The organism is Verrucomicrobiia bacterium, from assembly GCA_036268055.1.
In the GTDB taxonomy this organism is placed as follows: Bacteria; Verrucomicrobiota; Verrucomicrobiia; order Limisphaerales; family Pedosphaeraceae; genus DATAUW01.
Genome location: DATAUW010000013.1, coordinates 286,673 through 344,343, shown reverse-complemented (window position 1 = coordinate 344,343; position 57,671 = coordinate 286,673). Strand labels below are relative to the sequence as shown.

Sequence of the window (57,671 nt, the reverse complement as noted above, 5' to 3'; positions counted from 1 at the left end):
TTTCAATCGGGCAGCTTCAAAAACACAAGCTGCTTTCTACGATTCAAAGATAACATCACTTCTCCTACAACATCCTTTTTTTCGCGTTTCCATCCACGCGACTACCGTATCGGCTGTTCCCGCCGCCGCCGTCGCTAAAACATTATGATCCGCCAAAAATGTTTTTCCGCAACGGTACCCCGGACAGTTTAGACGCAGCCATCTGCGAACCAAAAACCACGGCACCAAAGGATCTACCAATCCAGCCAGATAATAGACAGGAAGCTTCGTTTGGCAGGCTATCGGACGAGGATCATAATCATCCAGTGAGGCCAATCGCCTCTCCATTGCCTGCAAATCCAAATCTGTCCGGCGATCACGAAACTCGTCAATCAGTTTCAATGCGTCAGGCGAATGGCGATGCCGAAAACGGGAATACGCTTCATAGATTTTCCATAACCATCTTCCGATAATTTTTGGAGTATGGCGGACGAGCCAGCGAACTAGTGGAGGTCCCCACTTCCAGGGATGTTTTACAAACCCTCCGGCTAAAACCAATCCCTCAACCAAAAAAAATTTATTACTCTTTGACAGTATCGCCCACGCGACTTGTGATCCGAAAGATTCCGCCAGAAGCCATCCGGTTTTGATTCCGCTTCTTTGCAACATCAGATCAACCGCATCCGCATAATCGTTCGGTGACCACGTAAGTGAACGCGGATACGTTACGACAACAAACCGGACTCTGCCTTTTAACGCCACTTGAAATGCTCCAATCAAAGTCCAGTCTCCGTGCAAGCCGGGCAAATAAACCAACGTCGGAAGAGAGCTATCACCGCAAATCCTTATCTGAAGCTCTTCGGTCACAGCTTTTTCTCTTCACCAAGTTTATCCAACTCCCGATAATCAATCTTCCCCGTTCCCAGCTTCGGAATTTCTTTCACCACTTTTATTTCTCGCGGCACGCTCAAGTTGCTCAGCCCTTTGCTTTTGATCGCATTGCGAATTTCATCCATCTGCAACTTGGGTTCATTCGTTACCGCAATCAACATTTCGCCCTTGCCTTCATCCGGACGCGTGATCACCGCGACCTGGCAGCGAAGTCCGTATTGTGGAAACGCTCCCGCCAGCGCGTCTTCGACCGCCGTCAAACTCACCATCTCGCCGCTGACCTTCGCAAACCGTTTCATGCGTCCGCGAATGAAAAAATATCCTTCCGGGTCCACACTCACGACATCGCCCGTATCATACCATCCATCCAGGCCCTTGGACTTCGCGTTGGCATCGGCGTTGAGATAACCCTGCATCACGTTCGGCCCGCGCACGAACAACCTTCCGCCCTCGGTCACGCCTTCGGTCGGCTCCAGCTTATATTGCATGCCCGGAAGCAATTTCCCCACCGAACCGTAACGCGGTCCCAACGGTGTATTCACCGTGATGCACGGTGCGCATTCCGTCGCGCCATAACCTTCCAGAATGCGCACGCCGAATTTCTGCGACCATGTTGTTGCGGTCGTCTCTTGGAGTTTCTCAGCGGCCGCAAATAAATATCGCATCGTCCGAAAATCATACGGATGCGCCTTGCGCGCGTAACCGTTGAGAAACGTATTCGTGCTCAAAAAAATCGTGCTGTCCGTGTCATAGAACGCGGCGGGAATCACGCGGTAATGCAACGGCGTCGGATAAATGAACGTATAAATTCCGCGCACCAACGGCAGCAACGTGCCGACTGTCAACCCAAAGCTATGAAATAACGGCAAACAATTAAACATGCGGTCATCGTCCTTGATGTCCGTCACCGCGAGCATTTGCCGCATATTTGAAAGTAAATTTGTATGGGTCAGCGCCACGCCTTTCGGCACGCCTTCCGAGCCGCTCGTGAAAAGCACCACGGCCGGCTGCGGATAGTCACTTGGCGGCGCGTGCGCGATTGTGCTCAACGAGTGCGGGTTGAAAGTCATCCGCAACAACGAGAAAAATTTTTGCGCTCCACCAATTCGTTCCCGCACGTCTTCGAGAAAAATAAATTTGATTCCCGCATCCGTCATCGCGTCCAGCTTCAATCGCGCGCGCTCCAGAAACGCCCGCGATGTGATAATTTGCTTGAGCCCCGCCAACTGGGAACAGGCAAGCATCGTCGCCGTGCCCGTTGAAAAATTTAAGATCGCCGGGACTTTTCCGAGATGCCACAGACTCAAAAGCAGGACGGGCAGAGCATTCACGTTCGGCATCAGGACACCGATATTTTTCTCGTCGTCCGTCAAAATATTCTTTAACGGTTGCGCCAGGGCATCCGCACCCACCAGCATCCGCCGATAAGTCAGCGGTTGCCGCGAAACATCTTCAAGAACACGCTGATGCGGACGCTGCGTCGCCATCTCCACCAATGCCGAGAGCACATCTTTGGGGCCGAATTCCATCTCCACCTTGAACTGCTGGCCCACCATCTGATCGCGCAGCCAGGTCGTTAATCGGACTCGCGCTTGTGCCACGCTGCTCACTTCCATTTTAGGCGGTGTCAGGACTTCGCCGTAATGCGCCGTGATTTTTGGAAACCATTTCTTGGGCGCGGGATTTGGTGAATACGGCAGCCGCGAAGCGCCACGCAACTGGCAGGTGATGACTTTCGCATGGGTTTTGAGCAACAAAAAGCCCGTGCCTTCAAAAAGTTTCATCAGCGTGCCGGTGCGCGACAGCCGGCCTTCCGCAAACAACACAAGCCGTCCATTGTTTTGCAGATGTTCGGCCATGCGTTTCACCGCGAAGGGAGAATTCGTATCAATCGGAAACGTGCGTTTGTTCAGCATGATTTTCCGATGCACCCAGCTCGTCTGCGCCGCCGTGCTAGACACGACAAATTTCCAATCCGAATCCACGCACACACTGATGAACAGCCAATCCAGCCATGACGTGTGATTCGGCACGAGCAGCACCGGGCCCGGTGTCTTCAACACTTCCTCGTTGTACGCGCGAAAGCGAAAAAAGAGGCGCAACAGCAATCGAATGAATGCGGTCATAGTGGGTTGGGATTTTCTAATGAAATTTTCCGCTTGCGAACGCAACTGAAAATAAACCACACACTCGCCGCTGCCGTCACGCCCACGCAAATGCGAGCCATAACCCGGTCAGGTGGAATCGTTCCGCTCCCCGGAAGCCGAAGCGTCGTGGAAAGCATCGCTCCCTCACCCGGTGTCGGCGCGGTTGTCAAAACTCGGCCATCCAGATTGACGGCTTGTGAAATTCCCGAACTCGCCAGCCGGAAAATGGGCAAGCCGTATTCCGCCGCGCGCGTCGGAGCGATTCGCGCGTGTAACTCATGCTGATGCCGTCCCCAATCCACGACATCCATCGTCGGCACGATGATGGCCTGCGCGCCCAGTCGCACCAATTCATCCGTGACGCGCGAATAACTCAAATCGTAGCAGATGCAAATTCCCAGTTTGCCCCACGGCGAATTCCACAGCTTTTGGCCGGTGGCGGGCAATCCGTCTTTGAAGAATTGAACCGGAATGCACTTTGCCTGCTTGAAAATAATCGTTCCGTCAGGCCCGATGACAAACGCGGTGTTATAGTAATTGGTTTTGTCTATCGCATCTTTTCCGCCAACGATCAAATAACGCTGATTTTTTCTACACCAGTTTTTGACGATCTCCGGCACGGGTCCGTCGAAAGTACATTCACTCAATACCAGCAATCGAACCTGGGGAAACGCCTGCACAAGTTTGTTCAGGCCATCCAGCGCTTCAAGTTCCGAAGGAAATTCCATTTGCACGCCCGCGACGCGCAAGTCTGAAGGCAGCGACGACGCATTGAGAATTCGCGGAGGAGTGAGATTGGTCAAGATGCCAAGATAAAGGAGCAGGCCGAGTGAGGTGTAAATCTGCGGCTTGCGCGAGAGCAGTGAGCACATCGAAATGCCAGTCATGATCACGAAGGCAATTCCATAGACGCCCACATATCTCATCGGCAACCAGGATAAAGTTTTTGCAAATGCCAGCCCGGGGCTAAGCCACGAAAATCTTAGGAAGTAAAGTTCACTGCGAAAATATTCGAGCCCAGTCCAAAGAAATGGCAACAATACAACTCCAACCAATGGCCCAAACTCCCGGCGGCTCAGCCGTCCGAGTGATACGAAGAGCGCAATCCAAAATGCCAGCACGCACCAAAGTCCAATTGCCGCCGGACCAAAGATTTCCCAGAAAAACATTGCCTGCGGCGCACAGGTGGCAAAGCCAACGCCCAAACCGAAATAGAATGCGTGGCGAGAGGTTGCGAGACGAGTCAGTTGAAATAGACTCCAGAGATAGACCGCGATTAAAAAACTGCACGATGCATACGTGTAAGCCAGTTGAAAAGCGACCATGCCCGCCAGCGCTATCCAAAGCGCCTCGCGCCACGACAAATCGCGTTGTATGGGATTTGATGCCTCCACAATTATTTTAATTTCGCCGCCGATTCTCCAATCAATCGCAGGGTCGCTATTAGTTCCTTGTTAAGCGCGGCGGGAATCTCACTCCAAAGCGCCTCTGCCGCGCGAAAATAACGCGGCTTGATTTCCCGGATAAGTTTTTTTCCTGCGGGCGTAAGCAACAGATTAAACGCGCGGCGATCCTGCGCGCTGTCCTGTCGCTGGACCAACCCACGCGATTCAAGCCGGTCAATGAGTCCGGTAACATTGGAGCGATGCATGATGAGCTGGCGGCTGAGTTCGATCTGGCTGAGCCCGCGCGGCTGGCTGTCGAGGAGATTGAGAACATTGAATTGGCTCGGGCTCAGGTCCCAGCGCGCGAAAAAAATGCGGCTGGCATTCCAGAGGGCTTCTGAAGCGCGCAATAATTCGATTAAAGCCTGATACCGGGGACTGGAGGCGCCGCCTGCTTTCATGCGGACAGGTTAGGCGTAGATTGTTGATATGTCAACAATATTGAGGCGAGGTATTACCGCTCAAAAAAAGTAATGAATTTAGAAATCAAATTGATCAATGTTGTCTTTGTTAAAGATGAAGGGTTTGCCGAGGAGAATATTGTCGCCTTTGATTTCCATGTCACCAAGGCGTCCGGCCTTGAAGGAAGTTGCGCCGGGTTTTAATTTTCCTTTTGCCAGAGCCGTCACAGCCTCCACGGTGAGGTAACCAAGGTCCACGGTTTTCCACAGGATGACGCTTTGCGTGACGCCGTCTTTAACGTAACGGCGATTTTCGCTCGGCAATCCCAGCCCAATCACTTTGACCTGGCCGGCCTTGCCCGCTTGCTTGACAGCTTCGGCCGCGCCCGGAACCGCTGGGGAACAAATCGCCATGACCAATTTCAAATTTGGATACGTGCTCAGCAAGGCGGTGGTTTCGCTTTGCGCTTTGTCCTTGAGGTCGTCGCAAGGACGCACGGTCACGAGTTTCATTTTTGGAAATTTTTCGGCCAGGCGCGCCTCGATGTATTTGCGCCACTCGTTCATGTTTGCCGCCGTCAACGAAGCTGTGATGATGGCGAATTCGCCTTCGCCGCCCGTCAGCCTTCCGGCTTCGTCCATGAGGGTGTAACCGATACCTTCGGGAGTCGCCTGGTTGACAAAAAACGAGCGCGCGTCCGGCTCGGCGTCGGAATCGTACGTCAACACCTTGATTCCTTTTTTCTGCGCCTTGCGCAACGCCGTCGAGATGCCTTCCTTGTTTTCGCACGCGACCGCGATGCCATCCACGCCAAGGGTGATCCAGTTGTCCACGATCTCATTTTGTTTCGCCGGATCGGGGTCGGTCGGACCGTCGAACAGCAACTCGATTCCAAGTTCCTTCGCCGCCTCGTCCGCGCCTTGCTTGCAGGAAATGAAATACGCGTTGCCTTTGCTTTTGGGCATCAGGGCGATCGTCAATTTTTTCCCCGCGTTCGCATTGGGGGTATTGCTGGTGGGCGCATTGTCCGGGGACTTGCTGCAACCGGCTACGAGAACAATCCCGAGGGCGGTGATCAATGAGATGAATTTTCGCATAATATAAATAAGTTTCGTTTGGATTCGGTTGTCAAAATGGTTTCGTCAAAACGATCATGGCGACTCGCGCAAAGGCTGAGTTTCTTTGCGTCGCGCCCGCAGGAAGGCGACCAGTTGGGGCAACGCCGAACTGGATAGCGCGACAATCAGTAGCGCGCCCGTGAGCATTCCGGCCACTTCACGCGGTTGCCGCGCATGCACGAGGCCGTTATCCAATATCGCGATGGCCGCCACGCCGAGCAGGGTTCCATGCACCGAACCGACGCCTCCAAAAATATTTGTTCCGCCCAGGACAACGGCGGTGATGGCGAATAGTTCATAGCCGGACCCGGCGTCAGCCTTCGCTTGCCCGAGGCGCGCGGTGTAAATGATCGCGGACAGTGCGGAAATCACGCCCGCCAGCACATATAAAAAACCGATGCGCCGATTCACGGGTATGGCGGCGTAACGCGCGCCTTCGGGCGCAAATCCGATCGCGCGAAATGACCGCCCCAAAACGGTTCGATGCACCATCAACCAGATTGCGATTGCGATCACCAAAAATATTGGCAACTGCGCAGGCACGCCCAGCCAGCGTTCCTGTCCGAAAAATAAAAATGAATCGGGAAAATTGGTGAAGGTATCCACTCCATGAGTGATGGCTTCAGCCAGCCCACGAAATAGCGAATAGGTTCCCAAAGTCACAATTAATGGCGGCAGTTTCAATCGCGTTATCAAGCCCGCGTTCAGGCCGCCGGCGCAACCACCGATGACCAGTGTGCAAAAGCCTGCGTTCAACGGAGAGAGGCCGCCGTCCCGCCAGAGTTTTCCAAACAAGATGGCGCAAAGCCCCAGCAGCGAGCCCACTGATAAATCAATGCCGCCCGTTAAAATGATCGGCGTCATGACCAACGCCAGCAATCCGATCTCCACCGAATGCCGCACAATCTCGAAGGTGTTGTCCACGGTGCCGAATCGTTGCCCAACCACATCGAAATAAATCCATTCGAGCGCCACCACGAGCAGTAAAATCGTTTCATGCCGCAGCAATAAAATTTGCCAGCGGCTGGCTCGTTGGGATTTTGCGTTCATCAACTTGCCTCCTTTCGGTTGCGCCAGCCATCAGCAACAATCGCGAGCAGAATGATCGCACCTTGAATCGCTTTTTCCCAATACGCTTCGATGTGCAGATGGGTGAGGGCGGGGTTGATGCACGCAAGCAGGAGCAGGCCCGTGAAGACGCCCCACAAATTGCCGCGCCCGCCGGAAATGGCGACGCCTCCGACGACGGCGGCGGCAATCGTTTTTAGTTCCAGGCCGGTACCTGAATTGGGATCCACCTGCGGAGATTGCACGATATTCATCATCGCGGCGAGTCCGGTGAGCGCGCCCATTAGCACAAACGTGCCAAATGTAATCAAGCGCGGACGGATGCCTGCGAGCCGCGCCGCTTCGGCATCCGATCCGACCGCATAAATAAATCGGCCAATCGCCAGATGACGCATTCCGGTGGCTGCCAGTATTAATAGCAAAAGTGCTGCACCGATTAGCGTCCATTGTCCCGTTTGCTGGCTTAGACCGAACCATTGGACGTTGTCCGGCAGATTGACGAATTGGCCTTGGCGCAGCCAGCGCAAGCCTTCGCGCCACGTGACCATTGTCGCCAGCGTGACGACGATGGATGGCAATTTCATTCCGGCGACCAATGCGCCGTTGATCGCGCCGAGCAACGCGCCCAGTGCGACACTCACCGGCAACACCAACGCCAGTGGCCATCGCGTCGCGAGCAATCCGGCACAAACGGAACACACGGCGAATTGTGATCCCACTGAAATATCAATTTGCCGCGTCATGATAACTAGCGCCATGCCGCACGCGACGACCAGGGTGGGGGACTCGCGCGCCGACAGCGAAAGCAGGGGTTGTCCCTGATAAAATGCCGGCGCAAAAATCGCGAGCACCAGCAGCAAAACTGTGAGCGCGGCGGCAACGGAAATTTCCCGAAAGTAGCGTTTCATCCGGCTTGCCCCAGTGCGGTGGTCATGACGTTGTGTGCTTCCGTTTTGCCGGGCAACATGGCCACGATGGTTCCACCGCGCATCACGCCGATGCGGTCGCTCATCCCAAGTATTTCCGGCAGGTCGCTGGAAATCATCAGCACCGCTAGGCCATCGCGCGCCAGCTGGCGGATGAGTTTGTGGATTTCACTTTTTGCGCCCACGTCCACGCCTTGCGTCGGCTCATCGAGAATGAGCAGTTTGGGTTTCGTCGCCAGCCAGCGCGCGAGCGCAACTTTTTGCTGGTTGCCACCGCTGAGTGAACCGCCCGGCGCTTCTGGTCCCCACGCTTTGATGCCCAGATCGCGCATATAATTTCCGGCCAATTCGCGCTCGGCTTTTGGCCGCAACCAGCCGCCAGGAAAAATCCGCCGGTGAATTGCCAGGGTCATGTTTGCGGCAATGGGCATTTCGAGAATCACTCCGTGGCGGCGGCGATCTTCGGGGACATAAGCAATCCCGTGGGCAACCGCTTCCGGCGGTGAAGAAATGCTGACGCGTTCGCCGTGCAGAAAAATTTCGCCTGCATCAGCCGGCGTGAGGCCGAAGAGAATTCGCGCAAGTTCCGTCCGGCCCGCGCCGACAAGTCCCGCGAGTCCAACAATTTCTCCCGCTCGAACTTCCAGTGTGACATTTTTAATGCCAGTCAATGTGCAACCGACATTCTTCAACGATAGCAAAACGCCGCCGGGCGTGCCTTCTGCCGGTGGATATAAATGCGAAACTTCGCGGCCGACCATCAATTTGATCAGCGCAGCTTCATTGATTTCAGTAATCGGCCGTGTGCCGACACTCTCGCCGTCGCGCAATACCGTGACGCGGTCGGCGAGTGAAAAAATTTCTTCGAGGCGATGCGTTATATAAATAACACCCACGCCGCTGGCTCGCAGTTTGCGCACGACGCCGTATAAAAGTTGTTGCTCCTTTTGCGTGAGCGATGCGGTAGGCTCATCCATGACGACGATGCGCGCACCCGCGCCAAGTGCGCACGCAATCTCGACCAACTGCTGTTCAGGCATGGACAGCGTGCGCACCTCAGAATCGGGATCAATCTCAGCGCCGATCTGCTGCAATAAATTGCGGGTATTCGTTTCGCGGGCGTTCCAATCAATGCGCCGCAAACTTCGGCTGCCTTCGAGCCGCAACGCGATATTTTCCGCAACGGTCAAATCGGGAAAAAGCGCGGGTTGCTGGTAGATACAGGCGATTCCGAGCGCGTGCGCACGGGCGGGTGTCAAATGGCCAACTGATTCGCCATTGATCTCGATGCTTCCCGAATCGCGGTTATGCGCGCCGGTGATAATTTTTATCAGCGTGGATTTGCCCGCGCCATTTTCGCCGAGCAACGCATGGACTTCGCCAGCGTGCAAATTGAACGAGACACCTTTCAACGCGCGCACCGCGCCGAACGATTTGGCCACCGCCGTTAATTGAAGGAGAGATTTCAATTTGCGAAACGCTTCGTCATCGTTTTAGCAGAACCTGGCGTTCATGGCGCTTGATTTCGGTGAGCCAGTTTTCACCCACTGGCACTCCGGCTTTGGCACAATAGAAATCCCACACGGCGCCAAATGGCAAGGTTTTCAATTCCTCGATCAACGCAAGACGGCTGGTGTAATCGCCCGCGGTTTCCAGTGCGCGCAGTTCTCCCGTGGGTTCGAGCAGTGCGATCAGAAGCGCCTTTAAAACCGAGCGCGCGCCAATCACCCAGGCGGCCACGCGATTGATGCTCGCGTCGAAATAATCCATGCCGATATGGACGCGTTTCAGGTAATCACCGCGCACGAGTTCTTGCGCGATGGCGAGAAGTTCGTCGGTCAGGATAACAACATGATCGCTGTCCCAACGCACTCCCCGGCTAACGTGCAATAAAATCTGATCGAGCGAACTCAGTACCGCGGAAATTTTGTCGGCGACGGTTTCAGTAGGATGAAAGTGCCCGGTGTCGAGACAAAGTAATTTGCGGTTCCGAATCGCGTAACCAAGATAAAATTCATGCGAGCCCGCGACATAACTTTCCGAGCCGATGCCGAACAATTTTGATTCGACCGCGTCGAGATTATATTTTGAGTTTATGGACGTGGCGAAAATTGCGTCGAGCGATTCCGTCAGGCGTTCACGGGGCGCGCGACGGTCCACCGGAGTGTCCTTGTAGCCATCAGGTATCCAGAGATTCGTCACGCAAGTATTTTTGAGGGCTTTGCCAATCGCGACGCCGATTTTTCGGCAGGCGATTCCATGCGCGATCCAGAATTTTCTGATCGCGGGATCGCGATGGGTCAGGGTGAAACCATCTGCGGCTTTTGGGTGGGCGAAAAAAGTGGGATTAAAATCCAGGCCCAATCCATTTTCGCGCGCCCAGTCAATCCAGTTACGGAAATGCGCGGGTTCCAGTTCGTCGCGGCCAACCGATTTGCCATTCGTCTCCGCATAACAAGCATGAATGTTCACGCGATGCTTTCCGGGAATCAGAGATAAAGCCTTGTCGAGGTCGGCACGTAATTGTTCGGGGGTGGTTGCCTTGCCGGGAAAATTTCCCGTCACGGCGAGGCCGCCGCCCAGTTCGCTGCCGGAATGTTCGAAGCCCTGGACATCGTCGCCCTGCCAGCATTGCAGGGAGATGGGAATTTCGGCGAGCCGTTCGAGGGCGCGGCGAACATTGACGCCAAATTCTTCATAGCGTTCCTCGGCCAATGCGTAGGCACATTCAATATGTTTTTGATTCATAAATCAGCTTCCCCGCTTAAATGGATCCGGGCTGTGGAATGAGGATGCCAGATAGCGCAAAAAATGCCTTCACTAAATCGCCATCGGCTAGCATTATATTGCCAGTCACAAAACCGCCAAATTCAAGATGCTACGCACACTTAAAACGGAAGACTGGTTTAATAAGGACGGCTTTCCGATTGCCGTTGAGCGACGGCATCCACAAAAGCCATTTGGCCGCCACAAACACGATTTCACCGAGATTGTCATCATCACGGGCGGGCGCGGATTGCATGTGGCGGGCAAGGAATCATGGCCGCTGGTGGCGGGCGATGTCTTTGTCATTGGCGGACCGCTTTCGCACGATTATCAAAACCTGGAAAATCTCTGCCTCGTCAATGTGCTCTTTCGTCCGGACAAATTAAAGCTGAAGCTGCTCGACCTGGCCACCTTGCCGGGTTACCACGCACTCTTTAATCTCGAACCGATGTGGCGGCGGCGCCATCAATTCACAAGCCGGTTGCGGATTTCGCCCGGTGAATTGGCGGTAGCGATGGGGTTTGTCGAACAGCTTGACGAAGAACTGAAACGCCGTTCGGCTGGGTTTGGATTTATGGCGATGGCGCTGTTCATGCAGTTGGTGGCGTATCTTTCGCGGTGTTACGGACGTTCCAAAAATGCGAATTCGCGCGCCTTGTTAAAAATTGCCGAGGCCATTGCGCATATTGAATTGCACTCGGACCGTGATGTGCATCTCGACGAACTTGCGCAGATGGCTCGCATGTCTAAAAGGAGTTTCATCCGCGCGTTTCAAGCAGCGACGGGCAGTTCGCCAATTTCTCATTTGATCGAGCAGCGCATCCGCCGGGCCGCGGAACTTTTGCGCAAGGACGGGCAGAACATCACCGAGATCGCGTTTCAAGTTGGCTTTGGGGACAGCAATTATTTCAGCCGGCAATTTCGGAAAACCTTTGGCGAATCGCCGAGTGAATACCGGAAGCGTCAGAGTCTGCCGAACTGACACTTGACGGTTAAAGATTTTACCGAGTGAACTAGAATTTGTTCCGCCGATATGCGCCCATTTCCGGCGCCTCGGGATTTACTCCGGGGCCGAAGTAGCGTAATACCACCAAGGGTTCGACATTTGAGGCGTTTTCAAACATCACACCATTTTGCGCGGCGACTTCGGTGCAGAAAACTTCATCCTCGGTCAATTCGTGGAAGCGAATGAGCTTGGGACAATCCAGTCGCAACGAATTCATGCGGCCATTGCCCTGGACGGTAATAAGTCCATAAGCGCCGTTGTCTTTGATCGTGCACTTCACACCGGGATCAATGGTCAATTCCTTGGCGCTGAAATATTGCTGGCCGTGGACTTTGCCATAGACGATCCAGCGGTCAACAAAACCTTCGCTACGCGTATCCGCCACGGGCACCGGCTCCAGGTAATGGTTGTCCTTGAAATTCGGGTCCACATTCGCTTCCCAATCGAGTTGCTCGACGATGAAGTCCAGGTCGCGATGCTTGTTCTTCGGCATGTCTTTCACAAGCAACGCCCACGGCACTTCGCGTCCTTCCACGAGCGATTGATACATGCCGAAAACATCCGAACCCCATTGCGGTTCATACGTGCAAAGCGAACCGGGCGCGTGAAGAATAGACGGACCGATCAACCAGCCGCTGCCGGGTTTCAAGCGATAGGCGTGTGAAAGATCGAGGATGCCGTTGTCGCCCTTGTTCCAATTTTCCAGGCATTTGCGGACTTGCGCCTTGGTCGTGCCGGGCTCAAGTCCCATGAAGGTGTAGGGAAAATTATTTCCGACGTTGTTATGTTGCGGAGGAAAATAATAGGATTCCGGTTTGCCTTCCTGGCCGACGAGGCGCGCCTGTTTCGCCGATTGGTGCATGTGATGGGGAATCGGCCCCATGTTGTCAAAGAACTTGGAATAGACCGGCCAACGCTGATACTTCGCCCAGATTTTTTTTCCGACCAGCGTTTCGCCGCGTTCAGCCACGGCAGCTTGGAGGGTAAAACGATTTTTTCCGGCGACAACATAACTCAGACCTTCATCCGGCGTGCGATTGTCATTGGCGGCGGGCGTAGTCGAAGCAAACCAGCGTTCGTCAATGCCGCCGCGGTTCAAACCAAAAGCATACAAGTCGTCGGGATGCAACTTCAGGCGCTTGCCGGGCTGGAGAAAGGAGCGCGGAACCCAGCAGGGCGCGAGCCGCAAGAGGCCGCCATTTTCCGCAAGGGCGTCGTCAACGAGCGCGCCGATTTTTTTGGTGATGGTTTTAAGCTGAAGAACCGATTTCATGTTCGTGAATTACTATTTCTTTTCAAAGGCCGCCGCAGTCTCCTTGCCGCCGGATTCCAGATAGGCAATCAAATCGAGGATTTCGTCCTGAGTAAAATTGTTCATCAAGCCTTCGGGCATGGGCGAGACTTTGGATATTTGCCGCGATTGCACGTCGCTCTTTAGCACCGTGACTTTTGTTTGTTTCAACGGGTCGGTCAGCAAGACCAGATGCTGATCGTTTTCCTCGAGCAGGCGGCCGGTGACATCGTCGCCATCTTTTTTGAAGACGGTGGTATTGACGTATTGTTCGGAAATAACCTTCGACGGTTCGAGAATGGATTCGAGAATGTCGTGATGATTGAAGCGGCTGGCGATAGCCGTCAATTCTGGTCCGACCGCACCGCCCTGATTGTCGAACCGATGGCACTGAAAACATTGCGCGGCGGTGAACACTTCCTTGCCGCGCGCGAACGAGCGTCCATGCGTCACTTGATCAAGTTGCGGTTGCAGATCGGCCATGACCCATTGGCGGACAAATTTTCGGACAGCGACGGTCGGCTTTGGTTCCTCCGGTTTTTTCTCCGCGATGACGGAAGCCAGGCTGGTGCGCTCATCGGGCGTGAGAGAATCAATGGCGTCTTTGCGCATGTTCGCAATATATTTCGGGAAGCTTGAACCATCGGCGTAATCGCGGTCGGCATCGGCGAACCACTTGAGCATTGCGGCAGGATGATTCGTGCGCCCGTCGCGGTGGTCGAACCAGTTAAAATAATGTTCGTGCTGATCGAGCGTCCAATCGTTCGTCAGTTTGCGCAGGTGCAGGATATAATGGATTTGTTCCTCCTGAGTAGGAGCTTTGTCCAGCAAGGCGAGCGTTTTTTCGACGGCATCCGGCGCGTGCAGATAAATTAGCAACTCGCTCAACTCGCGATTGAGCCATTCATCATCAGCGGGATAATGCCGGTCAAGTTTGTCCATGACGAACTTCGTCATATCGGCGTCGGGATGGCCCTGGCGGATGAAACTAAGTTCGATGACGCGAAGCTTGGCGAGTTTTTGCGATTCGTCGAGGCCGTCGAGAGGGAATTTGGCGAGCGCCTGGAGAAGGGGAGTTTGTGTTTCTTTGCCACCACAACGCGCCAGCGCGAGGAGCGCGGTGAGTCCGGCGTTGGTGCGCGTCTCCGAAAGCGCGCGGTCCTGCCATTGCATGACCGGCTGGCTTTCGATGGCGATGCGCGCGGCATAACGGATGAAGCGATCGTCGCTATTCAAATAGGGCCAGGCGAATTTGATGGTCTTGGGATTTTGCTTTCCTTGAAAAGCTTCGAGCTTGTGGCGCAGTTCGCGCGCATGTTCGGCGGCTTTCAATTCGCGATGGCTTGGGACATTTTCCTCCGGCAACTTCGGACCGTCATACGTCACGCGATAGAGACCCGACTGCGTGCCGCGTCCGCCGGTGATGAAATACATCGCACCATCGTGGCCGAACTCGATGTCCGTCAAATTAAGCGGCTTGCCTTTTAAAAATGTGTCAAACGTCGCGTCGTAGGTGGCGCCTTTTGGCGTGAAATGGACTGCGAAGATTCTGCCGTAAGCCCAGTCGAGTCCGTAGAGGGCGGTTTTATATTTCTCGGGGAAGTTACTGTCCGTGCCGAATTTCAAGCCGGTCGGCGAACCGATTCCCACGTCCACCGCGCTTGGCAAACTGTCAGGATAATATTTTGGCCATTTGCCCGAGCCTTCGCGAAAACCATAATCGCCGCCGGAGACCAAATGGCAAAAACGAATCGGGCGATACCACGGCAAACCCCAGTCCCATTCCATGTCGCTGTCAAAACCAAACATTTCGCCATCGGGATTGAAAGCGAAGTCGTACGTATTGCGCATGCCGGCGCAGTAAAGTTCCCACTGTTTGCCATCTTTGTCCGTGCGCAGGATAAATCCGCCGGGAGGCTTGATGCCCACGCCGAAACCATTGCCGTCTTCCGCGCGTGGGAGAAGCTGATCTTCAGCAAAATTTTTATGCGGCGAAGTTGGCAGTATGTCGGTTGGCACCTTTGTGAAATTTCCGCTGACAATATATAGATGCTTGTCGGGGCCAAGCACGACGGCGTGGCTGCCGTGTTCGCCGCTGGCGTCCTTGATATTTTTCAGCAAAGTCACTTCATCGAATTTATCCAGATGATGATTATAATGCAGACGATACAAACCGAGCCCACTTGGTCCCTGGCCGTTCACGTAGAGGCTGTCAAAAGCGTAAAGCAATCCCATCGCGGAGCCGACCGGCAGATCAATGTTCTCAATCTTTTCGACCCGGCCTTGTTTTGAAAGAGTGACGCGCAGCAAATTTTTAACGCCTTGTTGTGGCGAGATGATCAATCGGCCTTTGGGATCAATCGTCATGCAAACCCACGAACCTTCCCAGGGCTGCGCGGAGTGGATCAGTTCCGCCTTGAAGCCGGGCAACAAAGTGAGTTGATCAGCGGGCGTCGCTTGCGGCGCGGCAAAGACATCGCCCCAAGGCTTGGTGCCGACATTTCCCAGGCTCACTACGGGAGTCCAATTTGCAGTGTCAAAATCCCGCTGCGTCCAGTTTTTTTCCTCGGTTGCCGAAGAGCGCCAGCTTGTGTCGGTGATGATCGTCTCGTGACTTCTTTTGGAAAAGGCCAGGTCGAGCGTGACGATCACGGCTGCAAGCTCGGTGTCGTTGACGCCGCGTATGGCAAGGACATTGGTGCCGCGGTGAATATCTTTGGTGACGTCCATGCTCACGGCCTTCGCCCAGCCAGACTCGTCCATTACTTTTTTGCCGTTGAGATAAATTTCCAAATGATCGTCCGCGGCGCACGAGAGGATGGCTTTTTCCACGTTGCTGCGCGCGTTGAATTCTTTGCGAAAATAGCGGACTTCGCCGGGAGCGGTTTTTGCGCCGTGATTATCGTGCCAGATCCATTGCGGCGTATCGGCGTGTGAAGTCAAAGCGAGAAACCAGAGGCCAAGCCAAAGCAGCGCGCGTTTGTATTGCAGGCGATGTGTCGTCATTGATTAAGCAGACGGGTTACAAGGTTTGTTTGTTCAAGATATTGTCGTGAGTGGAAAGAGAGCAAGCAGATTCAAGGCGTTCTTATTTGAATTCCGGTCGCGGAGCGGATGGTTTTGTTTAACCGCGCTTGCGGATTTTCTCGGCATAGGCAACGATTTGTCATGAGCAAAGATGAATTATCCGACGCGGCGCTGGTGCTGGTCGGGCATGGCTCGACGTTGAACGCGGATTCGAGCGCGCCGACTTATCAGCATGCGGATGAACTGCGGCGCGGGGAAATCTTCGGGCAGGTGATCGAATGTTTTTGGAAATTGGAACCGGGCATCACCGGGGTATTGCGTGGGGTTTTTGCGCCGCGAGTATTTGTCGTGCCACTTTTTATCAGCGAAGGCTATTTCACCGAGCAGGTGATTCCGCGCGAACTCGGGCTGTGCGAGAATGGCCAATCGGACTTTTCCCGCGTGCAACAACGCGGCGCTCAGCAGATATATTATTGCGGCCCGGTCGGCACGCACGCGAGCATGACGGAAGTTATCCTGAGCCGGGCGCGCGAGGTCGTGGAGAAGTATCCGTTTCCACGCGTGCCGAAGCCCAGGGAGACGACGTTGTTTATTGCCGGTCACGGCACGGGAAATAACGAGAATTCGCGCAAGGCCATCGAGCGGCAAGTCGAGTTGATCCGGGCGCGGGACATTTATGCGGACGTTCAGCCTTCATTCATGGAGGAGGATCCGCGCATCGGTGATTGCTATAAACTGGCGGCGACGCGGAATATCGTGATGGTACCGTTTTTTATCAGCGATGGGTTGCATTCGTTCGAGGACATTCCGCAGATGCTCGGCGAAGCTAAAAAAATTGTCGAAGAGCGGTTGAAGAATGGCCAGCCGACTTGGCGAAATCCGACGGAGAAAAATTCCAAGCTGGTTTGGTATAGCCGCAGCGTGGGCAATGAGCCGCATATCGCGGATGTGATCCTCGAACGCGTTCGTGAGATGGCCCGTTCGGCGCCTGTGGCTGCATGATATACGAGTTACTCGTTGGTTATAGTTTGCGTCCATTAATTCCGTAACAGGACGATGAAAACCATTTTCCAGTAGGGCATTATTTTCTATCTTTCCAGTTTCCAAAGCTCCCCCTATCTTACGGCGTGCACTGGCAAAAAATCACATTGGTCGGCGTTGGTTTGTTGGGCGGCTCGCTGGGGCTGGCCATCAAACAGCGCAAACTTGCGGCCAAAGTGGATGGTTATGTGCGGCGCACGGTGAGCATCGGCGAGGCGGAAAGCCTGGGCGCGGTGGATCATGCCACGCGAGATTTATTGCGCGCGGTGGAGAATGCGGATTTGGTGATACTTTGCACTCCGCTGGGGCAGTTGCGCGAGGTGGTGGAAAAGATGCTGCCAGCATTAAAAGTTGGCGCGATTGTCACGGACGTGGGGAGCGTCAAGGGCAGTGTGGTGGATGAACTGGAACCGATCGTCGCGCGGGCGGGAGCTTATTTTGTGGGAAGCCATCCGATGGCAGGCGGGGAAAAGACCGGTGTCTCGGCGGCGCGCGCGGATTTATTTGCCAACGCGGTGTGCATCGTTACGCCGACCCTTCAATCCAACAAAGACGCGGTGGGACAGGTGGAAGAATTGTGGAAGGCGCTCGGCGGGCGTGTGCTCAAGATCTCGCCTTCGCTGCATGACGACCTCGTGAGCCGGTCGAGTCATCTGCCGCATGTGGTGGCGGCGGAACTGGCGAATTATGTTTTGAGCCCGGCGCATCCAGCGGAACAGGCGACGGTTTGTGCGGCGGGTTTTCGCGACACCACGCGCATCGCTTCGGGTTCGCCGGAGATGTGGCGCGACATCGCGATTGCGAACCGCAAAAATCTAGCGCGCGTGCTCGGTGTGTTCATCGAGGACATGCAGGAATTCTGCCTGGCGCTGGAAAAATGCGATGTCAAGGCGATCGAGGAATTTTTCGAGCAAGCGAAACATCGCCGTGATCAATGGCGCGGTTCTAATTCACCTGAGTGACCCAGCGTCTTCGCGCATTTCCGCATGCCACTACCTGAACTTATTGAGATTGTGCCGTTGAACAAACCGGTGAAAGCGGAGATCACTGTGCCGGGGTCGAAGAGTATCACCAATCGCGCGCTAATTCTTGCCGCGTTGAGCCATCGGAAAACGATTCTGAAAGGCGCGCTGTGGAGCGAAGACACGCAGGTCATGGTGGATTGTTTGCGGAAGCTTGGCTTTGAAATTGAGGTCGCGCCGGATCCAAATGAATTTTGCAATCGGATCATCACGATTCAGGGCACAGCCGGGAAGATTCCCAATGGCGGCACGATTGAAAACCCGCTTGAGCTTTATGTCGGCAATGCCGGGACGGCGGCAAGATTTTTGTCCGCGCTGGTTTGCCTGGGGTGTGGAGTTTACCGGTTGTTCGGTGTGCCGCGCATGCACGAGCGCCCGCAGGCGGCTCTGTTCAATGCGTTGCGAGAGTTGAATTATAGAATTGATTCGCCGAATGATAAGTTGCCGGCGGTCATTCACGGCGCGTTCCGGTTGAAAGGCAAATGCCGGGTGAGCATTGAGGAGAGTTCGCAGTTCGCATCGGCATTGCTGCTGTGTGCGAACATCAGCGGTTGGGAAGTGGAGATCATTGGCGAGAATGCGGAAGAATCGCCATACATTGCCATGACCAGTAAATTGATTGCTGAGTTTGAAAATGTGCTGGAAGAATTTCAGATCGAACCGGACGCTTCCAGCGCGAGTTATTTTGTGGGGGCGGATCGGATTGCTCCGGGCTCGGAGTGGGCGGATGCACCGAAAGTTGATAGCCTGCTTGGCTGCCTGCAACTGCTGGGATCGGTTCCAGAAATCAAGGAAGGCGGATGGCAAGGCGAACCGCGCGAGAGCGAATTGCGCGAGAAATTAGTGAAGCAGGGCGACTCGGCAAAAGTGAAAGCGTTCGATGCTCTGCGAAATTGGAAGGGCTATTCCAATATTGAACTGCGTGGAATGGACAGTTCGTCGGGTTATCAGATAGACGCGCGCTTTCACGAATTCTGGCCGTGGCGCGAAAAGATCTCCCGGTTGACGGATCTCGGTGACAGCATCATGACCGGCATCACGCTGACTTCGCTGGGCGATAAAAGCATCCAGTTCACTGACCTTGGCCGGTTGCGCGTACAGGAATGCGAGCGTGTCCATGCGTTGCGAACCGAGTTGACGCGCTGCGGTGGCAAGGTGAATGAGGAAGGGGACACGCTGACGGTTTATCCGGCGAGACTGCACGGCGCGGAAGTCGAAACATATGGTGATCATCGCATGGCAATGTGTTTTGCCATTCTGGGATTAAAAGTACCGGGCATCAAAATCAAAGACCCGGCGTGCGTCAAAAAAACTTTTCCGAATTTTTTTCAGAAACTCGCGTCGGCTCCGCCAGCGGGTTTGGGCGCGACCATTTTGGATGCGTTGACGCGAAGGCCATTGACGATGGACGAATTGTTTGCCGATTGAATATTGAACTTTAAACTTTGAACCTTAAACTCCCCGCGTTGAATAAAAATCCGATAGTAGTAGCGATTGATGGAACGAGCGCCAGCGGCAAAAGTACCAATGCCAAGGTGGTCGCGAAGGCGCTCGGTTATGTGTATGTGGACACGGGCGCGATGTATCGTACGCTGGCGTGGTATTGCCTTCAGAAACAGATTGACCCACACGACGAAAAGGCGGTGGGCGCGCTTTGCCGCAAATGGAAGACTTCGCTGGAGTGCGTCAATAACCAGGTGCATCTGCTGGTGGATGGCTATTATCCGGCGCGCGAAATTCGCACGGCGGAAGCGAGCGCGGCGGTGTCGCACGTGGCCGCCGTACCGAAGGTGCGCGAATGGATGAAGAAGAAACAGCAGGAGTGCATCCAGTTCGGCAATCTCGTGATGGAAGGCCGCGACATCGGCACGAATGTTTTTCCGGAGACGGATTTCAAATTTTATCTCGACGCGGAATTGCACGAACGCGCGAAGCGCCGCGCCGCCGAGGGCGTGAATGAAAATCTGGCGGCTCGCGACCAGCGCGACAGCCAGCGGGCGAGCGCGCCCTTAATGATCGCGCTCGGCGCCAAGGTCATCAACAATTCGCACATGACCACCGAACAGACCAGCAACATCATCATCGAGGAAGTCCGCAAACGCCTGACGGAAAAAAATGGCGCCGGCGTTTGATTCCCGGGCGATGATCCCATGAATCCGGTTTACTTCATCGGTTGGAGTTTTTATCGCACAATTTTCGCCACGTATTTCCGCTGGCGCGTTTATCATGATGAGCGCGTGCCATTGAAGGGGTCGGTCATTCTCGCGGCAAACCACGCGAGCTTTCTCGATCCGCCGCTGGTTGGCTCGGGACTCAAGCGCGACATCAATTATCTGGCGCGAAAATCATTGTTTCGGTTTCCCGTGCTCGGATGGATTTTGCGCACCGTCAATGCCGTGCCGGTAGATCGCGATGGCGGTGGCGCGGCGGGCCTCAAAGCCATCATGGATCGCCTGCACGACGGCGGCGCGATCATTCTTTTTCCCGAAGGCACGCGCACGACGAATGGTGAATTGCAACCGGCGCGCTCCGGCGTGGGGCTCACGGTCATCAAGTCCGATGCGCCGGTGGTTCCGGTGCGGGTGTTTGGAACCTACGAGGCCTGGGGCAAGGGCGTGCGATTTCCCAAGCCGCATCGGGTCGCGGTAAAATACGGCCGGCCGATGGATTTCTCGAAACTGCGCGCGGAAGCGAAGGCGTGTTCCAAGCCGCGGCTCAAGGAAATTTACCAGGAAGTCGCCAATAAAATCATGGCGGCCATTGCCAATCTCAAGCCGGGCGAAGACGAATGATTTGTTTCGCGCCGGTCAATCGAACCCAAGATTCGCAAGGGTGGTGCTGATGGCGTTGACGATCTTCACCAGCTTGGGATGCGACTTCTCGAATTCTTCAACCGACGAGGTCATGCCCGTGAGCGACAATTTTAAAAGCTGCGGGTTTTGTTGGTCGCGAGTGGCTTCGTGGGTGGAAAGTTCGGTGAAACCGGCGATGCTTTCGGCCTGCTCGGCGTGGGTTTGAGAAAGGTTGGCGACTTCCGCTTTGAGGGTCGCAACCAACTCCTGAAGTTCGCGGCGCTTGCCGTCACTGAGGGCGTCGGTGCTTTGCAGGCGAGCTTCAATTTTTGCGAGAGTATCTTCGATCATGTGCGTAAGAAAGATAAGCGGAACCGGCGAAAATGAAAGCGGTGTTTTCAGCGGCGCCAGGGCGAGGGCGGCAATAGCGGCTCGATGTGCTCCCAGATTTGCGCGCTGACAATTTCAAGCGAGCCCACGGCATCAATTAATTTGATGCGTCCCGGTTCTTCGGCGGCGAGGGCGAGATAGCCTTTTCTCACGCGCTCAAAAAATGCCTGGTCGGCTTCTTCCATGCGGTCGCGCATGAAGGGCAGGGTGCTTTGCCGCGAGGCCAGGCGTTCCTGGCTGACTTCGAGCGGGACTTGAAATAGCAGCGTCAACGCGGGCCGAGTATCGCCCACGGCAAAATCAATCACGGTTTTGACGTGATGCAAATCGAGGCCGCGACCGTAGCCTTGATAAGCGGTCGTCGAATCATAAAACCGGTCACACAAAACGATTTCACCGGCGGCGAGGGCGGGGCGGATGGCTTCGCGCACCAACTGGGCGCGGCTCGCGTTCATCAGCAGCAACTCCGCCTCGGGAGTCATGGCCTGATTTTGCAGGCTGTGTTTGAGCGTGTGGCGGATTTCCTCGCCGATGGGCGTGCCGCCGGGTTCGCGCAAAAGCTTCACGATGTGCCCGAGCGCGCGAAGATGATTTCCAAGCATCGCGATCTGCGTGGATTTTCCGCAGCCTTCTGAACCTTCAAATGAAACCAGTAGCCCTTTCATTCTTTTGTGCGTGCGAAAGTAATCAACTGCGCTACTTCGCGGAAGCAGAAACGTCAGATTTTTTTAGGGGACGCGGAAACGCCTTGGTGAGATATTTGACGAGCGAATTGATTTGCGCATCGCTGAGCGGGCCGCCCTGGGTGGCGGTGAACGCAGGCATGAGTGTGCCGGGCTTGCCGTTGGTGATCCATTCGCGCCAATAGTTGGTGCCGATTTCCGTGTGAAGCGAGCTGAGGTCGGGAACCATCGTCGCGCGATGCTCGGCTTCGTGGCAGATGCCGCAGGTGGCGTGAAACAGCGGTTCGCCCGATTTGCCGAACGCGGGGGTGAGATGGCAGAGGACGCAGTTTTTCTTGAACACCGCCTGCCGGTCCACCGCGGCGAGTTGCTGGCCCCAAAGGCGATTTTGCATTTCCGTCGAGAGCGTGTTTGTGCCCAGCGCGATGTCCACTTCCAAATTCAGCTTGGCCGGCGCATTGGTGGAGATGACGTCTATTTCCTTGAACAAATCGCCATACTTGCCGCGCAAATCCACAATCGCCTCAAACTGCGTGGATTCCTTCGGCGCGATTCGCCAGGGATGAGTCGGTAACTGCGCGATCGTGCAGCCACAGGACGTTTTGAGGTCTTCTATGACGACTTCGTGTTTGGAAATATTGCGGACTTTGAAGACGAAGCGCGCGGTGACATCGTCCGCCTTCGCATGATTCGTTTGGCTTGGCGATTCCCATTCGAGCGGCCCGGTGGCGGCAGTCGCGATGGAAATCGAGGCCGCGAAAATGAGGACGACTTTCAAAAACATACAAATTTGCTCGGGCTCAAACTAAAGCGGAACTTTCGTTTTGACGAGAAATAGTTTTGTGCTTCGGGGATGTTTATGCTCGCTTGAGGCGTGCACCTTTAGGGGTGTCTTCGATGACCCAACCCTTGGCCTTGAGTTCATCGCGAATGGCGTCGGCGCGCTTGAAATCCTTTGCCTTGCGCGCGGCAATGCGTTGTTCGAGGAGTGCCGTCAGCTCCGCCGGAATTTCCGCTTCGGCTGGCTTGCCGATGCCCAAAACCGAATCAACCGCATTCCACGCTGCCAATGCCGAGGCGGCTTGCACGGTGGTCAATTTTTGCTCGGCGAGTTTGCGATTGGTTTCGCGCACCCATTCAAAAATCACACCCCACGCGCCGGAAATGTTCAGGTCTTCGTCCAGAGTTTCCGCAAACGCTTTCAACAATTCCGGCTCGGCATCTCCGTGTGCGCCGGTCGCGATGTCGCGCAACTTGGCAAGGCATTCGTCAATCCGCGCCAGCGACGTGCGCGCGCCTTGCAGACCTTCGAGCGTAAAATTAAAGGTCTCGCGGTAATGCGCCTGCAAAAGCAGGCAGCGGATTTCGCGCCCGGTAAAACCCTTGGCCGTCAGGTCGCCCAGCACGTAGAAATTGCCGAGCGACTTGCTCATTTTTTTGCCTTCGACCAGCAAGTGCGCGCCGTGCATCCAATGTTTCACGAACGGCTGGCCGGGCGGTTGCACCCCCGCGCCTTCGCTTTGCGCGATCTCATCTTCGTGATGCGGAAAAATCAGGTCTTCGCCGCCGAGATGCAGATCGAAGCTCGGCCCGAGCAATTTCATGCTCATCGCGCTGCACTCGATGTGCCAGCCGGGGCGGCCTTCGCCCCACGGGCTTGGCCAGAAGACATCGCCATCATCGGGCACGCGCGCTTTCCACAAGGCAAAATCCGCGACGGACTCCTTGGCGTATTCATCGCTCTTGACGCGTTCGCCGACGCGCATTTCGTCAAAATTTAATTTGAGCAACTGGCCATATTTGCAGCCGCAGCCGCGATATTTCTCGATGCTGAAATAAACCGAACCGTCCGAGGCTTTATAAGCGATGCCGCGCGTGATCAATTTTTCCACAAGCGAAATAATCTCAGGAATGAATTCCGTGGCGCGCGGGGTTTCCTTGGGCGGCAGGCAGTTGAGAGCCTTCAAATCGTCAAAGAACGCTTTTTCATATTTGGCCGTGTATTCGCGGAGGGAAGTTTTCGCGGCGCGCACGCGGGCGATGATTTTGTCTTCCACGTCGGTGATGTTCAGGACGTGGCGCACGTCGAATTTTTTAAATTCCAGGTAACGCCGCACTAGGTCGGCAAATACGAACGTGCGAAAATTTCCGATGTGCGCCGAGTCGTGGACGGTTGGGCCGCAGCAATACATTCCGACTTGCGGACCAGATGAGACGAATTCTTCCACCGTGCGCGATAGCGTGTTAAACAATCTCAAAGCCATATAATATTTGGATGCGAGAATCGTCGCGAATTCGCAAAAAATCAAGTTCATCTGGTGAGGCGCCCGCTGGCTTCGCCTGGATATTTATTGAGATGAGGGGTGGAGTACATTGGTTTCTATTGGGCTTAGGTGGGAGTGTTCGACGCTGGCTAATCTCGCCCCTACAAAACCCAGTTAATTTTCCGGCGTTGACAATTCGCCAGCCGATTGCTCTTATTCCACCCGTCTCCAAAACCAAACACATCGGCAACGTACTCAGCCGGGGGCATAATAAAATTAAGGTGGCCGGGAACCAGTTGCCGTAATGAAAAAAAGCTAATCTACAAGGTAAGTATTGCCGTCTTCACGATGACCCGATAATATCCGCCCATTCTTCGACCAGCGTGCCAGACTCCTCAAGGGGTGTGCCTTTTAACGCACATTGTGAGCACGAAAGCCGGAGTATAAAACAGAAAGCCAAATAATCAGTATGAGAACCAATAAATCCCTTCTGTCGTATTTCGCCATTGTCCTCGCGATCGTTTGTTTCGGCGTTCAACTCGCTCAGGCGACCGTCAGCGTCGTCGTTCAGCCTCAAAATCCAACCATTGATGCGGGCACGAACATCACTTTTCTCGCGCAAACTTCCGTGACCGGCGGCGAGACCATCACCGGCTATGCGTGGCGCATGTCGCCCGATGATCTTCCTCCGTTTAATTCCATTCCCGGCGCGACCAATGCGACTTTCACGATCAATAGCGCGCAAGCCACGAATTCCGGCTATTATTTTGTGGCCGTGACCTACAGTTCTGGCGGCACGAATGGATTGCAGGCGGTCAGCACGGTTTCGCAACTCATCGTTCGCGACATTGCGCACGTCATCGTCCAGCCGGTCGCCAACACGATCGCCATCACGGGCACGAATGTGGTATTGAGCATCACGGCGAGCGGCGCGACGCCGATTAATTATCAATGGCGGTTGAATTCCGGCAATTTGTCGGATAACGGACGCATCACCGGTTCCACGGCGAATGTATTGTCCATCGCCAATGCACTGACAACCGATTCCGGCAATTATGATGTGGTGGTGGCCAATGCGTTCGGTTCGAGCACGAGTCATGTCGCCGTGGTAAATGTGTATGCGCCGCCGTTCGTGAGTGTTCCGCCGGTGGATACGGCGGTGATCGTCAGCAATACCGCCGTCCTCTCCGTGGTTCCCGGCGGTTCCGCGCCGTTCACATTTCAATGGTTCGATGGCAATACGCCGCTGACCGACGGCAGCCGTATTTCCGGCTCCACAAACAGCACGCTCACCATCCAGAATGCACGGACGAATGACGACGGCAATTATAGCGTGGTCTTCTCCAATCCGGTTGGCACCGCCACGAGCGCACCGGTGACTTTGACGGTTTTGATTCCTCCCTTGATCACCAGCGCGACGAATGTCCAGGGACAGCAAGGCGTCGCGTTCAATTTCACACTGACGGCCACGGGCTCGGCGCCGATTACGTTTGGCGTGGACAGTTTGCCGGATGGACTAACCTTGGGAACGAACGGTCTCATCTCCGGCGTGCCGACGGTATCGGGTGTTTTTGACACGACCGTTTATGCCACGAACCCGGCGATCACGGTTTCGTCCAATCTCGAAATCACGCTGGTCAGCGGCGTGCCGGGCATCACCAGTTCGCTGACCAACAGCGGCCAGCAGGGAAAAGTTTTCACCTATAAAATCACCGCCAGCAATAATCCCATTTCCTTTAGCGCGGTGGGTTTGCCGCCGGGAATCAATCTCGACCCGGTCAGCGGAACCATTTCCGGGCCGTCACTTGTGAGCGGTATATATTTGGTCACGATCGGCGCGTCGAACCCCTACGGCGCCGACAGCAAAGTGCTCACGCTCAAACTGGCTTCGGACATTCCGGGCATCACCAGTGCGCTGACCGCCACCGGAGTGGAGAACGCGACCAATTTTACTTATACCATCAAGGGCAGTAACGCGCCCACGATGTTCAACGCCATCGGCCTGCCGCTCGGCTTGACCGTGAACACGAACACCGGCGTCATCAGCGGGCCGTTGTTTGAGGGCGGCACGAACAAAGTCCTGATCCTGGCGGCCAATGCCTACGGCGTCGGTTCCAACGTGCTCACGCTCGCGATTTCCTATGCGAAGATCTCGAATCTCACCATCGCCAACGTCACGGCGAATTATTCCGTGCCGTATCTGCTCGATTTCACTTTCTCGTTGCAGGACGGGACCAACGCCGTAGTGCGCCCGCCCGAACAACTCACCGTGCAATGTTTTGAAGGCGACATCATTCAAACCAACCCGGTGCCGATTCCGACGGAGACGGCGTTCATCGTCAATCGCTCCATCACCTCGAGTTCGAGCGTGAAGCAGTTGAAGACTATGTTCGTGCTGGATTACAGCTTCAGCATGTTCGTGAGCCCGGGCGCGATTTCCAACATGCAGGTATCGGTGGAAAATCTGATTGATGAAGAACCGCCTATGGCGCAATTCGGCGTGGTGGAATTCAGCGCCGATTATGTCGCGCCGATGCTCGTGACCAACTTCACGGCGGACAAAGCCGCGCTCGCGGAAGCCATCAACGGCATCCAAACCAATTTCGTGCAGGGTAATTACGGCGGCACTCGGTTCTACGATGCTCTCACGAATGCGCTCGCGCAGTTCACCGCCGCGACTCCGACAGAAGACCGTTACCTCATCACCATGTCGGACGGCAACGACGATTCGAGCCTGTTTGCTTCGCCGACGAACACCATGACGACCGGCCAGGTGATCGCCGCAATGGCGAAGAAGCTCGGCGTGAAAATTTATTGCGTCGGCTTCGGCCCGAATGCGAACACCAATGTGCTGATGGAATTGGCGTCGGACACGGGCGGCCATTATTACAGCGCGCTTTCCGGAGCGACTTTGTCGGCACAATTTGGCCTGCTGCTCAAGGACCTCAATTCGCAATACCTATTGCGTTGGGCGACGCTTCAACGCACCGGCGTCGGCTTCCAGCCCATGTTCACCGTTTCCATCGGCGGCTCTACGGCGGATTTCAATACCGATTTCAATTTCGTTCCGTTCTCGACCAACGTGGACACGAACATGATGCCGCCCGTCACCAACATCACCTTTACGAACATGAATGTGCCGCCGATTTCAAATTTCGTCGCGACGAGTTGGGCCGGGGATGTGAAGATGGGTTCGCTGTTGCTCGTGCCTGACGCGCTCACGAACGCTTCGCAATTTGTCTTGCACGCTTTCTACGTCCCGCGATTCGTGCGTGAATTGCAATTCCATTATCGCGCGAATTATCCCACCGTGCCGACGCTGCTTTCGACCAACATTGGAGACCCGCTAAACGGATGGAGTCTATCTCAAACCAACGACGGCGCGGGCGGCGAATGGCTGACCATCGCCAGCCCGAACACCAACGATCCCTCGACCAGCCTGCCGTACGGCATCATGGGCGATCTCGTATCGTTTCAATTCAATCCCGAGGCCGTCACCAATGCGAGCCTGGCGTTTTCTGAATTCGACGTGGACAACACGATTTACTCCAACCTGCCGCCCAACGGCCAGACCTTCAATCTCACCAATGGCATGAACTTCATCACGAATTATCCGCCGACGCCGCCGTTCGGCACCCCCGTGCCGTGGCTGCTCAGTTATTTCCCCGGCGCGACCAACCTCACGGATTTGGAAGTCACCAATGTTAATGGCAATGGCTTGCCCGTATGGCAGGACTATATCGCCGGCCTGAACCCGCTCGACCCGAACGCGAAGTTTTTCCTGTCGCCCATCGTCTCGCCGCAAGCGGGTGTTCCCATGCTTACGTTCCCGACGGCACTCGGGCGAACCTATCGCGTGGACAGTGCTGTGGTTCCCGGCGCGTGGACGCCGCTTCTGGACGGCATCATTGGCACCGGCGGATTGATAACTATTCCGGACAATCGAAACTTGAGCGGCGTCGGCTCGCTTTATTATCGAGTCGCGGTGTCATACCATCCTTGATTCTAGCCGGACGGTGCTGCCTTGCGGCGGCACCGTCACCAACCGGCGAGAAATTTTTTGACGCGCAAGAACGCGCGCGCGATTGTTGGCAAATAAAACGAGCTGAGAATCGCGATGATCGCGATGACGCACAGCAATTCCAACAAGCTCGCCCCGGCTTTGCGTTGAATGAATCGTTTCATGGAACGCCGAATCATTAATGATATTGCCCCGGCAACAGTTGAAAGACGGCGGCAAAGACAAACACAAAAATCAGCGAGGAAATCGCCAGGCCAATCGTCGCCAGAAGAATGCCTCGCATCAGCAATAGCCCACCCGGATTCCATTGGCCGCGGCTGATTGCGCGCGCCGAGCGAAAGTTCGAGAACGCGACGAATGCGAGCACGAAACCAATCACCGGAATCAAGCTCGCCAGCCCGAAGGAAAAACAACGCATCGAATGTTCAATGGCCTTGATGCCTTCCTTCGCGCTGAGTCCAATGGGGTTGTCATTCATGGGTTGAAGGAGTTGCCCCCGCAGGATTAGCGGGCGCAGTTTTTGGCAAAGCCGCGCTATCCAAACGCCGCACTTGCTTTTTCTCAAGCAACTTGAGTTCGCGAGAAACCGTCCGGATGGTAACAGTATTTACGGCAACGAAAATTGTCATGATGCCCAGCATGATCAGCACCAGCATCACCGCCGAACCGCTTTCTGCGCGCGATGTGCCTGATGGATTGGAAAAAAGTTTCATGGTGATTTGGGTGTTTGCGGCACAGCTTCAAAAGTAAAATCAGGAATGACCGTCGCGCCTTTCCGCCGGGCGCCCAATTCCAATTGCCAGCGCCACGCCGTGATTTGGTTTCGCGGGTCTGCCTCCATGCGCGAAGATTTTATTTTTGACAGCAATGGAATCCATTCGCTGCTGCCATCGCGCCGCCAAACGGCATTCTCAGAAAACCGGTAATCCACCTCGCCGGATTTTCTCGGAATGCGCAGCGTCGTGCCCTCTGGCGAAACCTCAGTCCGCGGCATCCCCGCCGCCGCGCGCACATCCGCTCGCCAGCGTTCGCCGGCCTTTAGCGTCTCAACGATGTCATCGCCGTTTCCCCGGAACGCCTTGGAATTATCCCAGCACGTGAAAAAGACCTTGAACGCAATGGCCGAAATCAGGCCGAACATTCCGATATAAACCACGCACTCCATCAACAGCAGGCCGAGCTGCAAGCGCCGCCGCGTCACTCGTGAAAACTTTGGCAACGATGTTTTCATTTCGTATCCGCCTCCCGCACGACTTCACCACCCGACGATTTTTTGTCCGGCTGCCACTCAAGGCGTAAATGTTGGCCAGTGATGGTGAGCGTGGTTTTTCCTGGCGGAAGACTTTTTACCGCGTCGCCGTGGAGTTGATAAGTTTGTCTGCCGGGATTGAAATGATGCCATTCGCCGGCGAGCAGAATTTCCATTTCGCCATCCACCAGTTCGACGGCCACCGCGCGGCGATACGAATTGCGCATTAGCTTCTGTTCCTGCGCAAACGTAAATGCCAGCGGCATCATCGCCATGATCAGGATGGCCATCGCGACCATCAGTTCCGTGCTCAACATACCGCTTGTTTTGGATTTCACCATAACACCCCTGCATTGATGATTGAAATGAGGACGGAGAAAACACTCACCACAATGCAGCCGACAATCACGCCGTTGAGCATTACAATGCCCGTGGTGACCGCTTGCGCTGTTGCTTGCTCCTGTTGAAACGCCTTCGCATCTAGCGATTCATTCCAGCCCGCGATCGCTTTTAAAAATCCGTCATGCGCGTGCAAGGCATTCGTCAATCGCCAGCGGAATTCGCCGCTGTCATCCACCATTTGCACCGCGTCGGCAAGCGTCGCCCCATTTTGCAATGCGTGGATGGCCCCTTGGGCGCGCTCCTGAAAAATCCGATTGGCCGTGCAATCCGCGGCAGCCGCGAGCGCTTCGGCTTCGGGCATTCCGGCATCCAGAAGGATCGCCAGCATCGAGGAAAAATCCCGCTGCAGCCGTTTTCTCCGCCAGGGAAGTGCGTAGATGATGCGATGCGTGATCGGCCCACACCATTTATTCAACCACGAAGCCATCCGCGCGCCATCTATATAGATCAGCACCGCGATCCAGACGAGCACGAACAACAATCCCTGGAGGATTCCAATCAATACCTTGTGAACAATGAACCATATCAAAACCGTCGGCGGCGTCCCGCCCATTTCTTGCAGGACATACACGAAAGGTGGCAGCACATAAATCTGGAGGATGGTCAGCAGCACAATGTTTACCGGGAATCCGACGAACCCCACCATCACCAGATAATTGATCGCGCCACGCGTTTGCGATACGGCATCCCTGGACAGTTGGCGGCACGCGGGAAAAACTTTCCTGACGTCGCCGATCTTCAATCCCGTTTGCAATATCTCCGCGATTTGTGGCGACAGAAGTTGCGGGACTCTTTTTAACGCTTCCCCAAGCGGCAATCCGTCCTTGAGATGGAACGCGAGCAAATGAAAATGAATGCCCATCGAATTATCCCGGCTTTCGGAGACGGAAATAATCGTTTGCTCGATCGCGCGCCCCTGCACCAGTCCCGTCTCGAGCAAACTCAAAAACAGCCGCGAACGCTCCTGGCGTTTCAATCGCGCGCTCACAAAGGTGTAGCCCATCCAGAGGACCAGGCAAAACGGCCCCAGCCCCAGGATCAGCCAGATTAAAAGCGCTAGCAGGTTATTCATAATGCGTGACGCAAATAAAAGTTGGCGGTGGTGCGCTCATTCAACTACTCAGCGCTCCAAGGATCACCAGAAAATTTCTAATCACCGGAAAAATTTGTAGGCAAATCATTCCACCCAATCCAAGAATGGCCGTGGGCAATGCCGCATAGAGAAACAAATCAATCCGATGCAGGGCTCGCGCATGATAAATTTCCGCAGCCCGGCGAAAACCCGCGCTGAGATCTTCGCCCGCGTTAGACACCATCCACAAAAACAACGGCGGGAACGCCGGGCCGGCCGCCGCCATTTCAGAAAATTGTCCGCGCCCATTCGCAAGTTGCGCATGCCAGCGCGCAAGCTCGCCACTGGCGATAGTGTTTCGCTCCATTTGCTCGACCAAGCCGAGAGCGTCGCCGAGATTGCCGCCGTTCTTGAGCATCAGTCCCATCGCGGTCGCGACCTGCGCGAGCTTTGCCTCCTTGAAACCGGGAAGCCGCCAGCGCAATTTGCGCCGCCACATCGGGACAGAAATCATGATGATTGCCGCCAGTAATAACGTCCCAATCACCATCGGTGGAATCCACATGCCGATGAAAATTCTCGGAGGCGTGGGCACTCCCATCATTCCGGAAAATCCCGAATCAATCAGGTGATAGGCGAAATAAGTAAAAAAGCACGAAAGCCCAAAGCTGGTGACGAGCACAATGAATGGATAAACCATCAATCCCTTGAGGCGCGTCCACGTCGAATCCACACGCTGATAATAATCCGCCAGCATCAACAACATTCCCGGCAGGTCATTGCCATCCACGCCCACCTTTACCATCTCCACATATAAATCCGGCAGCTTGCGCAACGCCAGCGCCTGTTTGATCGGTGTGCCGCTCTGCAAATCGGCTTGGAGACTTTCAACCTCGCGGCGCAATTCACCATCGCGCAGGTTCACGCACAGTTGCGCCAGCGCGCCCTCGAGCGGAATGCCTTCTCGCAACATCGCGGCCAGTTGCTGGTTGAAAAACGCAAATTCGTCGTATTTCATAATCCAAAAATTCTTTCGTACTCTGCTTCGTTGGTGGCCCCGGAACGCAGGAGTTCGCGCACCGACGATTCAAGGGATTGTTGTGGCGAAATCCGTTCAACTTCTTTCCGGCGGATCGCATCGCGCAAGGTTTGGTCCACTCGCAGCCATTCCACCAATGGAATCCGCCCTTGATAACCCGTCTTCAAACAAGCAATGCAACCCGCGCCCTTACAGGAATTGCAAACGCGCCGAACGAGCCGTTGATTCATGACCAATTCCACGGCGGACGCCGTTGCGGAATGGTCGGGGCAAAGAAGTTGAAGCCGTTCAAACACCCCGCGACAGGAACCCGCGTGCAGCGTGGCGATGACCAGATGCCCGGTGAGCGCCGCGCGGATGGAGATGTTCGCGGTTTCTTCGTCACGAATTTCGCCGATGACGAGAACCTGCGGGTCCTGCCGGAGTAGATGCCGCGCGGCGACCGCGAACGTCAGCCCGCGCGCTTCATTGACCTCGGTCTGCATGATGCCGGGAACGATTTGCTCCACCGGATCTTCAACCGTGATGACATGCCGTCCGCCGCTCTTTGCCAGGTGGCGCAGGCACGCGTAAATGGTCGTGGTCTTTCCGCTGCCCGCCGGCCCCGTCAGCAGCAACAGCCCGGACATCTGCCTGAGAAAGCGTTCGAGTTCCGCGCAAACGCCCGGCGGCATGCGCAAATCCGCAAACGATTTTTCACTCGAAGCCTCGAACAGGCGCAAAACGATCTTTTCCCCGGTGACAGTCGGATAAGTGGCGACGCGAATCTCATTACGAGAATTCAAGGCCGACTTGTCTATGCGGCCTTCCTGCGGCAGGGACTCCTGATAGGTTTTAAGCCGTGCGAGAAATTTGATCCGGCCAAAGACCCGGTCCGCCAGCGGCTCGGCCAGCGAACTTACCGGAACCATCACCCCATCGAGACGGAAGGACAACTGAGCGGTGCGGCCCATCATTTGCAAATGAATATCGCTGGCTGAGGCTTTTTCAGCCCGGCGGACGATGTCCTCCAAAACCTCCGGCGCGGATTCCCCCGTCGTTCCGCCATTGAACCCGTGATTAATTTGCTCCTGCATACTCCAGTTAATTACAACTGTAGTCAATATGACTTCATTTGTAGGCGATGGCAACTAAAATCTTCGGGAAAGTTTATAATGGTGAACGGTTGCCGGGCGGGTGGTGCTGCTGTAACGCCTCCGATGTTAAAACGAGCGCAGCGATGGTTTTTATCCGCCTTGCTTCTTAGATCGAAATCACTGCCCAAGAACCGCATTACGTTCTGCATCTGAGAGCAGTTTCCATTTTCCAACCGGCAGATCTTCCAGAATAAAATTCCCAATGCGAACCCGCAGCAGCCGCAGTGTGGGATGCCCAATGGCCGCCGTCATGCGCCGCACCTGTCGGTTTTTCCCTTCCACCAGTTCCATCGAAATCCACGCGGTTGGAATGGTCTTGCGCTCGCGAATCGGCGGGATGCGCGCAGGTATTTCCGGTTGCGGTTCGAGCAGGCGGGCGGTGCAGGGGAGGGTTTTATGGCCTTGGATGATTAATCCTTTTTGCAACTGCGCCAGGCTTTCGGGATTGGGAAGGTTTTCCACTTGAACCCAGTATTCACGCTCGTGCGCCTGAGTGGGATGAAGCAGCTTCTGATTCAACGCGGCCTCATCACTTAACAAAAGCAGGCCCTCGGAATCGGCGTCCAATCGCCCAATCGGATAAATATTTTTCGGAAAACCAAATTCCGCCAGCGGACGATTCGGTGAACCGTCGGGCGTAAACTGTGAGAGTACACCGTAAGGTTTATTAAATGCAATGAGCACAACTTAGGGAACGTCAAACCATGCGCGATGACAAGGCGTGAAAATTCTCGGTGTTGCTCCGCGAGGCGGCGTCGCTACACTCTTCGCGATGATTCGTAACATAATTTTTGATTGGTCGGGAACGCTCGTGGACGATTTGCCCGCGGTCTGGCGCGCGACCAATTATGTTTTGGAGCAGGCCCGACGCGAGCCGATGACGCTGGAACAATTTCGCGCGGAGTTTTGCCTGCCCTTCAAGATTTTTTACGATCGGCATGTGCCGGGCGTTCCGCTCCCGGAATTGGAAGTGTGGTTTCACGGTTCTTTCCGGCAGGCGCAGGAATCGGTCGTCGCGCTGCCGCACGCGCGGGAGTTTCTCGAGTTTTGCCGTCGAAACGGCTGGCGCACTTTTTTGCTAAGCACGGTGCATGAGGATCATTACCAAGTTCAAGCGGCGACGACGGGTTTTGGAGAATACCTTGAACGCGCTTATGTCGGGGTGTTGGACAAGACGAAGATGATTCATCGCATCCTGGAAGAAAATAATTTGCGCCCGGAAGAAACTGTATTTATCGGTGACATGCAGCATGATATTGACACGGCCAAACACGGCGGAATTGGTTCATGCGCCGTGCTGACCGGATACAATAACCTGGAACAACTGCGCGCCAGCGCCCCCGATTTGATTGTGGAACATCTGGGCGAATTGCAAACGATTCTTGAGCGCAACAACGGCAATTTGAAATCCGTGCATCCGAGTGGCGCGGATTTAATGCCCATCGTGACGGTGGGCGCGTTGATTTTAAACGAATCCGGACAAGTAATCCTGGTGCGGACGCATAAATGGTCGAACCTTTGGGGTATTCCCGGTGGAAAAATCAAATGGGGCGAGGATTCCCTTGCCGCTCTGCGTCGCGAGATCAAGGAAGAAACGAATCTCGAAATCACCGATATTCGTTTCGTGCTGGTGCAGGATTGCATCCATTCGCCGGAGTTTTATCGCGATGCCCATTTCGTGCTGCTCAATTACAGCGTAAAATGTGTCGGCCATCCTGATGTCAAATTGAACGACGAAGCCCGCGAGTTCAAATGGCTCACAGTCACGGATGCGTTAAAGATGCCGATCAACCAGCCGACGCGCATTTTGCTCGAAGCGTTTCAGAAAATGTCGTGACGAGCGCGCGTGAAATTTTTCCGCGCTTGAATTTCTCCGGCACTCACTCATTGTAATCCGATGTCCCGAATAAAAATCGTTGATCTTGAAGTTCACTACTGTGTCGGCATAAGCGACGCCGAGCGCGCGAAACCCCAGCGGCTGCTGATTACGGTGGACATGGAATTCGACTTCAACATGGCGGCGCAGGGTGACCGGCTGAACAAAACGATAGATTATTTTGCGGTGGCCCAGGAAATTTTGAAGTACGGCAATGGCAGAAACTGGAAGCTCGTCGAGAAGGTCGCCGTGTCGGTCGCCGAACTGGTGAAGTCGGAATTTCATCCTGAGAGTGTGACAATCGAAGTGAAAAAGTTTGTCCTGCCACAACCGGGTTACGTTTCGGTGAGTTGGACTCAAAGCTAACGCGGCATGAAAGCAGTCCGACTCGTTGCACCCGGCAGGCCGTTGGAGGAGCGGGAAATTCCCTTGCCACAAGTTGGCGCGCAAGACGTCCTCGTGCGCGTCAAAGCGGCGGGCATTTGCCATTCGGATGCGCATTATCGCGCGGGCCGATCCAGTGTTCAACCGTTGCCGCTCACTTTGGGTCACGAAGTCGCGGGTGTGGTCGAATGGGTCGGCGCGGGTGTCGCACGCTTCAAAGCGGGCGATCGCGTCTGCGTGCATTATCTCGTCACCTGCGGAGAATGCGCCTATTGCAACGAAGGCAACGAACAATTTTGCACGACTGGCCAAATGATCGGCAAACATCGCGACGGCGGCTACGCGGAATTCATCAGCGTCCCGGCGCGCAGTGTTTTTCGTTTGCCGGATGAAATTCCCTACGAACAGGGCGCGATTCTTATGTGTTCTTCGGCAACATCGTTGCACGCATTGAACAAGGCGCGTCTCAAGGCCGGCGAATCCGTCGCGATTTTTGGCGTGGGCGGCTTGGGAATTTCGGCATTGCAGTTGGCGCGAGCTTACGGAGCGTCATCCATCTACGCCGTAGACATCAAACCCGCGAAATTGGAAATCGCTAAAAAACTCGACGCCATTCCCGTGGACGCGTCGCGTGTTGATGCCGTGAATGAAATCAAACGGCTCACTAATGGTCGCGGTGTGGACGTGGCGCTGGAATTGATAGGCTTGCCCGTGACGATGCAACAGGCTGTGCGTTCGCTTGCGATCAAGGGACGCGCGTTGCTGGTGGGAATCACCGACCAGAAACTTGAAATCGCGCCCTATGGCGAAATTTTGAACAAGGAAGCAGAGATCATCGGTGTCTCGGACCATCTGGCGCAGGAGATTCCCCGGCTGATGGAATGGGTCACGCGCGGGCGATTGAACCTGTCCGGCGCCATCACGCAAACCGTCCCGCTGAGCGCCAAAGCCATCAACGACACGCTCGATCGCCTCGAACAGTTCGGTGACGCCGTGCGCGTTGTGATCACTCCTTGAGCGAGTGATCGTTCAGGAAATTTCGAGCAGTTCGACTTCAAAGACGAGCGTGGCATTCGGCGGAATCGCGCCCGGATAACCATCGGGGCCGTAGGCTTTTTCCGGAGGAATCGTCAGGCGGACTTTGTCGCCGATCTTCATCGTGGCCACACCTTCATCCCAGCCTTGAATAACCTGGCCGGTGCCGAGCACAAACGCGAACGGATCATTGCGATCCACCGAGCTGTCAAATTTCGAGCCGTCGGTAAGCCAGCCCGTATAATGAACTGTGACGGTATCGCCGATTTTGGGAGCGGCGCCGTTGCCGGTAGCAAGTTTTTCAATTTTCATAAATAATTTTGGATAAGTTTAGTGCGTCGCGACCCAATTATCAATGACGGGCAGTTCGCGTTTTTTGAGCATCGCCTTGAAACGGATTTCCTCGGCGGCCTCGCGCGCCTTCATGACTGCGTCCGCTGAGACGTGATGTTTGACGTAAGCCAGCAACTCTTCCGCCCGCGAATCATCCGAGAACGCGCCAAAAATAGATGGCACATAATTATCGCGATTAAACCCGTCCACCTTGGCCAGCAGCGCGGGCATGTGGTCGCGGGCGAAGTTCCAGGCCAGTTCTTTGTGTTCACCTTGCGTGGCGACCATGATGACAAAATATGTTGCCTCCTGCGGAATGGTTTCGTTTGTCAGGGACAATGCGAGAGTTTCACGCGCGAGTTCGGGGTCCAGGGCATTGCCCATCGCGCCATAATAAAGTTCGCGTTCCTCCGTCCCGGTGGCATTGCGGGCAAGCTCATGGAGATGATCATAAATGGGTTTGTCCGCGTAACGACCGCCGATGCGCAACACGGCGGGCCGCAGCGATGGCGGCAGCGAATCGGGGGTCGCGACAAATTGCGCAAACCGATTTTTGGCCTCGACGATCACCGGGGCATCGCCGAAGTGTCCCAACGCGCCGATCACTTTTCCGCGAAGCAGCGATTGATTGAAAGGCTCGCCCGTTTTTGGCATCCAGCCAATTTCCTGAAACGGCTGCCGCAGCAGCGAGCAAACAAATTGTTGGAACGCCTTGCGTCCCGGTTGTCCCTGTTCCAAATCATCAATCAGGTAACAAGTGGAAATAATTTCGTCCCAGATCGCAAAAGTTTGTTCATCACGCAATGCACCGACGAACGCAAAATAATCAGCGGAACTAGCTTTGCCTGCTTCTACCAGCGCCCAGGAATCATTCAAAAGATTGAGCCGATCCGCCGCCGAGAATGAATTGAGATTTTGCAAAAGCTTTTCGTTGAGCGCGGGCGAATATTGGACGCGGTAATAGCCGGTGTCGCCGGCGTTCGCTTTCACCAGCGCCAAACAATCACCGAGCGGCAGTTCGGCACTTTTATCTTTGAGAAGATATTTGTTCGTGGTGCCAGAGGAAACGAGAGTCATCGGAATTTCCCAACGCAGCGGATACGAATGTGGATCCTGAACAGTAAAACGGCGCTGCTCCAAAGAAACAACCTGGCGGCCATCGGAACATTTTGCTTTCACACTCACAAGCGGCAAGCCGGGTTGTTCCGTCCAGCCGGTGGAAATAGCGCGAATAGGTTTGCCGGAAATATTTTCGAGGGCATCCCAAAGGTCCGCCGTGGTGGCATTGGAATAAAGATGTCCGGAAAGATAATGTTGAATGCCGCGGCGAAATTCATCGGGACCGAGATACGCTTCGAGCATCCGCAGGAACGCCGAACCTTTTTCGTAAGTGATGCTGTCAAAGGCATCGTTCGCCTCGCTTTCATTTGCGACCGCCTGCTGGATGGGATGCGTCGTGCTGTGCGCGTCGCCGCTCATCACGGCGGTTTTATCCGAAGCAGCGGCGAGCCACATCTGCCAATCGGGATTGAAATGGTCGGTCGCCTTGTTTTCCATCCATGAAGCAAAACCTTCGTTGAGCCAGAGATCGTCCCACCACGCGGTTGTGACCAGATTGCCGAACCATTGATGCGCCATTTCATGAGCGACATCCACGAAGATGCCGCGCTGCGTTTCGGGTGAACTGGTTTTAGGATCGAAGAGCAAAACGCTTTCGTTGTAAGTGATCGCGCCCCAATTTTCCATCGCGCCATCGAAGCCGCCGGGAATAGCGATTTGGTCAAGCTTGGGCAGCGGATATTTGATGCCAAAGTAATCATTATAATAATGCAGCAATTTCTTTGTGGCATCGAGAGCGTAACGGCCTTGCTCCGATTTCCCTTCGGTGGTGACGACGCGAATCTTCACTCCATCCACTTCATCGCTGATGGATTCCAACTCACCGGCCACGAGCACGACCAGATAACTCGACATGGGCGGAGTGGTTGCAAAACGAGTTTCCTTCAAGCCGCTGGCAACCGGCGTTTCCTGTTCAATCGGGAGATTGGAAAACGCTTTGAATTTTTCCGGAAGCACAGCGGTGAGTTGATACGTGGCGCGAAATGCCGGTTCATCCCAGCACGGAAACATGCGCCGGGCATCCGTCGGTTCCATCTGCGTGCCGAGCATGATTTTTTTGCCGGAAGGCGCGTTGTATTTGACATAGAAAAGACCCTGAGCCTGTTCACCGATCCGACCAGTAAACTCAAGCGCGAGGCGGCTTTTTCCGGCGGCATGTTTCTGCGGAAGTTTGAGCGCTACGGTCTGGTTATTGGTATTGGCGTGAGGCAGGAGGTTGACCGGTTCCGGATCGAGCAAAGTGGCTTTAGTAATTTTAAGGTCGTTGACGTTGAAAACAATTTCCCTAGCCGGATGAAGGAATTCCAGATCCACGATCACAGAACCAGTAGTCGTGAGTTTGTCCAAATCCGGCTGGATACGAATCTCGTAACGGTGCGGCACAACCTCCTTGGGGAGTTTTCCGGGAGTGGACGCAAAAATAAAAGGGCTGTTCGCAAACGCGAGCGGCGCGGCGAGGAAGAGAAAAAACCATAGGCCGATTACCGTTTTAAGAACCAACCGCCGGTTGCCTTGATGTTCCATCGCCATCACATACTCAATGTCGCCCGGTTGGACAAGAGATTTGCGATTCAACGCCAAGCCAACAAAGTTATTCTACCGACACAATATGATACTTAACCTGTGCCGCGCCCATTTTTGCCGTCCAACGCTCGCCGCTGTGTTTCCCCATCAAGTTTTGGCCGAGCGGCGATTGTGGCGTGATGACCAGGATTTCCTTGCCTTGATATTCGATTTCCAAGCCGCCGCTTTTGGGGCCGATAAAATAGCTCGAACGCGACTTGTCCATTTCAAGCTCGACCAGAGCGGTCAAATCTATCGGTTCATCGGCGGCAAATTTTCTCGCTACCATATTCTCGTAAATTCTGATGGCATCGAGAATCTCGCGCGCCTGCCGCGCTTGGCCACCAGCAAGATAGGCGGCCTCCAGTCCGCGCGTGTCGTATTTATTCTCGGCTTTGCTGCTTTCATGAGTGGCTTCGGCATGCGAGGCGCGGGCGGCCTTTTCCAGCACATTGAGGTTATCGGTCAGGCTGGCGACAATGCGCTTGAGCAACTGGGCTTTGTTCATTCGTCGGTAGAATATTTGAGAACCTGCGGCGCGGTCAAAGGCAAAGGAAAATTCCCGCTTCCTATCGCTCGCGAAAATGGTTAGATGAATGACGGCATGAGGTTTGTCGGCAATGATTTGTTTTCCCGAGCGCGTCGGCTGGCTTCCATCCTTTGGCTGGCGGCCATCGTCATACTGGCGCTGTTTTCCCATTCGGCGCAGGGTGAGGAATCAACCAACACGAATGTCCAATACAGTTCGCGCGCGTGGCTGATGGAAGAAGGCCTGCCGCAAAATGCCGTGCAAGCCTTGACGCAAACCCGCGACGGCTATTTGTGGGTCGGCACATTAAAAGGTTTGTCTCGATTCGACGGCGCGCAGTTTACTGTCTTCAATCCGCAAAATACTCCCGGCCTGAAAAGCTCTTCCATTTCCGCGTTATGCGAGAGCAGTGACGGCTCGCTGTGGATCGGCACTTCGGGCGGCGGCTTGACGGTTTTTCGCGACGGCATTTTCACTTTTTTCGGGCCAAGCAACGAGACGCGCGGCAATACCGTGCGCACTATTTTGCAGACGCACGACGGCTCGCTTTGGGTCGGCACTCTCGACGGTTTGTTCCGCTGGCAAAATGGAAACTGGTCGCACTTCACGCAAAAGGACGGGCTATGCACCAATGTGGTGCGCTCGCTTTGTGAAGTGGACGGCGGCGTCATGATCGGCACGGCCGGGGGAGTGAACGTGTGGCGCAAGGGCGTCATCGCGATGGAAAATAGTTTTGCTGATAAATCCGTGCGTGTGATTTTTCAGGACAGCCAGAGCAATTTGTGGGTGGGATTATCGGAAGGTTTGTATTGCCTGAAGAATGGTGAATTGACGCTCTACCAAAAAAAGGACGGGCTGGCGGATAATTATATCACCACGCTTTTTGAAGATCGCCGCGGGCAATTATGGGTGGGAACCTACGGCGGGTTGAGCCGATGGGTGAATGGGAAATTCATTGTGGAGAAGGACAGCCAGGGAAGTTTTTACGATCAAGTCAATGCCATCACCGAGGATGCGGAGGGGGATATGTGGATCGGCGCGCGCGACGGGTTGCAGCAATTACGCATCAAGCGTTTCACTACTTACACCCGCCAGCAGGGTCTGGCGCATAATAATATCATGTCCGTGCTGGAAGATAAAAAAGGCAATGTGTGGATCAGCACGTGGGGCGGGGGATTGTCACAACTGCAGGGCGATAAAATCATCAATCACACCTCGGAAAATGGCGACTCGAATGGGTTGACGTCCAATTTGATTCTTGCGCTTTACGAAGACCGCGACGGCAGTCTTTTGATCGGCACGGATTACGAGGGCGGGACCTTTCGACTGGCGGACGGCGAGTTCTCTCGCGTCTGGAGCCAGGAACAGGCGCTGATGGATCGCGTCGTGCGTGTGATCTATCGCGACCGCGAGGGAGATCTTTGGTTCGGCGCGAGCCCGGGACTGATTCTTTGGAATAAGAACGAACGCCTGATGGAGACAAATGTCATTCGCTGCATCCTTGAAGATCACAGCGGAACTTTGTGGGTTGGCGCGAACGATGGATTGTATTATTGCACGAACGGCCAATTCGTTAATTGGACGGCGCAGCAAAACCTGTCGCACCGAACGATCATTTCACTCTACGAGGACGCGGAAAATAATCTGTGGATTGGCACCGGCGGCAGGGGCTTGAGCCGATATCGAGACGGCCAGCTTACAACTTACACTACGAAGCAAGGAATGTTCAGCGATGAGATGTTTGAAATTCTCGAGGACGACCACGGTTGGTTGTGGATCAGTTGTTCCCGGGGAATCTATCGCGTAAGCAAACAAAACCTCGAAGCGTGCGGCAAAAACGGAACTCCCATCACCTGCATCGCCTACGACAAAGCTGACGGCATGGAGACGGCACAATGCAACGGCATCGCGAAGCCGTCTGGTTGGAAAGGGCGTGATGGCCGTCTGTGGTTTGCCACCGCAAAGGGGCTGACGGTCACTGACCCCAGCCAAGACCTGACGGTCAACGACAAACCTCCCGCGGTCTTGATCGAAGAAGTGATTGCCGACAAACATTCCTTCGCAGTGCGGGCGGCGAACCGGCATGCGCGGATATCACCACAGAAGTTGCAAATTCCCCCGGGACACGGCGACTTGGAATTCCATTACACGGCGCTCAGCCTGCAAGCGCCGGAGAAAAATCTTTTCAAATACAAACTGGAAGGAGTTGATTCAGACTGGACTGAAGTGACGCGGCGCGTTGCGTATTATAACAATCTTGCGCCGGGCACTTATCAGTTCGACGTGGTGGCGTGCAACAATGACGGTGTATGGAACAAAACCGGCGCGGCGGTGGCTATTATTTTACTGCCACATTTTTGGCAAACGTGGTGGTTCAAGGGCGCCATCGTGTTTCTCGCGATTGCGGCGGCGGGCGGCACGGTGCAACAAATTACCCGGCGGAATTTGCAGCGCGAAGTGCAACGCCTGGAGAAGCAGCACGCCATTGAGGAGGAACGTATCCGCATTGCGCGCGATATGCACGATGAGATTGGCGCGAAGCTCACCAAGATTTCTTTTCTGGGCGCCGTGGCCAAACGCAAACTGGCTTTGCCAGAAGAAGCAGGTCCGCAGATTGATAAAATGTCGCAAACCGCCCGTGACGTGATCCGCGCCCTGGATGAAATCGTGTGGGCCGTGAATCCGGCGAACGATTCGCTGGAACATCTCGCCACGTATCTTTGCCGCAATGCCACCGAGTTTTTTGACAACAGCCCGATACTTTGCCAGTTCGACATTCCCGATGAACTGCCACCATGCCGCCTCGGAACTGACGTACGCCACAATATTCTTTTGGCGGCGAAGGAAGCTATGAACAACATTCTCAAGCATTCCGGCGCGTCAACCGTTGCCGTAAAAATCTCCGTTCAGCCTGAAGTTTTTGAGGTGACCATTTTGGATAATGGGCGCGGATTTGACCGCCAGGCAACGGCCGAACGAACTGCCCGCATCGGCAATGGCTTGACCAACATGGAGCACCGATTGAATTCCATTGGTGGACGTTGCGCGGTCGAAAGCGGAGCAGGGCGGGGGACGAAGATCACCTTTACCGTCTATCTGAAAGGCGGGGTGGAATCGTGAAACGAAAACAAATCGCCAGCTTGTCCCCAATCCATGTAGTTGCGTGCCGGGGCGCAGTTAATTAATTTCAATGGGCAATGAGCGAAACCAACATAACGGTCTGCGTCGTCGAGGACGATACGGAGCTGCGTGAAAGCGTGTTCAACTATTTGCAGGACGCGCCGGGATTCGCCTGCCTCGGCGCCTACGGGTCGGCCGAGGAAGCCTTGAAAGAAATCCCCGACCGCCAGCCTTCGGTGGTGCTCATGGACATCAACCTGCCCGCGATGAATGGAATCCAGTGCATGGGAAAATTGAAGGCGCTGCAACCGGGCATACTGGTCTTAATGTTTACAGTGTACGAGGACAGTGACCAGGTTTTTGAAGCGCTCGTGGCCGGCGCCTGCGGTTATATGGTAAAAAGCACGCCGCCGGAAAAAGTCCTCGAAGCCATCCGCGAGGTGCATACCGGCGGCTCGCCGATGTCGAGCCACATCGCGCGGAAGGTGGTAAAACATTTTCACCAACTGTCGCCAATGGACGAGATGGCAACGCTTTCCAAACGTGAAGAAGAGGTGTTGCACCATCTATCACAAGGCTGCCTTTACAAGGAAATCGCCGACCGGCTTTCCATCAGCATTGATACGGTGCGCAAGCATTTGAAGAATATTTACAGCAAGCTTCAGGTCCATTCCCGGACGGACGCAGTGGTAAAATATTTGCGCAAATAGCCTACAAAGGCGTGGCACAAAAAATGGTTTCATGAGGACAGGTAATGCGACGAGGGCCGCGGGGCGAACGTCCGAAGGACAAGCCGCATTTCATCTGAAAAATTATGAAAATTAGTCCTGAACCACTCCATCCGTTGCGCAACTGGCGCGAACTCTGGCAAGTTAACACCGTCACTCCCGGTCAGACCTTGCGTATGCAAGTCCATGCCCCGGCGAATGATTGGAAGCAATCCAAGCAACCGGCTTTCCACTGGCTTAACCAGTTGGTGAACCGCGATTCCAGCCGCTAAGGCAATTTGGCGCGCAGGCCAAAGCGGGCCGATGGTGTCCGTGGCAATCTGTTGCCGCGGCTGATGGCAACCATCGCTCAATTAAAGTCCGCCGTCTGCCTCAAAATGTTTCCAGTGACTGTCTCGTTCTGAGCCAGTTCCTTGGCCGCCAAAGATCAGCGCCGCCCGCCCGGGTTATGGCGCAGACTCGATAGATAACCCCACGCCATCCCGGCCAGCAGACCAGCCGCATGGCAGGTATTGGCAACCGAGCCAAGCAGTCCGGTGTAACAAGCCACAAACCAAATCAGCATCAAGGTCACCGTGCTTGGATGCAAAAAAAGTCCCGAACCGGGGTCCAATTTTCCTCTTATCCAAATATACCCGAGCAGTCCGTAAACGACCCCCGACATCCCGCCAAATCCGATTCCGCTGACGAAGTATTGCGCAAGATTGGAAAGAATCGCGATCCCCAAAACCAGCGCCACCAATACCAAACTGCTTTGCCGCCCTTCGACCATGCTGCCCAGATCGCGCAGCCAAAGCATGTTGAAAAAAATGTGCAGGATGCCGAAGTGAATAAAAATCGGTGTGACCAATCGCCAGATTTGTCCATGCCGGATTTCCGGCAGCACCACCGTGATTAATTGAAGCCGTTCGTGGAGCGCCGCCCAAATCCCAATGACGTGGGCATCAACGATGTCCTGTTCACTGATCGTCAGCGCATTCAAAACAAAACTGCCGCGAGTATAACTGGCAATCATCACGATCACGCACATGACGATAAGAATGAACGTCACCGGGCCAAATCCGTAAGCCGCCATGGGACGAAAAAGATCCCGGCGCTGTTTGAGACGCTTTTCCCACGCGGCTTGCTCCTTCTGTTTCTGATCGCGCAAACCCTTCGCGCCGCGGGCAACCGTCTGGAAGACTGGGTCGGAAGGTTGTTCGGTGAACCGCTGCAATAATTCGCGAGACTGGGCCAGTTGCTCCTCGGCGTGGATCCACACGGACCACGAATTTTCTTTTTCCGCTTCGATTTGATTCTCGATTCCCTGCGCGTACAGGTAATCGCTGAACGTGCGCGCCTTCGCTTCCCCGTCCACATGACCGATCATTCGCATATCGGCTCACACTAAACGCAAATTGAATCCGGCGAAACAATAAACACTTTCCGGCGGGAAATGTATCAGTTCAAACTGACATATTACTTATATGGCGGCTTGCTTTTGGCGGGATTCACGGTTAGCTATCTTAGGCGCTGGCATTGAGTCAGGCTACTATGGCAGGCGAAACAAACACGAGGGGAATTTCAGGGTGGCTGCTGGCCATCGTTATCGGCCGGCGCCCGGACCGGACCTTGATAAGGCTGGGCCTATTGATTGGTTTCGCGCTGGTGGCATTTTTAATTTTCAGCTTCGTGCTCTACCCGGTCCGCATCACCGGCCCGAGCATGTATCCGACCTATCGCAACGGCCAGATCAACTTCATCAATCGCCTTGCCTATCTTCGCAGCGAGCCAAAGCGGGGCGATGTCGTGGGCATCCGTTTTTCGGGAAATCACGTCATGTATGTGAAGCGCATCGTCGGGATGCCGGGTGAATCCATTGCTTTTTCCGGCGGCACTATCTACATTAATGGCAAGCCACTTGATGAACCGTATCTCAAATTTCCGAGCACCGATTGGGAGTCGCCGCCTAAGCAGCTTGGCCCCCGGGAATATTACGTCGTCGGCGATAATCGTTCCATGCCCTTCGAGTACCACGAAAAAGGCGCTGCGCAACGTGAACGCATCATTGGGAAAATTCTGTTGCCAGGAGCAACATAAATTGGGGATTGCCGCGGCAGCTTTGCTATGAAAAAAGTTTTTTCGCTCGTGGTGCTGCTGATTGCTGTCGGCGCCGGTTTCTGGCTTTACACGGTTCTCTTTCCCAATCCCCAACAAGCCGTCCGCAATCACCTTAATAAAGTCGCGCGGCTCGCTTCATTTTCGCCGAGTGACGGCAACCTCAGCCGCATGGCCAATGTGGAACGGCTCGGAACATTGTTCGCGCGGGACGTGCAAGTGGTCGTGGATATTCCCGGTTACGAATCCCACACTTTTAGCAATCGCGAAGAACTGATGCAGGCCGCGGCTCTGACCAAGCGTTTTGCCGGTGGTCTCAAGGCCGAGTTTTTGGACATGAACATTGAGATGGGCGCGGGAAATGACTCGGCGCTGGTGGACCTGACATTGAAGGCCAAAGTCTCCACTGAGAGTGACTTGATCGTGCAGGAACTTAAATTCACTTTGAAAAAAAGCGATGGCGGCTCGTGGCTCATCACGCGCGTGGAAACGATCAAAACTTTGAAGCCCTGAAAGTTTTCCGTGAGCGAAGCCGCCATCCAACATCTTTCCCAGGCCGACAAGGTTCTCGCGCGCCTGATAAAAAAAATCGGCCCCTGCCTGTGGAAACCCGACAAACGCCGCAGTCCTTTTGAAGCCCTTGTGCGTTCAGTGACGCATCAACAGCTCAACGGCACAGCCGCCGCGACGATTTTTGGCCGCGTGAAAGCGCTTTATCCCGGCAAACGCTTTCCGTCTCCCGAGGATTTGATCGCCACCTCCGATGAAAAATTGCGCGGAGCCGGATTGTCGCGCGCCAAGATTGCCGCGATCAAAGACATCGCCGCCAAAACTCTCGGCGGCGTGGTTCCCACCTCGCGCGCGATTGCACGGATGGAAGATGCCGCCATCATCGAGCGACTTACCACCATTCGCGGCGTTGGCCCGTGGACCGTTGAGATGCTGCTGATGTTCAAGCTGGGCCGGCAGGATATTTTGCCGGTGACGGATTACGGCGTGCGCAAGGGTTTTGCGGTTACGTACAATCTAAAAGATTTGCCCAGCGCTGCCGAACTATTGAAGCACGGCGAAAAATGGCGTCCGTATCGTTCGTTCGCCGCATGGTATTTGTGGCGTTCCCTGGATTGAGAGGATGTGGTTCAATTCTTTTGGCCCGACTTTAACATAAACATAAACTAAACCAGATCATGAGACCGAAAAAAATATGGGGCAATTTCGCCGTGAAGGATGTGAACATAACCCGGAAATTTTATGAGACACTGGGATTTAAGCCCAATAGAGGTTATGACCGTTCACCAGAGCTTACCAGTTTTCTGTTTGGCGATGATGAGTTTGTGATCAATTTCTTTTTAAATGAATCCTTAAAGCAAGCCCTTAAAGGCAACCTGGCTGACTTGAGCAAAGGAAATGAGATCATCTTTACTCTTTGGGCCGACAGCCGGGAAGAGGCAGACCAATGGGCCATGGAAGTGAAGCACGCCGGCGGCCGGATATTTGGCAAGCCGGAAGCATTTGGTGAAGGTTATTATGGCTTTGTGTTTGCCGACCCGGATGGGCACAAGTGGAATGTGTTTCATATGTAACTTCAGACAGGTCTTTGGCTTAACGACGCCGCTGAAATTTATCCCGGCGCGGTTTTGAAAAAGATTCCGTCGAAGCCCTCGCCGTTCCCGCGAGCCGGAAATCCACCTGCTTCTTGAAACGATCCACTTTGGCAACCTGCACTTCGACCTGGTCTCCGAGCTTGATAACGCGGCGCGTCCGCCGCCCGACCAACTGATTCCGGTTCGTGTCGAATTGAAAGAAATCGTCCGCCAGGGTCGAAAGCGGAACCAATCCGCTCATGGCCAGTCCGCTCACATCCACGAAAAAACCGAAATTGCGGACGTCCGTGACCAGCGCGGGATAACGCAGCGGCTGGCCGGATTCCAGTTGCTTGCTCAAAAAGGCAAACAACTTGACGTCTTTGCTGTCGCGCTCGGCATCGGCGGAATTGCGCTCAGTATCCGAAATGCGCGCCGTAACTTCCGCGAGCGATTGACTTGCAATCGGCTGTCCGGGCTTTTGAAAAAGTGCCCGATGCACCACCAGGTCCGCGTAACGGCGAATCGGTGAAGTGAAATGCGTATATTTCTTTTTCGCGAGACCGTAATGCCCGAGTGGTTCCACCGCATAGCGCGCCCGCATGAGCGATTTCAAAAACCCGATTTTCAAAGCCTGGCCGATAGGCAGTGTGGAAAGCTTTTGCAACAGTTTTTGGACTTCGAGCCGGTTGCTCAAATTTCCACAAGCAATGTGATGACTGAGCACGTCCTGGCGATATTCCTGAAGCCGTTTGTCATCGGGCGGTTCGTGGATGCGATAGACTGCCGGGCGATTCAGCGCCATCAAGCGTCCCGCGACCGCCTCATTAGCGAGGAGCATGTATTCCTCGATAAGTTGATGTGAAATATCATTCTCTATTTTTTCGATGCGGGTGACCTTTCCGCTTTCATCGAGGCGAATCTTGCTTTCAGGAAAATCCAGTTCCAACGAGCCGGCCTTCATGCGGGCGCGGCGGATGCGTTGCGCCATCTGATTGGCATCGTGAACCATTTTTTCGACGGGGCCAACCGGCGCGCGTTGTAGAACCGCCAGAACTTCGCGATAAGTAAAGCGGCATTGCGAGCGAATGACTGCCGGGTAAAAATTTGCCCGCAATACCTGGCCTTCGGCGGACAAAAGAAATTCGACGCACTTGGTCAGGCGATCCACGTTCGGCTTGAGCGAACAAAGTTCATTGCTCAAGGCTTCAGGCAGCATCGGAATGACGCGGTCAACAAGATACGTGGAATTGCCGCGTTTGAGGGCCTCCGCGTCGAGCGGCGTACCGGGTTTGACGTAATGAGAAACGTCGGCGATGTGCACCCAGAGTTTCCATTGCTGATTGGGCGCGGGCCGGAGGCAAATGGCATCGTCAAAATCCTTGGCGTCATCAGGATCAATCGTCACCACTTGATGCGTACGACAATCAGTGCGGCCAGTTAAATCCTGCGCGCTTACCTCTGTGCCATTCGCGCGTGCTTCCTGCAAAACTTTTTTCGGAAAATGCAGCGGCAGATTGTATTGACGCAGGACGGACAGCATGTCCACGCCTTCTTCATCCGGCGCGCCGAGCACTTCAATGATTTCACCTTCGGGATTTGTATTCGGCGATTTCCATTCATGCAATTCCACCACCACCTTGTCGCCCAAATTTGGCTGACGGCCAACATCCTTGGGTGTCGGCACGTAAATATCGTGCGGAAGGCGCGGGTCATCGGGGATCACGTAGAGAAATTGTGCGCCACGCTGCAACGTGCCGACAAGTTGGGTACGCTGGCGTTCAAGGATGCGAATCACCTTGCCCGTGACTTCTCCCGGTGGCTGCGATCCACGACCTTGCCGCGGCACATCTCGCCGCACGAGCACGCGGTCGCCGTTCATCGCCGTGGACGTGGCAAAACCGGGCACGACAATTTCCGGCGCCTTGGGATCATCGGCTTCCAAAAAACCTTTGCCCTGGCGATTGATGCGGATGCATCCGGGCACTAGATCGGCATCCGTGGCGCGCCCGAAGCGATTGCCTTTCATGCGGGCGATGCGTCCGGAGCGTTCGAGTGCGGCGAGAGTTTTTTGAAGGGCCTGCTGCTGATTGCGAGCCAACCCGAGTGCGCGCAATAACTCCGGCACGTTGAGTGGCGTGTATTGCGGCTGGCTGAGTAATTTCAAGACCTTGTCTTCCATGTCGCCATTACGCTAACCCGCGAACCGCGAAATCACACGATAAAAAGCATGCAGTAAATCGAAGCTCTCCTTGAACTCACGCCGCGTTCGCGATAAATTACCCGTCCTATGGGCGCACAATGGAAACAGGCCGGGCGGGTGGCAAACTCCACCAAGCGCGGCGCGATGATCGGCAAACTGGTCAAAGAAATTTTGGTCGCGGCGAAACTCGGGGATCCGCATCCCGAGAACAACGCGCGGCTTTGGGTGGCCGTTGAAGCCGCAAAAAAACATTCCGTGCCGCGGGATACCATCGAGCGCGCAATCAAAAAGGGCGCGGGATTGCTCGACGAGAAAGTGACTTACGAGACGGTGGCGTACGAGGGTTTTGCGCCGGGAAAAGTGCCGGTCATTGTCGAATGCCTGACGGACAACCGCAATCGCACCGCGCCGGAAATCCGGCAATTATTCAAGGCCGGACAATTCGGCGCTCCGGGAAGCGTCGCTTTCATGTTCGACCGCTGGGGAATCGTGGAAGCCAATCACGCTGACACGACGCAGGACATCGAAGCCGCCGCAATCGAGGCCGGCGCGGAGGAGGTTCAACCCTTGACTGGCGAAGACGTCCCCGAAGGCCGCATCGGCGCGCGTTTCCTTTGCCACCCCACGAGCCTCGATGCCGTCTCAAAATATTTGAAGGCCGCCCAATGGACCGTGACCGCTTCCGAAATGAGTTACCTTGCCAAAAACTACGTGGAACTCAACGAAGCTCAAAAGAAGGAAGTCGGGGACTTTCTGAACGCATTGGACGAACACGATGACGTTCATCGTGTGTACGCAGCAATCAAGTAATCGCGTCTGTTTAGGGTCTCAGTCCCAACTATAGCGGCGGTTTATGACCGCGGGCTATCATTTTTAAGCCGCCTTCGCCTTCACCAGCCGCGTATTCTTGACCAGCTTGGCCTGGTTATTTTTCAAATAATCCTGGACCATTTGAATGCGTCCCAGGCTCGTAGGCACGCGTTTTTGATTTTGAAATAACCGATAATGCGTGAGGGTTTTGCCGACTTCCATGATTTCCACATGGCCTTTTTCAGTTTTCCAGAGCTGGCCCTTGACCAGCGTCGTCAATGGTGTGGTGGTCTTTAACTTCATAGATTTAGAAATCCTGTTCGCGGCATTTTAGCCGCGCTTCTGTATATATGACACATTAATTGCAAAAATATTCAATGATGGCGCATTTTTACTGAAAAAGCTTACAATTCCCCGATGATCTCGTTTATGCCGCCGCTGGTTTTTCGTCCTGAATGAACGTCTTTCCCCGATAAGTCATCGCGATAAAAATGAAGGCAATCGCCGCGATAAACATCAATCCCGCGAAAAATAAATAGTAATTCGCCCCGGTCAGTTTGCTGCTGCCGTCGGGATTTTGGATGAAGTGATTCACCGCGGCAGTGAACAAATTCCCGGCCGTGTTGGTCGCTAAAAATAATGCCATGATCATGGATTTCATTTTCTTCGGCGCTTGCGTGTAGGAAAATTCCAGTCCGGTGGCATATACCATGACCTCCGACGCCATCAGAAACATGTAAGCAAGCACTTGCCAGCCAATCGTCGGCTTCTGTCCCGCGCTGATCAACATCTCGACGTAAGCGGGAACCACAAACGAACAAAAAGTAAAAAAGAAACCGATGGACATCTTGCGCAGCGGCGTCAGTTTGTAAAAACGATTCACCGTTGGATAAATGACCGACGAAAACAGCGGCACGTAAATCAGAACGAGAATCGGATTAAGAATCTGGAACTGGTCCGCCGTCCATTTGAGTCCAAAGAAATGCAAGTCCATGTGCTCGGCCTGCTGCACCCACGCTGAACTGCATTGGTCGTAGAGCGACCAAAATACCGCGATCACCACATAAATCGGCATCAAGCCAGCGAGCGCCTTTAGATTCTCCAAACTGAAAACTTCGCCGAGCTTCCTGATTCCCGCAGGAGGAACATGCACGAATTTTTTCCGTCCCATCCAAAAAATGATGGTTGCGATCAGCATCAAAATTCCCGGAATGCCAAAGGCGACATGCGAGCCGGCGGTCCGCAATTCAATCGGTACCCAATACATCGAGATCGCGGAACCGATATTGATCGCCAGATAAAACCACATGTAAACACGCGCCAGCAAATACCGGTTATGCTCACCAAATTGGTCTCCGACATTGGCGGAGACACACGGCTTGATGCCGCCGGAGCCAATGGCGATGAGTGAAAGGCCGATCATCAATCCCAGTCGAGTGTCGTTGAGCGAAAGCGCGAAATGCCCGAGGCAGTAAACAATCGAGAGCCAGAGAATCGTGAGATATTTTCCAAAGAAAACATCCGCAACGATGGAGCCAATCAGTGGGAAAAAATACACCGCCGCCACGAACAAGTGAAACCACTCGCGCGCCTGCGTGTCGGTCATGCGATCGGCGTGGCCCTGCGCGTCCACCAGATATTTCGTCATGAAAATGACGAGAATCGTGCGCATGCCGTAGAAGCTGAAACGCTCTGCGGCTTCGTTGCCGATGATGTACGGAATGCCCGGCGGCATTTTCGTAGTTGGAACCGGCGCGGTGAGATATTTGGATTTTGTGCCAGAGGGGACGGTTGATTCGGTTGTGCTCACGCGGCTTGTTGTTAGCAGGAAAGCTCGGCGACGTCAGCTATATTTGCGCACAACGAAGTCGCATGCCAAGGCAATCGGGCTTGAATTACTAACTGCGCGGGTCTAATAACATACGATGATGACCAATATTAAGGTTAAAACTCTCGCGCTGGGCGTGGCAACATTGATGGCAGCGGTGACGATTTCATTTGCCGATGAACCTGCGGCAAGTTCAACCACTCAAAGTAAAACTAACACCTCTGACAAAGCTGACAGCGCACCGAAGAAGCCCGCAAAGCCTACCCAGGCGGATGTGGCCTCAACCACCGCCAGTTTCGGCAAAATTGCGAAAACGGATGATCAATATAAATCGGCAGTTGACGCACATGCGCTGGCTGACGCTTTGAAAATGGTGGACAAGGACGGTGCGTTCAAAGGCATGGTGGCAAAAGTATTTGAGCCACGCGGGTTGGCGATTGTCGAGTTTGATGAGAACTATCGCACCGCGTTGACCGCTATTTTAAAGGGTGCGAATTTTACCAATTTTCCTGCACTCACAAATCTCGTTGGCAAAGAAGTCGTCGTGACGGGCAAATTCATTAAGTATCGCGACTCCGCCGAAATCGTTCTCGATAAACCTGAGCAGGTAAAAATCGTCCAGTAATCATTTGCTTCGAGCGGACGCCGATTTTGAGCGGTAGAACCAATAAATCGGCGTGCCGATCAGCACGAGCACGAGCCCGAAAGCGGAATTGATGATTGCGGGTTTGCCTGCAGCGACGGCGGCGTTGTAATTCGCCACGTCATTGATAACCGTGAAGATCAGATAGACCGTTGCGAAGATAATAAAAATCCACGGAACCCACGGGTAGCCCGGCACGCGATAGGGACGCGGGGTATTCGGCAGCTTGCGGCGCATGACAAAAACTCCGTATGCGCCCACCGCGTAGAAAATCCAACTCACAAAAATCAGCGTGTCCGTAAGGGTGTCAAACGTGCCGCTGAAAAGCAGCAGCACGCTCCAAACGCCCTGGATGACCAGCGACGCGGCGGGTGTGTGAAATTTCGGATGCGCATTGCCTAAAAATTTCGGGAAAACATTTCGCCGCGACATCGAAAAATAAACCCGCGCGCTGGCCAGGATGGTGGCGTTGGCGGTGCCAAAGGTCGAGACCATGACCGCCGCGGCAATCCAGCGTCCGCCGCTCACAAAACATTTTTCAGCGACGTCCGCCGCGACGAGTTTGGAATGCGCCATCACGTCAATGGGTAGCACATACGAATACGCGAGGTTGATCAACATGTAGATGCCCATGACGGCCAGCATGCCGATGCCCAGACTTAGCGGAATATTTCGTTGCGGTTGTTTCACTTCTCCGGCGATGTAGGTGATTTTATTCCAGCCGTCATAAGCCCAAAACGCTCCCTGCATCGCGGCGGCGATGGCGGCGGCCAATTCGACTCCGCGTGGATGAATGATGACGCTATTAGTGGTGAGGTTCGCGACGCTGCCGCCGGTGGGCAGCAGGAATGCGCCAAGAAAAAGCACGGCCATCGCGGCAACTTTCGCCACGGTAAAAATATTTTGTACCGCGCCGCCAAAACGCACGCCGATGTAATTGATTGCCGTAAGCCCAATGACGAGAGCAGCTGCGACGCCTTTGACGCCAATATCCGCGAGCGGCGCGACGTCACCGATAAACGGAAAATGAATCGAGAAAGCCGCGACCGCTGGCGTGAATTCGGGGAGTTTAACAAATTGAGTCGCATATTCCGCAAACACATAGGCGACCGCCGCGATGGAACCGGTTTGAATCACCGCGAAAACCGCCCACCCGTAAAGATACGCAAAGAACGAACCGAACATTCGCTCGAAATAAATATATTGGCCGCCGGTCTCGGGAATGATGCTCGCGATCTCGGCATTCGTCAGCGCGCCGAACAAAGTGATGATGCCCGCGATAAACCAGACGCCGAGCAACAGCGTCGGCGAGCCCACTTCGCCCGCCATGACACCCGCCTTGCGAAAAATCCCCGACCCAATGACGCCGCCGATGACCATCATCGTAGTGGTAAACAAACCGAGCGCGGGAACCAAACCGGCGTTGGCAGCGCGAGAATCGGCAGGGCTGCCGGACGGGTCGCTGGCTGGCAAATCCGTTTTCAATGCGCGGCAGCGTAACGAGCGAGGGAAGGGGAGGGCAAGGGGGATTATTCTAAGCTTCTATTATCAAACTGGATTAACTATCGTTCTCGAATTGCTGAGCAATAAATTCCAATCCAACTTGTGAATCTTTTTGACAAACTTCGGCAGCTTCGTCTGGGTGGTGTTGTGGGAGCCGTGTTGGCAGTGCTGTTTGGACTATTGTTCGAGCATTTTCAAATCGGACAGGGACTCAAAAATCGGAGTTACGATTTTCTCATTGCCTTGCGTCCATATATCGCAACGGACGAGATGCGCATGATTTACATGGATGATGAGTCTTACGCGAACTTAAAACAGCCAGAAAACGCGCCATGGAATCGCGCACTTCACGCAAAATTGCTCGATTACTTGAAAGCTGATCATGCGAAAGCGGTTACCTTTGACATTGTCTTTAGCGATCCGGGCCGGGATCCTGCGGCTGACCAAAGTTTTGCCGACGCGATTGAATCTAATGGCAAAGTTGTATTAGCCGCAGATTGTGTCATCACGGCAGTGGGCAGAAGTGTGTATGGAAGGAGTTATGTCCCGCCATACGACATGTTTTCTAAAACGAACTCGGCGATTGGGTCAGCAGAAATTCCGGCGGATGATGATCTGGTGGTTCGAAAGCATCTCCGGGTGGATCCTGATGAGCAAATTTTGGGAATAAGTTGGGTCACCGCCAATATGGCTGGAGCAGCGGTTACTAAAAAAGAAAAAGCTTCCGACCGGGATCGTTGGATCAATTATTACGGCCCACCATTGACAATTCCGAGCGTCAGCTATTTTCGTGTCCTCGACCCGCAAACACTTGATGACGCCGTGCCGAGAGGATATTTCAGCAATAAAGTCGTATTCGTCGGTTCGCGGGTTTCGACAAAATTTGGTGGTGATCGGAAAGATGAATACTCGACCCCGTATTCCTTTTGGTTAGCCAATAACCGTTTCATCCCAGGAGTTGAAATTCAAGCGACGGCTTGCTTAAACCTGATTCGTGGGGACTGGATTTCGACCGTTCCGTATCAGGAATGGTTAGTCATTATTCTAGGTCTTATAATTGGATTTGGACTTGCCCAGTATCGTCCTCTCCCGGCGGTTGGAATGGCCGCAGTAATTTCGGTAATTGTTCTCGCGATCAGTTATTTTTTATTTTCACGCCAACACCTGCTCGTTTTTTGGCTGGTCATCGTAGGCGTGCAAATCCCAATCGCTCTTTTATCTTCGGTTGTTTACAACTCCGTCCAACTCTACGTCCAGAACCGTCTCTTTGAGGAATCTCTCCGCATGTATCTCTCACCAAAGCTGGTGAAGAAATTTTCCAGCGAGAAGGACATTTTGAAACCGGGCGCGAAAAAGCAATTACTCACGGCCTTGTTTAGCGACATCGCGGGTTTTACTTCCATCTCGGAAGGGATGGATTCAGATGACCTTGCGGCGTTGATGAACCGGTATTTTGAATCGGCGGTTTCTGACTGCATTCACAAAACCGATGGGACGATTGTCAAATACATCGGCGACGCGATTTTTGCTTTTTGGAATGCGCCAGACTCGCAGGTGGATCACGCCATGCGCGCGTGCGAGGCGGCGTTGCGTTTTCGCGACCAGCCCAAGCAATACATCAAGGAACATCCGCTGATCACGCGCATCGGTTTGCATACGGGTGTCTCGAACGTCGGCAACTTCGGCAGCACGGCGCGCGTGGACTACACCGCTATTGGCGAAAACATCAATCTCGCTGCCCGCATGGAAGGCTTGAATAAATACCTGGGCACTGAGGTGTTGATTACCGCGGATACTCAAAGCGGAATTTCCGGGCGATTGCACACGCGGTTCCTCGGCGATTTTCAACTGAAGGGTTTCGAGAAAACGGTGGCCGTTTACGAATTGGTCGGGCAGGTCAGCGTGGCCGAAGCTCACAAAACGCTGGATGACGCGTTCGCGAAAGCGTTGGAACTATTTGTGAAAAAGGATTTCGTTGCGGCTGAAATGGCGTTTCATCGCGTGCTGGAAATCAACCCAAAGGACGGGCCATCGAAATTCTATTTGAAGTTTATCGCCGAAATTCGGGATCATCCGCTGCCGGATGATTGGAAGGGCGAAATCGAACTGAAGGAAAAATAATTACCGCCGAATCGCGCATCAGCGGAGCTTTGGAAAAAACTTTTGCGCCGTTGCGCACGTAGCCGCGCTTAATTCTTCCAGCGAACATCCTTTGGCCTTGGCCACGACTTCCGCGATTTCTTTCACGTAACCGGATTCACAGCGTTTGCCGCGATATGGCACGGGTGCAAGATAGGGCGCGTCGGTTTCCAGCATGAATTGATCGAGCGGCGTGACGGCGGCGGTATCGCGAACGCTCTGCGCATTTTTGAAAGTGATGATTCCCGTGAAACTCACCAGCGAACCCATCGCGACGATGCGCCGCATCGCCACCGCGTCATCCACGAAGCAGTGAAAAACTCCCCGCACGCGCCCGGCGAACGGCTGCATTTGTGAAAGCGTGTCTTCGAGCGCGCTGCGCTGATGCACGACGCAATTCAAACCGAACTCCGCAGCCACTTCGAGTTGTTGCTGAAAAATCGCGGCCTGCTTTTGTTTATAATGGGCGTCATTGGCAGTGGTGGCCTCGGGGTTTTCGCTGGGCAGATGATGATAGTCGAGCCCGGTTTCGCCGATGGCGACGACTCGCGGATGTTTCGCGTATTTGCGGAGCGCGGGCCGAATGTCGTCAGGAGCTTCGAGCACATTGGTCGGATGCCAGCCGACCGCCGCATAAATCGCGGGAAATTGTTCGGCAAGTTTGACCGCGCGCGCGCTGCTTTCAAGGTCCGTGCCGATGGCGATGATTTTGGTGATGCCAGCCGCCGCGGCGCGTTCAATCACCTGCGGCAAGTCTTCCGCATAATCGGGATAATCCAAGTGCGCGTGGGTATCGTAAAAAATTGCCATGTGTATATGATGTCCGGCGCCGGGCCGGCGCGATAATGTGATGTGGTTTGGCGAAATCCGCAATTCGTGATTTTAAGCGGGGCAAATAAACGGCTTGCCAGTGACCGCATGCTTTCAATAGATTTTGCGGAGACCAAGATCAACTAAACGCAATCTTAATTTTATGGCACGCCCCGTTACACTGTTCACTG

At 54.4% G+C, this 57,671-nt stretch carries 54 protein-coding genes (1 of these 54 cut by a window edge); 21 read left to right on the top strand and 33 right to left on the bottom strand.

Annotated elements, in window-relative coordinates:
* Positions 1-36 precede the first annotated feature (36 nt).
* The 9 genes from VH413_08400 to VH413_08360 all read right to left on the bottom strand — a co-directional run bounded on the left by VH413_08400 (position 37) and on the right by VH413_08360 (position 10,724).
* Entirely contained in the window at positions 37-846 is an 810-nt protein-coding gene (locus VH413_08400; protein HEX3798708.1) for an alpha/beta hydrolase, read from the bottom strand.
* Positions 843-2,996 carry an AMP-binding protein gene (locus tag VH413_08395; GenBank protein HEX3798707.1) on the bottom strand — a complete coding sequence of 718 codons (2,154 nt, stop codon included), beginning with the start codon at positions 2,994-2,996 and terminating at the stop codon, positions 843-845. Before VH413_08395 ends, VH413_08400 begins: the two co-directional genes overlap by 4 nt.
* On the bottom strand, positions 2,993-4,411 hold the full coding sequence (locus VH413_08390; GenBank protein ID HEX3798706.1) for a nitrilase-related carbon-nitrogen hydrolase: 1,419 nt from the start codon (positions 4,409-4,411) through the stop codon (positions 2,993-2,995). Before VH413_08390 ends, VH413_08395 begins: the two co-directional genes overlap by 4 nt.
* A 2-nt stretch (positions 4,412-4,413) precedes the next feature.
* Entirely contained in the window at positions 4,414-4,863 is a 450-nt protein-coding gene (locus VH413_08385) for a MarR family transcriptional regulator (protein ID HEX3798705.1), read from the bottom strand.
* Between the two features lie 78 nt (positions 4,864-4,941).
* Positions 4,942-5,961, bottom strand: a complete 1,020-nt coding sequence (locus VH413_08380; protein HEX3798704.1) for a substrate-binding domain-containing protein — start codon at positions 5,959-5,961, stop codon at positions 4,942-4,944.
* A 54-nt stretch (positions 5,962-6,015) separates the two neighbouring features.
* Positions 6,016-7,032: an ABC transporter permease gene (locus VH413_08375; protein HEX3798703.1), complete on the bottom strand. Its 1,017-nt coding sequence runs from the start codon at positions 7,030-7,032 to the stop codon at positions 6,016-6,018.
* Complete coding sequence (locus tag VH413_08370) at positions 7,032-7,958, bottom strand: ABC transporter permease (protein ID HEX3798702.1); 927 nt, start codon at positions 7,956-7,958, stop codon at positions 7,032-7,034. Before VH413_08370 ends, VH413_08375 begins: the two co-directional genes overlap by 1 nt.
* On the bottom strand, positions 7,955-9,445 hold the full coding sequence (locus VH413_08365) for a sugar ABC transporter ATP-binding protein (protein HEX3798701.1): 1,491 nt from the start codon (positions 9,443-9,445) through the stop codon (positions 7,955-7,957). Before VH413_08365 ends, VH413_08370 begins: the two co-directional genes overlap by 4 nt.
* Before the next feature lie 16 nt (positions 9,446-9,461).
* On the bottom strand, positions 9,462-10,724 hold the full coding sequence (locus tag VH413_08360) for an L-rhamnose isomerase (GenBank protein HEX3798700.1): 1,263 nt from the start codon (positions 10,722-10,724) through the stop codon (positions 9,462-9,464).
* A gap of 127 nt (positions 10,725-10,851) precedes the next feature.
* Here VH413_08360 and VH413_08355 point away from each other — a divergent pair, with 127 nt between their 5' ends.
* Complete coding sequence (locus VH413_08355; protein HEX3798699.1) at positions 10,852-11,724, top strand: helix-turn-helix domain-containing protein; 873 nt, start codon at positions 10,852-10,854, stop codon at positions 11,722-11,724.
* A gap of 31 nt (positions 11,725-11,755) precedes the next feature.
* Here VH413_08355 and VH413_08350 read toward each other — a convergent pair whose 3' ends face one another.
* Together VH413_08350 and VH413_08345 are read right to left on the bottom strand one after the other, a co-directional pair.
* Positions 11,756-13,021 carry a hypothetical protein gene (locus tag VH413_08350; GenBank protein HEX3798698.1) on the bottom strand — a complete coding sequence of 422 codons (1,266 nt, stop codon included), beginning with the start codon at positions 13,019-13,021 and terminating at the stop codon, positions 11,756-11,758.
* Positions 13,022-13,033: 12 nt separating this feature from the next.
* A complete protein-coding gene (locus VH413_08345) occupies positions 13,034-16,045 on the bottom strand; it encodes a c-type cytochrome (GenBank protein ID HEX3798697.1) in 3,012 nt (1,003 codons plus the stop codon).
* A 162-nt stretch (positions 16,046-16,207) separates the two neighbouring features.
* Between VH413_08345 and VH413_08340 the strand changes: the two genes are divergently transcribed.
* The 5 genes from VH413_08340 (at position 16,208) to VH413_08320 (ending at position 20,921) form a co-directional block, all read left to right on the top strand.
* Positions 16,208-17,068, top strand: a complete 861-nt coding sequence (locus VH413_08340) for a CbiX/SirB N-terminal domain-containing protein (GenBank protein ID HEX3798696.1) — start codon at positions 16,208-16,210, stop codon at positions 17,066-17,068.
* 125 nt (positions 17,069-17,193) lie between these two features.
* Positions 17,194-18,069, top strand: a complete 876-nt coding sequence (locus VH413_08335; protein ID HEX3798695.1) for a prephenate dehydrogenase/arogenate dehydrogenase family protein — start codon at positions 17,194-17,196, stop codon at positions 18,067-18,069.
* A gap of 24 nt (positions 18,070-18,093) precedes the next feature.
* The gene (locus VH413_08330) at positions 18,094-19,557 is read left to right on the top strand and encodes a 3-phosphoshikimate 1-carboxyvinyltransferase (GenBank protein ID HEX3798694.1); all 1,464 of its coding nucleotides are present in this window, start codon (positions 18,094-18,096) and stop codon (positions 19,555-19,557) included.
* 17 nt (positions 19,558-19,574) lie between these two features.
* Positions 19,575-20,261 carry a (d)CMP kinase gene (gene cmk / locus VH413_08325; GenBank protein ID HEX3798693.1) on the top strand — a complete coding sequence of 229 codons (687 nt, stop codon included), beginning with the start codon at positions 19,575-19,577 and terminating at the stop codon, positions 20,259-20,261.
* An 18-nt stretch (positions 20,262-20,279) separates the two neighbouring features.
* Positions 20,280-20,921, top strand: a complete 642-nt coding sequence (locus VH413_08320) for a lysophospholipid acyltransferase family protein (protein ID HEX3798692.1) — start codon at positions 20,280-20,282, stop codon at positions 20,919-20,921.
* A 15-nt stretch (positions 20,922-20,936) separates the two neighbouring features.
* Here VH413_08320 and VH413_08315 read toward each other — a convergent pair whose 3' ends face one another.
* From VH413_08315 to cysS, 4 genes are all read right to left on the bottom strand, one after another.
* Positions 20,937-21,272, bottom strand: coding sequence for a DUF4404 family protein (locus tag VH413_08315; protein HEX3798691.1), 336 nt, complete (start codon positions 21,270-21,272; stop codon positions 20,937-20,939).
* A 47-nt stretch (positions 21,273-21,319) separates the two neighbouring features.
* Complete coding sequence (gene tmk / locus VH413_08310) at positions 21,320-21,976, bottom strand: dTMP kinase (GenBank protein ID HEX3798690.1); 657 nt, start codon at positions 21,974-21,976, stop codon at positions 21,320-21,322.
* Between the two features lie 31 nt (positions 21,977-22,007).
* Positions 22,008-22,778 (bottom strand): DUF1573 domain-containing protein, encoded by a 771-nt coding sequence (locus VH413_08305; protein ID HEX3798689.1) that lies wholly within the window; start codon positions 22,776-22,778, stop codon positions 22,008-22,010.
* 73 nt (positions 22,779-22,851) lie between these two features.
* Positions 22,852-24,258 (bottom strand): cysteine--tRNA ligase, encoded by a 1,407-nt coding sequence (gene cysS, locus VH413_08300; GenBank protein ID HEX3798688.1) that lies wholly within the window; start codon positions 24,256-24,258, stop codon positions 22,852-22,854.
* Between the two features lie 469 nt (positions 24,259-24,727).
* On the opposite strand from cysS, the gene VH413_08295 reads away from it, so the two are divergent.
* Complete coding sequence (locus tag VH413_08295) at positions 24,728-28,261, top strand: immunoglobulin domain-containing protein (GenBank protein ID HEX3798687.1); 3,534 nt, start codon at positions 24,728-24,730, stop codon at positions 28,259-28,261.
* A gap of 35 nt (positions 28,262-28,296) precedes the next feature.
* Here VH413_08295 and VH413_08290 read toward each other — a convergent pair whose 3' ends face one another.
* The 9 genes from VH413_08290 to VH413_08250 all read right to left on the bottom strand — a co-directional run bounded on the left by VH413_08290 (position 28,297) and on the right by VH413_08250 (position 33,861).
* Complete coding sequence (locus VH413_08290) at positions 28,297-28,443, bottom strand: type II secretion system protein (GenBank protein ID HEX3798686.1); 147 nt, start codon at positions 28,441-28,443, stop codon at positions 28,297-28,299.
* Positions 28,444-28,457: 14 nt separating this feature from the next.
* Positions 28,458-28,757 carry a hypothetical protein gene (locus tag VH413_08285; GenBank protein HEX3798685.1) on the bottom strand — a complete coding sequence of 100 codons (300 nt, stop codon included), beginning with the start codon at positions 28,755-28,757 and terminating at the stop codon, positions 28,458-28,460.
* A complete protein-coding gene (locus VH413_08280; protein HEX3798684.1) occupies positions 28,750-28,992 on the bottom strand; it encodes a hypothetical protein in 243 nt (80 codons plus the stop codon). The genes VH413_08285 and VH413_08280 overlap by 8 nt, the downstream gene beginning before the upstream one ends.
* Positions 28,989-29,480 carry a hypothetical protein gene (locus tag VH413_08275; protein ID HEX3798683.1) on the bottom strand — a complete coding sequence of 164 codons (492 nt, stop codon included), beginning with the start codon at positions 29,478-29,480 and terminating at the stop codon, positions 28,989-28,991. Before VH413_08275 ends, VH413_08280 begins: the two co-directional genes overlap by 4 nt.
* 26 nt (positions 29,481-29,506) lie before the next feature.
* A complete protein-coding gene (locus VH413_08270) occupies positions 29,507-29,845 on the bottom strand; it encodes a hypothetical protein (protein ID HEX3798682.1) in 339 nt (112 codons plus the stop codon).
* A 17-nt stretch (positions 29,846-29,862) separates the two neighbouring features.
* Positions 29,863-31,002, bottom strand: coding sequence for a type II secretion system F family protein (locus VH413_08265; protein ID HEX3798681.1), 1,140 nt, complete (start codon positions 31,000-31,002; stop codon positions 29,863-29,865).
* 40 nt (positions 31,003-31,042) lie between these two features.
* Positions 31,043-32,020 carry a type II secretion system F family protein gene (locus VH413_08260; protein HEX3798680.1) on the bottom strand — a complete coding sequence of 326 codons (978 nt, stop codon included), beginning with the start codon at positions 32,018-32,020 and terminating at the stop codon, positions 31,043-31,045.
* Complete coding sequence (locus VH413_08255; protein ID HEX3798679.1) at positions 32,017-33,117, bottom strand: ATPase, T2SS/T4P/T4SS family; 1,101 nt, start codon at positions 33,115-33,117, stop codon at positions 32,017-32,019. The genes VH413_08260 and VH413_08255 overlap by 4 nt, the downstream gene beginning before the upstream one ends.
* Positions 33,118-33,294: 177 nt before the next feature.
* Positions 33,295-33,861, bottom strand: a complete 567-nt coding sequence (locus tag VH413_08250; GenBank protein ID HEX3798678.1) for a pseudouridine synthase — start codon at positions 33,859-33,861, stop codon at positions 33,295-33,297.
* Between the two features lie 88 nt (positions 33,862-33,949).
* Between VH413_08250 and VH413_08245 the strand changes: the two genes are divergently transcribed.
* Genes VH413_08245 through VH413_08235 form a run of 3 tightly spaced genes read left to right on the top strand, consistent with a single transcriptional unit; the run spans position 33,950 to position 36,454 of the window.
* Positions 33,950-35,014, top strand: coding sequence for an NUDIX domain-containing protein (locus VH413_08245; GenBank protein HEX3798677.1), 1,065 nt, complete (start codon positions 33,950-33,952; stop codon positions 35,012-35,014).
* A gap of 60 nt (positions 35,015-35,074) precedes the next feature.
* Complete coding sequence (locus tag VH413_08240; GenBank protein ID HEX3798676.1) at positions 35,075-35,419, top strand: dihydroneopterin aldolase; 345 nt, start codon at positions 35,075-35,077, stop codon at positions 35,417-35,419.
* A 6-nt stretch (positions 35,420-35,425) separates the two neighbouring features.
* A complete protein-coding gene (locus VH413_08235; GenBank protein ID HEX3798675.1) occupies positions 35,426-36,454 on the top strand; it encodes a zinc-binding dehydrogenase in 1,029 nt (342 codons plus the stop codon).
* A gap of 12 nt (positions 36,455-36,466) precedes the next feature.
* On the opposite strand, the gene VH413_08230 is transcribed toward VH413_08235, so the two are convergent.
* The 3 genes from VH413_08230 to VH413_08220 are packed head-to-tail and all read right to left on the bottom strand — an operon-like array spanning position 36,467 to position 39,995.
* A complete protein-coding gene (locus VH413_08230) occupies positions 36,467-36,784 on the bottom strand; it encodes an FKBP-type peptidyl-prolyl cis-trans isomerase (GenBank protein ID HEX3798674.1) in 318 nt (105 codons plus the stop codon).
* Between the two features lie 18 nt (positions 36,785-36,802).
* A complete protein-coding gene (locus VH413_08225; GenBank protein HEX3798673.1) occupies positions 36,803-39,499 on the bottom strand; it encodes a M1 family metallopeptidase in 2,697 nt (898 codons plus the stop codon).
* A 16-nt stretch (positions 39,500-39,515) separates the two neighbouring features.
* A complete protein-coding gene (locus VH413_08220) occupies positions 39,516-39,995 on the bottom strand; it encodes a GreA/GreB family elongation factor (protein ID HEX3798672.1) in 480 nt (159 codons plus the stop codon).
* 84 nt (positions 39,996-40,079) lie between these two features.
* Between VH413_08220 and VH413_08215 the strand changes: the two genes are divergently transcribed.
* The 3 genes from VH413_08215 to VH413_08205 all read left to right on the top strand — a co-directional run bounded on the left by VH413_08215 (position 40,080) and on the right by VH413_08205 (position 44,136).
* Entirely contained in the window at positions 40,080-43,136 is a 3,057-nt protein-coding gene (locus VH413_08215) for a two-component regulator propeller domain-containing protein (protein ID HEX3798671.1), read from the top strand.
* Positions 43,137-43,213: 77 nt separating this feature from the next.
* On the top strand, positions 43,214-43,846 hold the full coding sequence (locus tag VH413_08210) for a response regulator transcription factor (GenBank protein HEX3798670.1): 633 nt from the start codon (positions 43,214-43,216) through the stop codon (positions 43,844-43,846).
* A gap of 104 nt (positions 43,847-43,950) precedes the next feature.
* Positions 43,951-44,136 carry a hypothetical protein gene (locus tag VH413_08205; protein HEX3798669.1) on the top strand — a complete coding sequence of 62 codons (186 nt, stop codon included), beginning with the start codon at positions 43,951-43,953 and terminating at the stop codon, positions 44,134-44,136.
* 155 nt (positions 44,137-44,291) lie between these two features.
* Here the strand turns inward: VH413_08205 and VH413_08200 are convergent, their stop codons facing one another.
* Complete coding sequence (locus tag VH413_08200; GenBank protein HEX3798668.1) at positions 44,292-45,239, bottom strand: rhomboid family intramembrane serine protease; 948 nt, start codon at positions 45,237-45,239, stop codon at positions 44,292-44,294.
* 158 nt (positions 45,240-45,397) lie between these two features.
* Here VH413_08200 and lepB point away from each other — a divergent pair, with 158 nt between their 5' ends.
* Genes lepB through VH413_08180 form a run of 4 tightly spaced genes read left to right on the top strand, consistent with a single transcriptional unit; the run spans position 45,398 to position 47,544 of the window.
* A complete protein-coding gene (lepB, locus tag VH413_08195; protein ID HEX3798667.1) occupies positions 45,398-45,943 on the top strand; it encodes a signal peptidase I in 546 nt (181 codons plus the stop codon).
* A gap of 27 nt (positions 45,944-45,970) precedes the next feature.
* Positions 45,971-46,474, top strand: coding sequence for a hypothetical protein (locus VH413_08190; GenBank protein HEX3798666.1), 504 nt, complete (start codon positions 45,971-45,973; stop codon positions 46,472-46,474).
* 9 nt (positions 46,475-46,483) lie between these two features.
* Positions 46,484-47,089 carry a DNA-3-methyladenine glycosylase gene (locus VH413_08185; GenBank protein ID HEX3798665.1) on the top strand — a complete coding sequence of 202 codons (606 nt, stop codon included), beginning with the start codon at positions 46,484-46,486 and terminating at the stop codon, positions 47,087-47,089.
* 59 nt (positions 47,090-47,148) lie between these two features.
* Complete coding sequence (locus tag VH413_08180) at positions 47,149-47,544, top strand: VOC family protein (protein HEX3798664.1); 396 nt, start codon at positions 47,149-47,151, stop codon at positions 47,542-47,544.
* 19 nt (positions 47,545-47,563) lie between these two features.
* On the opposite strand, the gene rnr is transcribed toward VH413_08180, so the two are convergent.
* Positions 47,564-49,726, bottom strand: coding sequence for a ribonuclease R (gene rnr, locus VH413_08175; protein HEX3798663.1), 2,163 nt, complete (start codon positions 49,724-49,726; stop codon positions 47,564-47,566).
* Positions 49,727-49,834: 108 nt separating this feature from the next.
* On the opposite strand from rnr, the gene VH413_08170 reads away from it, so the two are divergent.
* On the top strand, positions 49,835-50,557 hold the full coding sequence (locus VH413_08170; GenBank protein HEX3798662.1) for a YebC/PmpR family DNA-binding transcriptional regulator: 723 nt from the start codon (positions 49,835-49,837) through the stop codon (positions 50,555-50,557).
* 63 nt (positions 50,558-50,620) lie between these two features.
* Here VH413_08170 and VH413_08165 read toward each other — a convergent pair whose 3' ends face one another.
* Both VH413_08165 and VH413_08160 read right to left on the bottom strand, forming a co-directional pair.
* The gene (locus VH413_08165) at positions 50,621-50,860 is read right to left on the bottom strand and encodes a hypothetical protein (protein HEX3798661.1); all 240 of its coding nucleotides are present in this window, start codon (positions 50,858-50,860) and stop codon (positions 50,621-50,623) included.
* A 124-nt stretch (positions 50,861-50,984) separates the two neighbouring features.
* The gene (locus tag VH413_08160) at positions 50,985-52,367 is read right to left on the bottom strand and encodes a POT family MFS transporter (protein ID HEX3798660.1); all 1,383 of its coding nucleotides are present in this window, start codon (positions 52,365-52,367) and stop codon (positions 50,985-50,987) included.
* Between the two features lie 115 nt (positions 52,368-52,482).
* On the opposite strand from VH413_08160, the gene VH413_08155 reads away from it, so the two are divergent.
* Complete coding sequence (locus VH413_08155) at positions 52,483-53,010, top strand: hypothetical protein (GenBank protein HEX3798659.1); 528 nt, start codon at positions 52,483-52,485, stop codon at positions 53,008-53,010.
* On the opposite strand, the gene VH413_08150 is transcribed toward VH413_08155, so the two are convergent.
* The gene (locus tag VH413_08150) at positions 53,011-54,501 is read right to left on the bottom strand and encodes an amino acid permease (GenBank protein ID HEX3798658.1); all 1,491 of its coding nucleotides are present in this window, start codon (positions 54,499-54,501) and stop codon (positions 53,011-53,013) included.
* A gap of 132 nt (positions 54,502-54,633) precedes the next feature.
* Between VH413_08150 and VH413_08145 the strand changes: the two genes are divergently transcribed.
* Positions 54,634-56,652 carry an adenylate/guanylate cyclase domain-containing protein gene (locus tag VH413_08145; protein ID HEX3798657.1) on the top strand — a complete coding sequence of 673 codons (2,019 nt, stop codon included), beginning with the start codon at positions 54,634-54,636 and terminating at the stop codon, positions 56,650-56,652.
* Between the two features lie 18 nt (positions 56,653-56,670).
* Here the strand turns inward: VH413_08145 and VH413_08140 are convergent, their stop codons facing one another.
* Complete coding sequence (locus VH413_08140; GenBank protein ID HEX3798656.1) at positions 56,671-57,480, bottom strand: TatD family hydrolase; 810 nt, start codon at positions 57,478-57,480, stop codon at positions 56,671-56,673.
* A 163-nt stretch (positions 57,481-57,643) separates the two neighbouring features.
* On the opposite strand from VH413_08140, the gene VH413_08135 reads away from it, so the two are divergent.
* Positions 57,644-57,671: the 5' end (the start) of a sugar phosphate isomerase/epimerase family protein gene (locus VH413_08135; GenBank protein ID HEX3798655.1), read on the top strand. The gene runs 983 nt beyond the window's last position; only the first 28 of its 1,011 coding nucleotides appear in the window; its start codon is at positions 57,644-57,646; the stop codon falls past the right edge of the window.

Bases quoted from the DNA above. Each gene is read 5' to 3' on its own strand.
- VH413_08395 (HEX3798707.1), bottom strand. From the start codon at position 2,996: ATGACCGCATTCATTCGATTGCTGTTGCGCCTCTTTTTTCGCTTTCGC.
- VH413_08385 (HEX3798705.1), bottom strand. From the start codon at position 4,863: ATGAAAGCAGGCGGCGCCTCCAGTCCCCGGTATCAGGCTTTAATCGAA.
- VH413_08380 (HEX3798704.1), bottom strand. From the start codon at position 5,961: ATGCGAAAATTCATCTCATTGATCACCGCCCTCGGGATTGTTCTCGTA.
- VH413_08375 (HEX3798703.1), bottom strand. From the start codon at position 7,032: ATGAACGCAAAATCCCAACGAGCCAGCCGCTGGCAAATTTTATTGCTG.
- VH413_08370 (HEX3798702.1), bottom strand. From the start codon at position 7,958: ATGAAACGCTACTTTCGGGAAATTTCCGTTGCCGCCGCGCTCACAGTT.
- VH413_08360 (HEX3798700.1), bottom strand. From the start codon at position 10,724: ATGAATCAAAAACATATTGAATGTGCCTACGCATTGGCCGAGGAACGC.
- VH413_08355 (HEX3798699.1), top strand. From the start codon at position 10,852: ATGCTACGCACACTTAAAACGGAAGACTGGTTTAATAAGGACGGCTTT.
- VH413_08350 (HEX3798698.1), bottom strand. From the start codon at position 13,021: ATGAAATCGGTTCTTCAGCTTAAAACCATCACCAAAAAAATCGGCGCG.
- VH413_08345 (HEX3798697.1), bottom strand. From the start codon at position 16,045: ATGACGACACATCGCCTGCAATACAAACGCGCGCTGCTTTGGCTTGGC.
- VH413_08340 (HEX3798696.1), top strand. From the start codon at position 16,208: ATGAGCAAAGATGAATTATCCGACGCGGCGCTGGTGCTGGTCGGGCAT.
- VH413_08330 (HEX3798694.1), top strand. From the start codon at position 18,094: ATGCCACTACCTGAACTTATTGAGATTGTGCCGTTGAACAAACCGGTG.
- VH413_08320 (HEX3798692.1), top strand. From the start codon at position 20,280: ATGAATCCGGTTTACTTCATCGGTTGGAGTTTTTATCGCACAATTTTC.
- VH413_08315 (HEX3798691.1), bottom strand. From the start codon at position 21,272: ATGATCGAAGATACTCTCGCAAAAATTGAAGCTCGCCTGCAAAGCACC.
- tmk (HEX3798690.1), bottom strand. From the start codon at position 21,976: ATGAAAGGGCTACTGGTTTCATTTGAAGGTTCAGAAGGCTGCGGAAAA.
- VH413_08305 (HEX3798689.1), bottom strand. From the start codon at position 22,778: ATGTTTTTGAAAGTCGTCCTCATTTTCGCGGCCTCGATTTCCATCGCG.
- cysS (HEX3798688.1), bottom strand. From the start codon at position 24,258: ATGGCTTTGAGATTGTTTAACACGCTATCGCGCACGGTGGAAGAATTC.
- VH413_08295 (HEX3798687.1), top strand. From the start codon at position 24,728: ATGAGAACCAATAAATCCCTTCTGTCGTATTTCGCCATTGTCCTCGCG.
- VH413_08290 (HEX3798686.1), bottom strand. From the start codon at position 28,443: ATGAAACGATTCATTCAACGCAAAGCCGGGGCGAGCTTGTTGGAATTG.
- VH413_08285 (HEX3798685.1), bottom strand. From the start codon at position 28,757: ATGAATGACAACCCCATTGGACTCAGCGCGAAGGAAGGCATCAAGGCC.
- VH413_08280 (HEX3798684.1), bottom strand. From the start codon at position 28,992: ATGAAACTTTTTTCCAATCCATCAGGCACATCGCGCGCAGAAAGCGGT.
- VH413_08270 (HEX3798682.1), bottom strand. From the start codon at position 29,845: ATGTTGAGCACGGAACTGATGGTCGCGATGGCCATCCTGATCATGGCG.
- VH413_08265 (HEX3798681.1), bottom strand. From the start codon at position 31,002: ATGAATAACCTGCTAGCGCTTTTAATCTGGCTGATCCTGGGGCTGGGG.
- VH413_08260 (HEX3798680.1), bottom strand. From the start codon at position 32,020: ATGAAATACGACGAATTTGCGTTTTTCAACCAGCAACTGGCCGCGATG.
- VH413_08255 (HEX3798679.1), bottom strand. From the start codon at position 33,117: ATGCAGGAGCAAATTAATCACGGGTTCAATGGCGGAACGACGGGGGAA.
- VH413_08245 (HEX3798677.1), top strand. From the start codon at position 33,950: ATGATTCGTAACATAATTTTTGATTGGTCGGGAACGCTCGTGGACGAT.
- VH413_08240 (HEX3798676.1), top strand. From the start codon at position 35,075: ATGTCCCGAATAAAAATCGTTGATCTTGAAGTTCACTACTGTGTCGGC.
- VH413_08235 (HEX3798675.1), top strand. From the start codon at position 35,426: ATGAAAGCAGTCCGACTCGTTGCACCCGGCAGGCCGTTGGAGGAGCGG.
- VH413_08230 (HEX3798674.1), bottom strand. From the start codon at position 36,784: ATGAAAATTGAAAAACTTGCTACCGGCAACGGCGCCGCTCCCAAAATC.
- VH413_08220 (HEX3798672.1), bottom strand. From the start codon at position 39,995: ATGAACAAAGCCCAGTTGCTCAAGCGCATTGTCGCCAGCCTGACCGAT.
- VH413_08215 (HEX3798671.1), top strand. From the start codon at position 40,080: ATGAATGACGGCATGAGGTTTGTCGGCAATGATTTGTTTTCCCGAGCG.
- VH413_08210 (HEX3798670.1), top strand. From the start codon at position 43,214: ATGAGCGAAACCAACATAACGGTCTGCGTCGTCGAGGACGATACGGAG.
- VH413_08205 (HEX3798669.1), top strand. From the start codon at position 43,951: ATGAAAATTAGTCCTGAACCACTCCATCCGTTGCGCAACTGGCGCGAA.
- VH413_08200 (HEX3798668.1), bottom strand. From the start codon at position 45,239: ATGCGAATGATCGGTCATGTGGACGGGGAAGCGAAGGCGCGCACGTTC.
- lepB (HEX3798667.1), top strand. From the start codon at position 45,398: ATGGCAGGCGAAACAAACACGAGGGGAATTTCAGGGTGGCTGCTGGCC.
- VH413_08190 (HEX3798666.1), top strand. From the start codon at position 45,971: ATGAAAAAAGTTTTTTCGCTCGTGGTGCTGCTGATTGCTGTCGGCGCC.
- VH413_08180 (HEX3798664.1), top strand. From the start codon at position 47,149: ATGAGACCGAAAAAAATATGGGGCAATTTCGCCGTGAAGGATGTGAAC.
- rnr (HEX3798663.1), bottom strand. From the start codon at position 49,726: ATGGAAGACAAGGTCTTGAAATTACTCAGCCAGCCGCAATACACGCCA.
- VH413_08170 (HEX3798662.1), top strand. From the start codon at position 49,835: ATGGGCGCACAATGGAAACAGGCCGGGCGGGTGGCAAACTCCACCAAG.
- VH413_08165 (HEX3798661.1), bottom strand. From the start codon at position 50,860: ATGAAGTTAAAGACCACCACACCATTGACGACGCTGGTCAAGGGCCAG.
- VH413_08155 (HEX3798659.1), top strand. From the start codon at position 52,483: ATGATGACCAATATTAAGGTTAAAACTCTCGCGCTGGGCGTGGCAACA.
- VH413_08140 (HEX3798656.1), bottom strand. From the start codon at position 57,480: ATGGCAATTTTTTACGATACCCACGCGCACTTGGATTATCCCGATTAT.